The organism is Streptomyces sp. NPDC020780 (assembly GCF_044334475.1).
Lineage (GTDB): Bacteria > Actinomycetota > Actinomycetes > Streptomycetales > Streptomycetaceae > Streptomyces.
The window spans coordinates 57672-113800 of the sequence record NZ_JBIRTB010000015.1; the positions used below are offsets into that span (position 1 = coordinate 57672).

General features: G+C 71.8%; 52 protein-coding genes and 1 pseudogene (2 of these 53 cut by a window edge). 37 read left to right on the forward strand and 16 right to left on the reverse strand.

The features are described from left to right. The 3 genes from ACH4VO_RS25975 to ACH4VO_RS25985 all read right to left on the reverse strand — a co-directional run. A protein-coding gene (locus ACH4VO_RS25975) for a COX15/CtaA family protein (protein WP_360997591.1) crosses the window boundary here: on the reverse strand, nucleotides 1–884 show its 5' portion. Its footprint begins 133 nt before the window's first position; only the first 884 of its 1017 coding nucleotides appear in the window; the start codon lies at nucleotides 882–884; its stop codon lies beyond the left edge, outside the window. A gap of 111 nt (nucleotides 885–995) precedes the next feature. Beyond that, on the reverse strand, nucleotides 996–1763 hold the full coding sequence (locus ACH4VO_RS25980; RefSeq protein WP_360997589.1) for an ABC transporter permease: 768 nt from the start codon (nucleotides 1761–1763) through the stop codon (nucleotides 996–998). Further along, the gene (locus ACH4VO_RS25985; protein ID WP_360997587.1) at nucleotides 1760–2695 is read right to left on the reverse strand and encodes an ABC transporter ATP-binding protein; all 936 of its coding nucleotides are present in this window, start codon (nucleotides 2693–2695) and stop codon (nucleotides 1760–1762) included. Before ACH4VO_RS25985 ends, ACH4VO_RS25980 begins: the two co-directional genes overlap by 4 nt. 202 nt (nucleotides 2696–2897) lie before the next feature. Here ACH4VO_RS25985 and ACH4VO_RS25990 point away from each other — a divergent pair, with 202 nt between their 5' ends. Genes ACH4VO_RS25990 through ACH4VO_RS26030 form a run of 9 tightly spaced genes read left to right on the forward strand, consistent with a single transcriptional unit; the run spans nucleotide 2898 to nucleotide 9921 of the window. Next, the gene (locus ACH4VO_RS25990; RefSeq protein ID WP_360993859.1) at nucleotides 2898–3647 is read left to right on the forward strand and encodes a metalloregulator ArsR/SmtB family transcription factor; all 750 of its coding nucleotides are present in this window, start codon (nucleotides 2898–2900) and stop codon (nucleotides 3645–3647) included. After that, nucleotides 3644–5065 carry a Fe-S cluster assembly protein SufB gene (gene sufB, locus ACH4VO_RS25995; protein ID WP_069172184.1) on the forward strand — a complete coding sequence of 474 codons (1422 nt, stop codon included), beginning with the start codon at nucleotides 3644–3646 and terminating at the stop codon, nucleotides 5063–5065. Before ACH4VO_RS25990 ends, sufB begins: the two co-directional genes overlap by 4 nt. A 60-nt stretch (nucleotides 5066–5125) precedes the next feature. Next, complete coding sequence (gene sufD, locus ACH4VO_RS26000) at nucleotides 5126–6307, forward strand: Fe-S cluster assembly protein SufD (protein ID WP_360993864.1); 1182 nt, start codon at nucleotides 5126–5128, stop codon at nucleotides 6305–6307. After that, the gene (locus ACH4VO_RS26005) at nucleotides 6307–6624 is read left to right on the forward strand and encodes a bifunctional 3-phenylpropionate/cinnamic acid dioxygenase ferredoxin subunit (RefSeq protein ID WP_360993866.1); all 318 of its coding nucleotides are present in this window, start codon (nucleotides 6307–6309) and stop codon (nucleotides 6622–6624) included. Before sufD ends, ACH4VO_RS26005 begins: the two co-directional genes overlap by 1 nt. A gap of 7 nt (nucleotides 6625–6631) precedes the next feature. Then, entirely contained in the window at nucleotides 6632–7423 is a 792-nt protein-coding gene (gene sufC, locus ACH4VO_RS26010; protein WP_360993868.1) for a Fe-S cluster assembly ATPase SufC, read from the forward strand. Continuing rightward, a complete protein-coding gene (locus tag ACH4VO_RS26015; protein ID WP_360993871.1) occupies nucleotides 7420–8688 on the forward strand; it encodes a cysteine desulfurase in 1269 nt (422 codons plus the stop codon). Before sufC ends, ACH4VO_RS26015 begins: the two co-directional genes overlap by 4 nt. 26 nt (nucleotides 8689–8714) lie before the next feature. Beyond that, complete coding sequence (sufU, locus tag ACH4VO_RS26020) at nucleotides 8715–9170, forward strand: Fe-S cluster assembly sulfur transfer protein SufU (RefSeq protein WP_360993874.1); 456 nt, start codon at nucleotides 8715–8717, stop codon at nucleotides 9168–9170. Continuing rightward, a complete protein-coding gene (locus tag ACH4VO_RS26025; RefSeq protein ID WP_093539690.1) occupies nucleotides 9167–9505 on the forward strand; it encodes a metal-sulfur cluster assembly factor in 339 nt (112 codons plus the stop codon). The genes sufU and ACH4VO_RS26025 overlap by 4 nt, the downstream gene beginning before the upstream one ends. 50 nt (nucleotides 9506–9555) lie before the next feature. Next, nucleotides 9556–9921 carry a VOC family protein gene (locus ACH4VO_RS26030; RefSeq protein ID WP_360993878.1) on the forward strand — a complete coding sequence of 122 codons (366 nt, stop codon included), beginning with the start codon at nucleotides 9556–9558 and terminating at the stop codon, nucleotides 9919–9921. A 138-nt stretch (nucleotides 9922–10059) separates the two neighbouring features. On the opposite strand, the gene ACH4VO_RS26035 is transcribed toward ACH4VO_RS26030, so the two are convergent. Beyond that, on the reverse strand, nucleotides 10060–11220 hold the full coding sequence (locus tag ACH4VO_RS26035; RefSeq protein WP_360993881.1) for a hypothetical protein: 1161 nt from the start codon (nucleotides 11218–11220) through the stop codon (nucleotides 10060–10062). 146 nt (nucleotides 11221–11366) lie between these two features. Between ACH4VO_RS26035 and ACH4VO_RS26040 the strand changes: the two genes are divergently transcribed. From ACH4VO_RS26040 to dapD, 3 genes are all read left to right on the forward strand, one after another. Beyond that, nucleotides 11367–11687 carry a multidrug efflux SMR transporter gene (locus tag ACH4VO_RS26040; RefSeq protein ID WP_360993884.1) on the forward strand — a complete coding sequence of 107 codons (321 nt, stop codon included), beginning with the start codon at nucleotides 11367–11369 and terminating at the stop codon, nucleotides 11685–11687. After that, the gene (locus ACH4VO_RS26045; RefSeq protein ID WP_360993887.1) at nucleotides 11687–12244 is read left to right on the forward strand and encodes a TetR family transcriptional regulator; all 558 of its coding nucleotides are present in this window, start codon (nucleotides 11687–11689) and stop codon (nucleotides 12242–12244) included. Before ACH4VO_RS26040 ends, ACH4VO_RS26045 begins: the two co-directional genes overlap by 1 nt. 261 nt (nucleotides 12245–12505) lie before the next feature. Further along, entirely contained in the window at nucleotides 12506–13504 is a 999-nt protein-coding gene (gene dapD, locus ACH4VO_RS26050) for a 2,3,4,5-tetrahydropyridine-2,6-dicarboxylate N-succinyltransferase (protein WP_360993890.1), read from the forward strand. Here the strand turns inward: dapD and dapA are convergent. Next, nucleotides 13501–14382: a 4-hydroxy-tetrahydrodipicolinate synthase gene (gene dapA, locus ACH4VO_RS26055; protein ID WP_360993892.1), complete on the reverse strand. Its 882-nt coding sequence runs from the start codon at nucleotides 14380–14382 to the stop codon at nucleotides 13501–13503. The two genes, dapD and dapA, sit on opposite strands and share 4 nt — an antisense overlap. A 153-nt stretch (nucleotides 14383–14535) precedes the next feature. Here dapA and ACH4VO_RS26060 point away from each other — a divergent pair, with 153 nt between their 5' ends. The 5 genes from ACH4VO_RS26060 (at nucleotide 14536) to ACH4VO_RS26080 (ending at nucleotide 20847) form a co-directional block, all read left to right on the forward strand. Continuing rightward, complete coding sequence (locus ACH4VO_RS26060) at nucleotides 14536–15177, forward strand: DUF4232 domain-containing protein (protein ID WP_360994169.1); 642 nt, start codon at nucleotides 14536–14538, stop codon at nucleotides 15175–15177. A gap of 246 nt (nucleotides 15178–15423) precedes the next feature. Further along, nucleotides 15424–16938 (forward strand): hypothetical protein, encoded by a 1515-nt coding sequence (locus ACH4VO_RS26065; RefSeq protein ID WP_360993895.1) that lies wholly within the window; start codon nucleotides 15424–15426, stop codon nucleotides 16936–16938. A gap of 195 nt (nucleotides 16939–17133) precedes the next feature. After that, nucleotides 17134–18612, forward strand: coding sequence for an alkaline phosphatase PhoX (locus ACH4VO_RS26070; RefSeq protein WP_360994172.1), 1479 nt, complete (start codon nucleotides 17134–17136; stop codon nucleotides 18610–18612). Nucleotides 18613–18957: 345 nt separating this feature from the next. Next, on the forward strand, nucleotides 18958–20538 hold the full coding sequence (locus ACH4VO_RS26075) for a TROVE domain-containing protein (protein WP_360993897.1): 1581 nt from the start codon (nucleotides 18958–18960) through the stop codon (nucleotides 20536–20538). A 78-nt stretch (nucleotides 20539–20616) separates the two neighbouring features. Continuing rightward, nucleotides 20617–20847, forward strand: coding sequence for a hypothetical protein (locus tag ACH4VO_RS26080; RefSeq protein ID WP_014156926.1), 231 nt, complete (start codon nucleotides 20617–20619; stop codon nucleotides 20845–20847). A gap of 105 nt (nucleotides 20848–20952) precedes the next feature. On the opposite strand, the gene ACH4VO_RS26085 is transcribed toward ACH4VO_RS26080, so the two are convergent. The 3 genes and pseudogenes from ACH4VO_RS26085 to ACH4VO_RS26095 form a co-directional block, all read right to left on the reverse strand. After that, entirely contained in the window at nucleotides 20953–22179 is a 1227-nt protein-coding gene (locus tag ACH4VO_RS26085) for a TerD family protein (RefSeq protein WP_360993900.1), read from the reverse strand. 64 nt (nucleotides 22180–22243) lie between these two features. Beyond that, a pseudogene (locus tag ACH4VO_RS26090) lies at nucleotides 22244–22462 on the reverse strand (hypothetical protein); the annotation flags it as partial. Between the two features lie 155 nt (nucleotides 22463–22617). Further along, nucleotides 22618–23427: an NAD(P)-dependent oxidoreductase gene (locus ACH4VO_RS26095; protein WP_360993903.1), complete on the reverse strand. Its 810-nt coding sequence runs from the start codon at nucleotides 23425–23427 to the stop codon at nucleotides 22618–22620. A 479-nt stretch (nucleotides 23428–23906) separates the two neighbouring features. On the opposite strand from ACH4VO_RS26095, the gene ACH4VO_RS26100 reads away from it, so the two are divergent. The 15 genes from ACH4VO_RS26100 to ACH4VO_RS26170 all read left to right on the forward strand — a co-directional run bounded on the left by ACH4VO_RS26100 (nucleotide 23907) and on the right by ACH4VO_RS26170 (nucleotide 42237). Next, on the forward strand, nucleotides 23907–24872 hold the full coding sequence (locus ACH4VO_RS26100) for a 5-dehydro-4-deoxyglucarate dehydratase (protein ID WP_360993906.1): 966 nt from the start codon (nucleotides 23907–23909) through the stop codon (nucleotides 24870–24872). Next, complete coding sequence (locus ACH4VO_RS26105) at nucleotides 24869–26050, forward strand: hypothetical protein (protein ID WP_360993908.1); 1182 nt, start codon at nucleotides 24869–24871, stop codon at nucleotides 26048–26050. Before ACH4VO_RS26100 ends, ACH4VO_RS26105 begins: the two co-directional genes overlap by 4 nt. Before the next feature lie 658 nt (nucleotides 26051–26708). Then, nucleotides 26709–27365, forward strand: coding sequence for a GntR family transcriptional regulator (locus ACH4VO_RS26110; protein ID WP_360993911.1), 657 nt, complete (start codon nucleotides 26709–26711; stop codon nucleotides 27363–27365). Nucleotides 27366–27415: 50 nt separating this feature from the next. After that, nucleotides 27416–28318, forward strand: a complete 903-nt coding sequence (locus tag ACH4VO_RS26115; RefSeq protein ID WP_360994175.1) for a dihydrodipicolinate synthase family protein — start codon at nucleotides 27416–27418, stop codon at nucleotides 28316–28318. Continuing rightward, nucleotides 28315–30051 (forward strand): L-arabinonate dehydratase, encoded by a 1737-nt coding sequence (araD, locus tag ACH4VO_RS26120; protein ID WP_360993914.1) that lies wholly within the window; start codon nucleotides 28315–28317, stop codon nucleotides 30049–30051. The genes ACH4VO_RS26115 and araD overlap by 4 nt, the downstream gene beginning before the upstream one ends. A gap of 161 nt (nucleotides 30052–30212) precedes the next feature. Then, the gene (locus tag ACH4VO_RS26125; RefSeq protein ID WP_360993917.1) at nucleotides 30213–31148 is read left to right on the forward strand and encodes a sugar ABC transporter permease; all 936 of its coding nucleotides are present in this window, start codon (nucleotides 30213–30215) and stop codon (nucleotides 31146–31148) included. Beyond that, nucleotides 31145–32062, forward strand: a complete 918-nt coding sequence (locus tag ACH4VO_RS26130) for a carbohydrate ABC transporter permease (protein ID WP_360993920.1) — start codon at nucleotides 31145–31147, stop codon at nucleotides 32060–32062. Before ACH4VO_RS26125 ends, ACH4VO_RS26130 begins: the two co-directional genes overlap by 4 nt. Nucleotides 32063–32067: 5 nt before the next feature. After that, nucleotides 32068–33249, forward strand: a complete 1182-nt coding sequence (locus tag ACH4VO_RS26135; protein ID WP_360993923.1) for a Gfo/Idh/MocA family oxidoreductase — start codon at nucleotides 32068–32070, stop codon at nucleotides 33247–33249. Continuing rightward, nucleotides 33246–34070 carry a PmoA family protein gene (locus ACH4VO_RS26140; protein WP_360993926.1) on the forward strand — a complete coding sequence of 275 codons (825 nt, stop codon included), beginning with the start codon at nucleotides 33246–33248 and terminating at the stop codon, nucleotides 34068–34070. Before ACH4VO_RS26135 ends, ACH4VO_RS26140 begins: the two co-directional genes overlap by 4 nt. Next, nucleotides 34067–35608, forward strand: coding sequence for a family 43 glycosylhydrolase (locus tag ACH4VO_RS26145; protein WP_360993928.1), 1542 nt, complete (start codon nucleotides 34067–34069; stop codon nucleotides 35606–35608). The genes ACH4VO_RS26140 and ACH4VO_RS26145 overlap by 4 nt, the downstream gene beginning before the upstream one ends. Before the next feature lie 100 nt (nucleotides 35609–35708). Next, nucleotides 35709–37043: a sugar ABC transporter substrate-binding protein gene (locus tag ACH4VO_RS26150; RefSeq protein WP_360993931.1), complete on the forward strand. Its 1335-nt coding sequence runs from the start codon at nucleotides 35709–35711 to the stop codon at nucleotides 37041–37043. Nucleotides 37044–37169: 126 nt separating this feature from the next. Then, on the forward strand, nucleotides 37170–38000 hold the full coding sequence (locus ACH4VO_RS26155) for a rhamnogalacturonan acetylesterase (protein ID WP_360993934.1): 831 nt from the start codon (nucleotides 37170–37172) through the stop codon (nucleotides 37998–38000). A gap of 120 nt (nucleotides 38001–38120) precedes the next feature. After that, the gene (locus tag ACH4VO_RS26160) at nucleotides 38121–39452 is read left to right on the forward strand and encodes a pectate lyase (RefSeq protein WP_360993937.1); all 1332 of its coding nucleotides are present in this window, start codon (nucleotides 38121–38123) and stop codon (nucleotides 39450–39452) included. Between the two features lie 146 nt (nucleotides 39453–39598). Beyond that, a complete protein-coding gene (locus tag ACH4VO_RS26165; RefSeq protein WP_360993939.1) occupies nucleotides 39599–40705 on the forward strand; it encodes a pectinesterase family protein in 1107 nt (368 codons plus the stop codon). 155 nt (nucleotides 40706–40860) lie between these two features. Then, entirely contained in the window at nucleotides 40861–42237 is a 1377-nt protein-coding gene (locus ACH4VO_RS26170) for a cellulase family glycosylhydrolase (protein WP_360993942.1), read from the forward strand. A gap of 447 nt (nucleotides 42238–42684) precedes the next feature. Here ACH4VO_RS26170 and ACH4VO_RS26175 read toward each other — a convergent pair whose 3' ends face one another. The 3 genes from ACH4VO_RS26175 to ACH4VO_RS26185 all read right to left on the reverse strand — a co-directional run bounded on the left by ACH4VO_RS26175 (nucleotide 42685) and on the right by ACH4VO_RS26185 (nucleotide 44606). Next, nucleotides 42685–43257, reverse strand: coding sequence for a SigE family RNA polymerase sigma factor (locus ACH4VO_RS26175; RefSeq protein ID WP_360993945.1), 573 nt, complete (start codon nucleotides 43255–43257; stop codon nucleotides 42685–42687). An 88-nt stretch (nucleotides 43258–43345) separates the two neighbouring features. Continuing rightward, complete coding sequence (locus ACH4VO_RS26180; protein ID WP_360993948.1) at nucleotides 43346–43831, reverse strand: GNAT family N-acetyltransferase; 486 nt, start codon at nucleotides 43829–43831, stop codon at nucleotides 43346–43348. 4 nt (nucleotides 43832–43835) lie between these two features. Then, nucleotides 43836–44606: an IclR family transcriptional regulator gene (locus ACH4VO_RS26185; protein WP_360993951.1), complete on the reverse strand. Its 771-nt coding sequence runs from the start codon at nucleotides 44604–44606 to the stop codon at nucleotides 43836–43838. A gap of 165 nt (nucleotides 44607–44771) precedes the next feature. On the opposite strand from ACH4VO_RS26185, the gene ACH4VO_RS26190 reads away from it, so the two are divergent. The 4 genes from ACH4VO_RS26190 (at nucleotide 44772) to ACH4VO_RS26205 (ending at nucleotide 48976) form a co-directional block, all read left to right on the forward strand. After that, nucleotides 44772–46292: an aldehyde dehydrogenase (NADP(+)) gene (locus tag ACH4VO_RS26190; protein ID WP_360993953.1), complete on the forward strand. Its 1521-nt coding sequence runs from the start codon at nucleotides 44772–44774 to the stop codon at nucleotides 46290–46292. Next, nucleotides 46289–46900, forward strand: coding sequence for a DUF1349 domain-containing protein (locus tag ACH4VO_RS26195; RefSeq protein WP_360993956.1), 612 nt, complete (start codon nucleotides 46289–46291; stop codon nucleotides 46898–46900). Before ACH4VO_RS26190 ends, ACH4VO_RS26195 begins: the two co-directional genes overlap by 4 nt. A 206-nt stretch (nucleotides 46901–47106) precedes the next feature. Then, the gene (locus ACH4VO_RS26200; protein ID WP_360993959.1) at nucleotides 47107–47844 is read left to right on the forward strand and encodes a DsbA family oxidoreductase; all 738 of its coding nucleotides are present in this window, start codon (nucleotides 47107–47109) and stop codon (nucleotides 47842–47844) included. A 70-nt stretch (nucleotides 47845–47914) separates the two neighbouring features. Continuing rightward, nucleotides 47915–48976, forward strand: coding sequence for an aminotransferase class V-fold PLP-dependent enzyme (locus ACH4VO_RS26205; protein ID WP_360993962.1), 1062 nt, complete (start codon nucleotides 47915–47917; stop codon nucleotides 48974–48976). Nucleotides 48977–49002: 26 nt separating this feature from the next. Here ACH4VO_RS26205 and ACH4VO_RS26210 read toward each other — a convergent pair whose 3' ends face one another. Genes ACH4VO_RS26210 through ACH4VO_RS26225 form a run of 4 tightly spaced genes read right to left on the reverse strand, consistent with a single transcriptional unit; the run spans nucleotide 49003 to nucleotide 53170 of the window. Further along, nucleotides 49003–50037 (reverse strand): LacI family DNA-binding transcriptional regulator, encoded by a 1035-nt coding sequence (locus tag ACH4VO_RS26210; RefSeq protein ID WP_360993964.1) that lies wholly within the window; start codon nucleotides 50035–50037, stop codon nucleotides 49003–49005. A gap of 42 nt (nucleotides 50038–50079) precedes the next feature. Further along, complete coding sequence (locus ACH4VO_RS26215) at nucleotides 50080–50937, reverse strand: carbohydrate ABC transporter permease (RefSeq protein WP_360993967.1); 858 nt, start codon at nucleotides 50935–50937, stop codon at nucleotides 50080–50082. Then, entirely contained in the window at nucleotides 50934–51860 is a 927-nt protein-coding gene (locus ACH4VO_RS26220; protein WP_360993970.1) for a sugar ABC transporter permease, read from the reverse strand. The genes ACH4VO_RS26215 and ACH4VO_RS26220 overlap by 4 nt, the downstream gene beginning before the upstream one ends. Next, nucleotides 51857–53170, reverse strand: coding sequence for an extracellular solute-binding protein (locus ACH4VO_RS26225; RefSeq protein WP_360993973.1), 1314 nt, complete (start codon nucleotides 53168–53170; stop codon nucleotides 51857–51859). The genes ACH4VO_RS26220 and ACH4VO_RS26225 overlap by 4 nt, the downstream gene beginning before the upstream one ends. A gap of 188 nt (nucleotides 53171–53358) precedes the next feature. Between ACH4VO_RS26225 and ACH4VO_RS26230 the strand changes: the two genes are divergently transcribed. Continuing rightward, nucleotides 53359–55404 (forward strand): beta-galactosidase, encoded by a 2046-nt coding sequence (locus tag ACH4VO_RS26230; protein WP_360993976.1) that lies wholly within the window; start codon nucleotides 53359–53361, stop codon nucleotides 55402–55404. A 213-nt stretch (nucleotides 55405–55617) separates the two neighbouring features. Here the strand turns inward: ACH4VO_RS26230 and ACH4VO_RS26235 are convergent, their stop codons facing one another. Next, nucleotides 55618–56129 carry the 3' portion of a VOC family protein gene (locus ACH4VO_RS26235; RefSeq protein ID WP_360993979.1) on the reverse strand. 496 nt of this gene lie beyond the right edge of the window, so only the last 512 of its 1008 coding nucleotides appear in the window; the start codon falls outside the window, past its right edge; the stop codon is at nucleotides 55618–55620.

The window sequence follows — 56129 nt, forward strand, 5'->3', positions numbered from 1 at the left end:
TGCAGACCCACCAGGATCTCCGGGGTGTCCAGGAAGTACTGGACGTAGCCGATGACGCCCTGGGCCAGCAGCACCACGAAGAGCTCGCCGGCCCGGCGACGCGGCCCGGCCGGGGCGTCCACGGCCTTCAGCACGAACCACAGCGCGATCGTCAGCGCCACCACGACCCAGGCCAGGTCGGCGTGCAACTGGCTGATCAGCTTCCAGTCGAGCGGGATGCGGTGCACGTCGCTGGAGTCGCCCGCGTGACGCCCCGAACCCGTCACGACCGTCCCGACGGCGACCAGCAGACCGGCGGCGACCACCAGGATCCAGGTGAGCTGCGCGACGGCCTTGCCGACGAGCGGCTTCGGCTCGGTGTCGCCCTCGCCCAGCCGGTTCCACATCAGCACCGCGAGCGTGAGCAGGGCGGTGGAGAGCAGGAAGTGCGCCGCGACGGTGTACGGGTTGAGCCCCACCAGGACGACGATCCCACCCAGCACCGCGTTACCCATGACGACCCAGAACTGCGCCCAGCCGAGCCGGGTGAGGCTGCGCCGCCGGGGCTTCACCGCACGGGTGGCGATGATCGCCCAGCCGACCGCCGCGCACAGCACGTACGTCAGCATCCGGTTGCCGAACTCGATGACGCCGTGCAGGCCCATCTCGCTGGTCGTGGTGAGGCTGTCGTCGGTGCACTTGGGCCAGGTGGGGCAGCCGAGGCCGGAGCCGGTCAGCCGTACGGCGCCGCCGGTCACGACGATGACCACGGCCATGACGATCGACGCCATGACGGCCCGGCGCACGGTCCGGGGCGTCGGCGTCCACCGCTCGGCGATGTACTGGAGCGGGTTGCGGGCGGCTTGAGCGGCGTCGGCTCGGGTCAGCTTGGGCACGCGCACCATCGTAAGCGGGCGGCTTGTGCACGCGTTCACGAGGGGGACGAGTTGCGACGAACCGTCACTCCGTGCCGCGGCGGCGTCACTCCCCGGGGGCTCTTCCGCGTCAGCCGCGCGTCACTCCCAGCGGAAGAACCGCGCCGCCGCGCCGAGCCCGAGCACGGCCCACGCCGCCAGGATCCCGAGGTCGCCCCACGGCAGTCCGGCGCCGTGCTGGAGGACGTCCCTGAGCCCGCCCGAGAGCGCCGAGATGGGCAGGAGCTCCAGGACGGACCGTGCCGCGTCCGGGAACCTGTCCAGCGGCACGACGACCCCGCCGCCCACCAGGAGCAGCAGGAAGACCAGGTTGGCCGCGGCCAGCGTCGCCTCGGCCCTCAGCGTGCCCGCCATCAGCAGCCCGAGGCCGGAGAAGGCCACGGTCCCCAGGAGCAGGAGCAGCAGCACGGCGAAGGGGCTGCCCCCTGGTGACCAGCCGAGCGCGAGGGCGATCACCGTGAGCAGCGCGACCTGCAGCACCTCGGTGACGAGCACCGAGAGCGTCTTCGCCGCCATCAGGCCCCAGCGCGGCAGCGGCGAAGCGCCCAGCCGCTTGAGGACCCCGTAGCGCCGTTCGAAGCCGGTCGCGATGGCCTGGCCGGTGAAGGCCGTGGACATCACCGCGAGCGCGAGCACGCCGGGGGCCAGGAAGTCGACCGGCTCGTCCGTGCCCGTGTCGACGATGTCGACCGAGCTGAAGAGCACCAGGAGCAGGGTCGGGATGACCACCGTCAGCAGCAGCTGCTCGCCGTTGCGCAGCAGCATGCGGGTCTCCAGCGCGGCCTGCGCGGCGATCATGCGGGGCAGCGGGGCGGCGCCGGGGCGGGGGGTGTACGTACCGGCGCTCATGCGCGCAGCTCCTTGCCGGTCAGTTCGAGGAAGACGTCCTCGAGGGTGTGCCGCTCGACCGCGATGCCGTCCGGCATCACGCCGTGCTGGGCGCACCAGGAGGTGACGGTGGCCAGCAGCTCGGGGTCGACACGCCCGGTGATGCGGTACGTGCCCGAGGTGAGCTCGGCCGCCGCGCTGCCGTCCGGCAGCGCCTTCAGCAGCGAGGCCAGGTCCAGGCCGGGGCGGCCGGTGAACCGCAGGGTGTTCTCGGCGCCGCCGCGGCGCAGCTGCTCGGGGCTGCCCTGGGCGATGACCCGGCCCGCGTCGATGACGGCGACGTCGTCGGCGAGCTCCTCGGCCTCGTCCATGAAGTGGGTGGTGAGGACGATGGAGACGCCGTCCGCGCGCAGCTCCCGGACCAGGTCCCAGGTGGAGCGGCGGGCCTGCGGGTCGAGGCCCGCGGTCGGCTCGTCCAGGAAGAGCAGTTCGGGGCGGCCCACGACGGCCGTCGCCAGGGCCAGCCGCTGCTGCTGGCCGCCGGAGAGCCTGCGGTAGGTGGTGCGTCCGCAGCTGCCGAGGCCGAGGCGTTCGATCAGTGCGTCGACGTCCAGCGGGTGGGCGTGCAGCTTCGCCATGTGGCGCAGCATCTCGTCGGCGCGGGCGCCGGAGTAGACGCCGCCGGACTGCAGCATGACGCCGATGCGGGGCCGGAGCTCGGCCGCGTCGGCCACGGGGTCCAGACCCAGGACCCGTACCGTCCCGCCGTCCGGACGGCGGTAGCCCTCGCAGATTTCGATGGTGGTGGTCTTGCCGGCGCCGTTGGGCCCCAGGACCGCGGTGACCGCGCCCGCCGGGACCTCCAGATCGAGGCCGTCCACCGCGGTCTTCGTGCCGTACCGCTTGACCAGGCCGGTCACCTGTACGACCTGCCTGCCGGGCTCGCTGCTCATGGCGGGCAAGTCTAGGCGCGGCGGTCGGGCCCTCCGCGCGGAGGGCCCGACGGGGCGGCGGCCGCGGGAGCGCTCACCTGCGAGGGTGGCGCCCGTTGACCGTTTCCGCAGGTCAATTTAGGTCTGCCTAAGTGATGAACCGCACCACGCCCGGTCAGGGGGCGGGTTGTCACGTTCGAAGGAATTACGCAACAATGGCGTTGTGAAATACGCGGGCGAGGCTCCTCATGAGGAACTCGCGACCGGTGAGCGCTCGACGCGCAACAGGGTCGCGCGCTCCATCCTGGATCACGGTCCGTCCACCGCGGCCGACCTGGCCGCGCGCGTCGGCCTGACCCAGGCCGCTGTACGCCGCCATCTCGACGCGCTCGTCTCCGACGGCGTCGTCGAGGCCCGCGAGCAGCGGGTGTACGGCGCGCGGACCCGCGGGCGGCCGGCCAAGGTGTTCGCTCTGACCGACTGCGGTCGGGACGCCTTCGACCAGTCCTACGACAAGCTCGCCGCCGACGCCCTGCGCTGGATCGCCGAGACGGCGGGGGACGAGGCGGTCGCCGCCTTCGCCCGTGCCCGGATGGCCGCCCAGTCGGAGGCCTACCGCGCGGCGGTCGAGGCCGCCGACCCCGAGGCGCGCACCGAGGCGCTGGCCAAGGCCCTGTCGGCCGACGGGTACGCTGCGACGGCGCGCAGCGCGCCGTCCCCGCAGCAGGGCGAGCAGCTGTGCCAGCACCACTGCCCGGTCGCGCACGTCGCCGAGCAGTTCCCGCAGCTGTGCGAGGCGGAGACGGAATTCTTCTCCAGCCTGCTCGGGACCCATGTCCAGCGGCTCGCCACCCTCGCCCACGGCGACGGTGTGTGCACGACGTTCGTCCCGCGCAGCGGCCCCGCAGCACCCCAGGCTTCACAGACCACCCATTCAGCATCTGCAAGCACGGCCGGGAGGAACCCCGCATGACGCTCCCCACGGAGACTGCCCACCCTGAGCTCGAGGGTCTGGGCACGTACGAATTCGGCTGGGCCGACTCCGACGCGGCAGGCGCGGCGGCGAAGCGCGGCCTGTCCGAAGCTGTCGTCCGCGACATCTCGGAGAAGAAGAACGAGCCGGAGTGGATGCTCAAGCTGCGGCTCAAGGGCCTGAAGCTGTTCGGCAAGAAGCCCATGCCGAACTGGGGCTCGGACCTGTCGGGCATCGACTTCGACAACATCAAGTACTTCGTGCGCTCCACGGAGAAGCAGGCGGAGTCGTGGGAGGACCTGCCCGAGGACATCAAGAACACGTACGACAAGCTCGGTATCCCGGAGGCGGAGAAGCAGCGCCTGGTCGCCGGTGTCGCCGCGCAGTACGAGTCCGAGGTGGTCTACCACCAGATCAACGAGGAACTCGAGGCGCAGGGTGTCATCTTCATGGACACCGACACGGCGCTGAAGGAGCACCCGGAGCTCTTCAAGGAGTACTTCGGCACCGTCATCCCCGTGGGTGACAACAAGTTCGCCTCGCTGAACTCGGCCGTCTGGTCCGGCGGCTCGTTCATCTACGTGCCGAAGGGCGTGCACGTGGAGATCCCGCTCCAGGCCTATTTCCGTATCAACACGGAGAACATGGGCCAGTTCGAGCGGACGCTGATCATCGTCGACGAGGACGCCTACGTCCACTACGTCGAGGGCTGCACCGCGCCGATCTACTCCTCGGACTCCCTGCACTCCGCGGTCGTCGAGATCATCGTGAAGAAGGGCGGCCGCTGCCGCTACACGACCATCCAGAACTGGTCGAACAACGTCTACAACCTCGTCACCAAGCGCGCCGTGGCGTACGAGGGCGCGACCATGGAGTGGGTCGACGGCAACATCGGCTCCAAGGTCACCATGAAGTACCCGGCCGTCTACCTCATGGGCGAGCACGCCAAGGGCGAGACGCTGTCCATCGCCTTCGCGGGCGAGGGCCAGCACCAGGACGCCGGCGCCAAGATGGTCCACATGGCCCCGAACACCTCGTCCAACATCGTCTCCAAGTCGGTGGCGCGAGGCGGTGGCCGCACCTCCTACCGCGGCCTGATCGAGATCGGCGAGGGCGCACCGGGCGCGAAGTCCAACGTGCTCTGCGACGCGCTCCTGGTCGACACGATCTCCCGTTCGGACACCTACCCGTACGTCGACGTCCGCGAGGACGACGTGTCCATGGGCCACGAGGCGACCGTCTCCAAGGTCTCCGAGGACCAGCTCTTCTACCTCATGAGCCGCGGACTCACCGAGTTCGAGGCCATGGCGATGATCGTGCGCGGCTTCGTCGAGCCGATCGCCAAGGAGCTGCCCATGGAGTACGCCCTGGAGCTCAACCGGCTGATCGAGCTGCAGATGGAGGGCTCGGTCGGCTAGTACGCCCACCGACCGCGTCCCGAAGAGTTCTTGACTGAGAAAGCGAGCATGACGACAGCCATGGCTGAGGCCCAAAACATCCCGGTGGGCTCCACCACCGCCGGATCCATCGCGGTGGCCGCCGAGTCGACCGTCGCCACGCGCATGAGCGCCCCCCCGTCCTTCGACGTCGCGGACTTCCCGGTCCCGCACGGCCGTGAGGAGGAGTGGCGGTTCACGCCGCTGGACCGGCTGCGCGGACTGCACGACGGCACCGCCGTCGCCACCGGTGACGGCGTGAAGGTCGTCGTCGAGGCGCCCGCGGGCGTCACGGTGGAGACCGTGGGCCGCGACGACGCGCGCCTGGGCAGGGCCGGCGTCCCCGCGGACCGGGTCGCCGCGCAGGCGTACTCCTCCTTCCAGCAGGCCTCGGTCGTCACCGTCGCCAAGGAGGCCGTGCTCACCGAGCCGGTCCGCATCGCCGTGCACGGCCAGGGCGGTGTCGCCTACGGCCACCAGGTCATCGAGCTGGGAGCCTTCGCCGAGGCCGTCGTCGTCATCGACCACACCGGCGACGCGGTGCTCGCCGCCAACGTCGACTACATCCTGGGCGACGGTGCGAAGCTGACCGTCGTCTCCGTCCAGGACTGGGACGAGAACGCCGTCCACGTCGGTCAGCACAACGCGCTGGTCGGCCGGGACGCCTCCTTCAAGTCCGTCGTCGTCACCTTCGGCGGCGACCTGGTCCGCCTCCACCCCCGGGTCGCCTACGCCGGCCCCGGCGGAGAGGCCGAGCTCTTCGGTCTGTACTTCACCGACCGGAACCAGCACCAGGAGCACCGCCTCCTGGTCGACCACAACACCCCGCACTGCAAGTCCAACGTGGCCTACAAGGGCGCGCTGCAGGGTGACGGCGCACACGCCGTCTGGATCGGTGACGTCCTCATCCAGGCCGCGGCCGAGGGCACCGACACCTACGAGATGAACCGCAACCTGGTTCTGACCGACGGTGCCCGGGTCGACTCCGTGCCCAACCTGGAGATCGAGACCGGCGAGATCGTCGGCGCGGGCCACGCCTCGGCGACCGGCCGCTTCGACGACGAGCAGCTGTTCTACCTCCAGTCCCGCGGTATCCCGGCCGAGGAGGCCCGCCGGCTCGTCGTGCGCGGCTTCTTCGCCGAACTGGTCCAGCAGATCGGTCTGCCCGACGTCGAAGCCCGTCTCCTCGACAAGATCGAGGCCGAGCTGGAGGCGTCGGTCTGATGGCCTTCGTCCGAGCCTGTGCGCTGAGCGAGCTGAAGGACGGCACCCCCCTGCGGGTGGAGATCGACGGTACGCCGGTCTCCGTCGTCCACACCGAGGGCGAGGTGTTCGCCATCAACGACATCTGTTCGCACGCGAACGTGTCGCTGTCGGAGGGCGAGGTGGAGGACTGCATGATCGAGTGCTGGCTGCACGGCTCGAGCTTCGACCTGCGCACCGGCAAGCCGTCCGGTCTTCCCGCGACGCGCCCCGTCCCCGTATACCCCGTAAAGATCGAAGGGGACGATGTGCTCGTCTCCGTCACCCAGGAGTCCTGAGTCACCCATGGCAACGCTTGAAATCCGCGACCTGCACGTCTCCGTCGAGGCCGACCACGCCACGAAGGAGATCCTCAAGGGCGTCGACCTGACCGTGAAGCAGGGCGAGACCCACGCCATCATGGGCCCGAACGGGTCCGGCAAGTCCACCCTCGCCTACTCGCTCGCGGGTCACCCCAAGTACACGATCACGAGTGGCACGGTGACCCTGGACGGCGAGGACGTCCTGGAGATGTCCGTCGACGAGCGGGCCCGCGCCGGCCTGTTCCTCGCCATGCAGTACCCGGTCGAGATCCCCGGTGTCTCGGTCTCCAACTTCCTGCGCACCTCCGCCACCGCCGTCCGCGGCGAGGCCCCCAAGCTGCGTACGTGGGTGAAGGAGGTCAAGGAGACGATGGCCGGCCTCCAGATGGACCCCGCGTTCGCCGAGCGCAACGTCAACGAGGGCTTCTCCGGCGGTGAGAAGAAGCGCCACGAGATCCTTCAGCTGGAGCTCCTCAAGCCGAAGGTCGCCATCCTCGACGAGACCGACTCCGGCCTGGACGTCGACGCCCTGCGCGTCGTCTCCGAGGGCGTCAACCGGGTCCGCGAGAGCGGCGAGGTCGGCACCCTGCTGATCACGCACTACACGCGGATCCTCCGCTACATCAAGCCCGACTTCGTGCACGTCTTCGCCAACGGCCGCATCGCCGAGTCCGGTGGCGCCGAGCTCGCCGACAAGCTGGAGAACGAGGGCTACGAGGCGTACGTGAAGGGTGACGCCGTGAGCGGAGCGAACTCAGGAGGGGCAGCCGCGTGACTGACGCCCGACAGGGGCTCTCCGGCCTCCTCGACACCGAGGCGATCCGCAAGGACTTCCCGATCCTGGACCGCACGGTCCACGACGGCAAGAAGATCGTTTACCTGGACAGCGCGGCGACCTCGCAGAAGCCGCGCCAGGTACTTGACGCGCTCAACGAGTACTACGAGCGGCACAACGCCAACGTCCACCGCGGTGTCTACACGATCGCGGAGGAGGCCACCGCGCTGTACGAAGGCGCTCGCGACAAGGTCGCGGCCTTCATCAACGCGCCCAGCCGCAACGAGGTGATCTTCACCAAGAACGCCTCGGAGTCGCTCAACCTCGTGGCCAACATGCTCGGCTGGGCCGACGAGCCCTATCGGGTCGACAGTGACACCGAGATCGTCACCACGGAGATGGAGCACCACTCCAACATCGTGCCGTGGCAGCTGCTCTCGCAGCGCACGGGCGCGAAGCTGAAGTGGTTCGGCATCACGGACGAGGGCCGCCTCGATCTGTCGAACATCGACGAGATCATCACGGAGAAGACGAAGATCGTCTCCTTCACGCTGGTCTCCAACATCATGGGCACCCACAACCCGGTCGAGAAGATCATCCGGCGCGCCCAGCAGGTGGGTGCCCTGGTCTGCATCGACGCCTCGCAGGCCGCCCCGCACATGGTGCTCGACGTGCAGGCGCTGCAGGCCGACTTCGTGGCCTTCACCGGTCACAAGATGGTCGGCCCGACGGGCATCGGCGTGCTCTGGGGGCGGCAGGAACTCCTCGAGGACCTGCCGCCGTTCCTCGGCGGCGGCGAGATGATCGAGACCGTGTCGATGCACTCCTCGACGTACGCTCCCGCGCCGCACAAGTTCGAGGCCGGTACGCCCCCGATCGCGCAGGCCGTCGGCCTCGGTGCGGCCGTGGACTACCTCTCGGCCATCGGCATGGAGAACATCCACCGTCACGAGCAGGCCATCACCGCGTACGCGGTGAAGCGGCTCCTGGAGGTCCCCGACCTGCGGATCATCGGCCCGGCGACGGCCGAGGACCGCGGGGCGACGATCTCCTTCACGCTCGGCGACATACACCCGCACGACGTCGGCCAGGTCCTGGACGAACTGGGCATCGCCGTCCGCGTCGGCCACCACTGCGCCCGCCCGGTCTGCCTGAGGTACGGAATTCCGGCGACGACGCGAGCGTCGTTCTATCTGTACTCCACGCCCGCCGAGGTCGACGCCCTGGTGGACGGCCTGGAGCACGTGCGTAACTTTTTCGGTTAATCGGGACAGCTGCTGAGGGTTGACTGGTGAAGCTTGACTCCATGTACCAGGAAGTGATCCTGGACCACTACAAGCACCCCCACGGGCGTGGCCTGCGGGACGGCGACGCCGAGGTGCACCACGTCAACCCGACGTGCGGCGACGAGATCACGCTCCGCGTGAAGTACGACGGCGAGACCATCGCCGACGTCAGTTACGAGGGCCAGGGCTGCTCCATCAGCCAGGCCAGCGCGTCCGTGCTCAACGAGCTGCTGGTCGGCAAGGAGCTCGGCGAGGCGCGGAAGATCCAGGAGACCTTCCTGGAACTGATGCAGTCCAAGGGTCAGCTGGAGCCGGACGACGCGATGGAGGAGGTGCTGGAGGACGCGGTCGCGTTCGCCGGTGTCTCCAAGTACCCGGCCCGGGTCAAGTGCGCGCTGCTGAGCTGGATGGCGTGGAAGGACGCGACGGCGCAGGCGCTGTCCGAAGGGAAGACGGCATGAGCGACAACGAGACTCTCACCACCAAGCCGGCCTCCGAGGAGGAGGTCCGCGAGGCGCTGTACGACGTGGTCGACCCCGAGCTGGGGATCGACGTCGTCAATCTGGGCCTGATCTACGGCATCCACATCGACGACGCCAACATCGCCACCCTCGACATGACCCTCACGTCGGCGGCCTGTCCGCTGACCGACGTCATCGAGGACCAGGCGAAGTCCGCGACCGACGGCATCGTCAACGAACTCCGGATCAACTGGGTCTGGATGCCGCCGTGGGGCCCGGACAAGATCACGGACGACGGCCGCGAGCAGCTTCGCGCGCTGGGCTTCAACGTCTGAGTCACCGTTTCACCTGCGTACGGACATGCCCCCGAGGCAGAATCGGGGGCATGTCCGTACGCATGTACCACCTCACCGTCGATGCGCGCGATCTGCCGTCCCTGGCCCGCTTCTGGTGCGGGGTGCTCGACTGGCGGGTCCTGTACGAGGACGATGACGAGATCGTCATCGGCGCCGACGAGAACACCCTGCCCGGGATGTGCTTCCTCCACGGGCCCGCGGGCAAGACGGCCAAGAACCGGCTGCACCTCGACCTGACCCCCGACGACCAGGCCGCCGAGGTCGAGCGGATCATCGCGCTCGGTGCCCGGCGGGTGGACGTGGGCCAGGGTGAGGACGTGACCTGGGTGGTGCTCGCGGACCCGGAGGGCAACGAGTTCTGCGTGCTCAGGCCGAAGAAGTCGCTGGTGGACTGAGCGCCGGGCCGCCGCCCGCCGCTTTCGTGGCGGTCGGGCCCGGAAACCGGCGGCCGTTTTCGTGGCGGTCGGGCCCGCAACCCATCGGCCGTCAGGCCCCGGGCGGTCCCCCGCAGGCGGGCGCCTGCGGGGGACGCCTCACCACTGAGCCGGCCCGCCCGCGTACGGCGGGACCGGGTTCTGGTGCGGGAAGCCCTGCCGCGGTACACCCGCCGCCTCGGCCAGGACCGGACCCAGGTCCTCCGTCCGTATGCGGCGGTCGACGTAGAGCAGGCCGGTCACCAGCTGCGGGAACGTGGTGGAGATGACCTGGCTCACCAACTGGCCCAGCATCATCGCGACCATGTAGCCGCTCATCGCGACGACCACCGCCGTGGGGCTCGGGTCGTCGCCCAGCGAGGAGGTCCCGATCGCACCGGGGAGCACGCCGAGGACCGAGAACGGTATCTGGACGACATAGCCCGCGGCAGCCGCCATCATGCCGGCGAGCAGGGTGATGCCGAAGATCCGCCACCAGTCGCCGCGCACGAGCTGGGCCGAGCGGCGCAGGGCGGCGACCGGGCCCTGGCCCTCGAAGACCACGGCCGCCGGTGCCAGGCAGAACCTGATCCAGAGCCAGACGGCCAGCGGCCCGGTCACCAGGGCGCCCAGCAGGCCGAGCGCCGTGGCGGTGACGGCTCCGCCGCCGCTCTCCATGGCGATGAGGCTGACGGCCACCCCGGCGATCGCCACCACGACGAGCACCACGGGCACCACGGCGATCAGTGCCGTGAGGATCAGCGCTCCGACGACGGGTGCGACATGGGACCAGGCCCCGCGCCACACCGTGGCGAAGGCGACGGGCCGGCCCAGCACCGCTTCCCGCAGGACCGCCGGGACGGCCGCGTACATCAGGCCCGAGACGACGGCCATCGTGACGATGCCCAGCAGCACGAGGACACCGAGGGACGTCAGCAGCGACACGATGTCCGCCGAGGCGGGCTCCTCGTCGTAGCTGAGGGACACCACCCGCTTCAGGGGGCCGGAGACGGAGGAGTAGGCGACGGCGACCGCTGCCGCCATGATCAGGAGGGCGCCGCCGTACAGGGCGCCGGCCATGCCGAACAGCGGCTTCCAGTACCTGCCCATCGTCGAGAACGCGCCGTTGAGCACATCTCCGAGCTTCAGGGGTGCCAGTGGTATGACCCCCGGCTTCGGCGGCGGGGTCCAGCCGCCCCACCCGGGCGGCCCGCCGTACGGAACCCCGCCGTACGGTGCGCCCCCGTACGCGCCGCCGCCCCACCCCGCGTCCTGCGCCACTGCCACTCCGTTGTCTTGTTGCCGTCCGGTCATCATCCGGTCGTACCGGTCGGGACACCGTAGCGTCCCCATCGGTACCCGACCAGGTCAGGGCGGGGGAGCCGGTTGTGTACGGCCGTACACAACCCCTATGTACGCTCGTACACATGGGATACGGACTGCTGGCCGCGGCCATCGCGGCGGAGGTGGCCGGAACGACGGCCATGAAGTACAGCGAGGGCTTCACCCGGCTCTGGCCCTCGCTCGTCACGGTCGTGGGCTACGTCGTGGCGTTCGTGCTGCTCGCCCAGACCCTCAAGACCCTCTCCATCGGCACCGCCTATGCCATCTGGGCGGGGGTGGGGACCGCGGCCGTCGCCGCCATCGGCATCCTGTGGATGGGTGAGTCCGCGGGCCCGGTGAAGCTGGCCGGCATCGCGCTGATCGTCGCCGGGGTCGTGGTGCTCAACCTCGGCGGGACGCACTGATGGCGCGCCGCCACGACCCCGGGCGGCGCGAGCGGATCATCGACGCGGCCCTGCGCGTCGTGGCCCGCGAAGGCATCGCGGGGCTCAGCCACCGGACCGTGGCCGCCGAGGCCGACGTGCCGCTGGGTTCGACGACGTACCACTTCGCCTCGCTCGACGAACTGCTGGTCGCCGCCCTGCGCCGGTGCAACGGGAACTTCGCCCGGACCGTGCGGGAGAGCGGGTACCTCGCTGATCCCGGGGTCCCGCTGGCCGGTGAACTGACCCGGCTGCTGGGGGAGTGGTTCGCCGGCGGACGCGGGCCGGCGGAGCTGGAGTACGAGCTCTGTCTCGCCGCCCTGCGCCGTCCGGCGCTGCGGGCCGTCGCCGCCGAGTGGGCCGACGGCCTGGGCTCCCTGCTCGCCTCCCGGACGGACCCGGGCACCGCGCGGGCGCTCGTCGCCCTGCTGGACGGGATCAGCCTGCAGGTGCTGCTGACCGGGGGCGAGTTCGACGCGGCGTACACGCGCGAGATGCTGAGCCGGATCGTCGACGGGGCCGGGCGCTCACACCGGTGACGCCTGCCCGCGTACGGTCGTCAGCGCGTCGCGCACACCGGTCTCGACGCCGGCGGGTAGGCCACGGGCTTCGGCCGTTCCGCCACCGCGTCCGGGTTCGCGGGCGCGGGCCCCGGTCCGTCCGGGAGAGCCGTGCCGGACACCGCTCCGGCCGACCGGGAGGGCGAGCGGTCCCTGGACGGGGAGCCGGGGGCGGCGGGGTGGTGACTGTCCGGTGAGACCGGTTGGCCCGAGCGGCGTCCGGGCGGTTAGGTTCAGTGCATGACCGACACGACTTCCCAGGGTTCCGCCCGCACCACCGGCGCCGTCGCCGCCGGCCTCGCCACCATCGCCGGTGACGGCACCGTCCTCGACACCTGGTTCCCCGCCCCCGAGCTCGTCGCCGACCCCGGCCCGGCCGGCACCCAGCGCCTGACCGCCGAGGAAGCGGTGAACCGCCTCGGGGCGGGAGCGGCCGAGGCCGTCGGCGTGGACGCGCGCCGCGGGGTCGAGGTCGTCGCCGTGGCCACGGTCATCTCCTCGCTCGACGACAAGCCGCTCGACGCCCACGACACGTACCTGCGGCTGCACCTGCTCTCGCACCGCCTGGTCCAGCCGCACGGGCAGAACCTCGACGGCATCTTCGGCTTCCTCGCCAACGTCGCCTGGACGTCGCTCGGCCCGGTGGCCGTCGACGACCTGGAGAAGGTCCGGCTCAACGCCCGGGCGGAGGGCCTGCACCTCCAGGTCACGTCGGTCGACAAGTTCCCCCGGATGACGGACTACGTCGCCCCCAAGGGCGTGCGCATCGCCGACGCCGACCGGGTCAGGCTCGGGGCGCACCTGGCCTCCGGTACGACCGTGATGCACGAGGGCTTCGTCAACTTCAACGCCGGCACGCTCGGCACCTCCATGGTCGAGGGGCGCATCTCCGCGGGCGTCGTCGTCGGTGACGGCTCCGACATCGGCGGCGGGGCGTCCACCATGGGCACCCTGTCCGGCGGCGGCAAGGAGCGCATCGTCATCGGGGAGCGCTGCCTGATCGGCGCCGAGGCGGGCGTCGGGATCGCGCTCGGCGACGAGTGCGTCGTGGAGGCCGGGCTGTACGTCACGGCCGGCACCCGTGTCACGATGCCCGACGGCCAGGTCGTCAAGGCCCGTGAGCTCTCGGGCGCCTCGAACATCCTCTTCCGCCGCAACTCGGTCACCGGCGCCGTCGAGGCCCGCCCGAACAACGCCGTGTGGGGCGGGCTCAACGACATCCTGCACAGCCACAACTAGTCGGCGGCGGCGAGCAGTTCCTCGTACACCTCGCGCAGCCCGTCGGTCGCCTCGCGGCCGGCGGGCTGCAGCGGTCCGCGAACCGGGCCGGCGTCGAGCAGGGCCTTCGCCGTGACCGTGCCCGGGAGGCCCGAGGCCATCATCGCCTCGACCAGGTGGACGGTGAGCTGGTTGAGGCGGGCGGCCTCGGCGGTGTCGCCCGCGTCGAACGCGTCCAGTACGGCTCGCATCCGGCGCGGGACGACGTTGGCGACAGTGCTGACGTAGCCGGCGGCGCCGAGCGCGTAGAGCGGGAGGTTCAGCTCCTCGCAGCCCGAGTAGTAGGCGAGCGGCGTCCTGGCCATCACCCTCGTCGCTGCGAGCAGGTCGTACGAGCAGTCCTTGACCGCTACGACGCGCGGATGCTCCGCCAGCGAGGCGAGCGTCGGGGGCTCGATCCGCGTGCCGGTGCGGGCCGGGACGTCGTACAGCATCAGGGGCAGGCCGGTGGCGTCCGCGACCCGGACGAAGTGCGCCTCGACGGCGGCCTGCGGAGGTCGGCTGTAGTACGGGGTCACCACCAGCAGTCCGTCGGCGCCCGCCGCCTCGGCTTCCTGCGCCAGCCGGACGGTGTGGCGCGTGTCGGAACTGCCGACCCCCGCGACGAGCGGGACCCCGTCACCCACCGCCTCCCGGACCGCCCGGACCAGCACGGTCTTCTCCTCGTCCGTCGTGGTCGGCGACTCGCCCGTGGTGCCGCTCAGCACGAGGCCGTCGCAGCCGTCCCTCACCAGGCCGCACGCGTGGGCGCGGGCGGCGTGCAGGTCCAGTTCACCCTCGGGGGTGAACGGTGTGATCATGGCGCAGAGGGCGCGGCCGAAGGGTCTGTGCGGTGTCATGTCCGCAGTGTCGACTCCTCCAACGTTCAGGTCCACTTAATTCTGCTCATGACTACTGTGAAGCATGGCTGAACAGTTCACCGTTGGCCCTTCGCCGTCTGGCATGATCGAACGCGTCAGCGAGAGACCGTTCCAGGGGTGGGGTACACGGCAATGCGCGTACGGACGACGATCTCCGCGGCTGTGCTGGTGGCCTCCGCGCCGGTGCTCTCGGGATGCGCGGGCTTCCTCGTCCCGGCCGGTGAGGGGGAGCCGGGCCCCACTCATGCCTCGGCCCGCAGCGCACCGGCGACCCTCGCCCCGGTGCGGCCCGAGCCGTCGCCCACGGCGAAGGCACCGGCCCAGGGCGCACCCGTCCCCGAGGCGACGACGTCCGGATGCCCCGCGTCCGGGGCCGTCGTCGCGATGAGCGAGGTGCAGACGGCGATGTTCCACCGTGCGGTCACGCTCACGCTCACCAACTGCGGGAAGAAGCCCTACCGGGTCCACGGCTATCCGTCCGTCCGCGCCCTGGGCGAGGACGGCGAGCGGCTTCCCGTCCCCGTGAACGCGGGAGGGTCGATGTTCGGCAACGACGAGGGTCCGCAGGAGGTCGTGCTGGAGCCCGGGGGGACCGTCACCTCGGTCCTCGCGTGGGTCTCCACGAAGGAGGGCGGCGACCTCATCGAGGGGGACGCCCTGGAGATCGCCGCAGCCCCCGACGCGGGCGCGCGGACCTTCCCCCTGGAGGGCCACGACGTGCGGCTCATGGACGAGTTGAACACGACGGCCTGGCGCACCGCGCTGCCCCGCTGACCCCGCCCGGCCCGCCGTCCCGCCCAGCGCACGGCACCGGAGCGGCGGCGGGCACGCCTGCCCGGAGGCCGCCGCACCCCGGCGCCCGGCATCGGTGCGGGCCTGCCGGAGAACCGGGCGGCAGGGGACGAAATGCGTCTACGCTGGGTCGGCGGCCCGGCCCCACGCGCACGGGGCCGCCCCGGACCCGTACACGGGATCCGCCCGTCCCACACGCCCCGCGCATGCCCCGAGGAGAACCCCCTGATGTCCGCAGAGCGCCCTTCCCTGCCGCCGGTGCGGCTGCACACCGAGGCCGAGCTGGCACGGGACGCGCTGGCCACTCCACTGCTCGCCCGTGCCGTCCGCCTCGCCCGCTGGGCGGGGCCCGGGACGCGCGTGGGCGCCGGTGGCGAACTCGCCGAGGCGCAGCTGCCGGCGGCGGCCGAGCACCTCGGCCTCGCCGGTGACGAGGACGGCGCGGCGTACGCCGGCGAGGCGTGGCGTCTGGCGGTGGACACGGGACTCGTGGACGTCGAGGACCCGGAGCACGACATGGAGGCCGGGGACGCCGACGGTACGGCCGGACAGCACGACGCTGATGCGGCCGGACAGGACGCCGAGGGCACGGTCACCGCGGGCGAGAGCCTGGCCCTGATCACCGCCGGGTCCCCCCAGGACGTCCTCGCGATCTGGCTCGACGGGCTGGACGCCGTACACGCGGACGCCACCGCACCGGCGTTCGACGACTTCGCCGACCTCATCGGGGAGGACGGCAGCGTCGACTTCGACGCCCTCGACTGGGACCCCGAGGCGGAGGCCGAACTCCTGGACGCGGCGCTCGGCAACCTCTACGCGCTGACCCTCTCGGACGCGGGGCCGGGTGACGGCCCGGTGCCGCTGCCCGCCCTGGCCGCCTCCGTGGTGGTGCCCGAGGACATGGGTGAGCCCACCGACGACGTCCTGGAGCTGGTGTCGGAGGCGATGATGCGGCTGGACGACCAGTTCCGGGTGCTCGAACCCATCGGGATCGTCGAATACCGGCCGGTGGACGAGACGTTGCTGACCGAGGAGGGCGAGGAGTCGACTCCCCCCGCCGACGACGAGGACGTGACCCGGTACGGGATGGTGAAGCTCACCCCGCTCGGCCTCTACGGCGTCCGGGAGCGGATGCTGGAGGCCGGCGTGGACGCGCCCGCCGTCGGCGACCTCGCCGACAAGGGGGCCGACGTGCTCCTCGACGGCATCGCGCACTACCCCGAGGACGCCGCCCACGCCGAGGTCGAGCTGTGGCTCGACCGGCACGGCGCGCGGGACGGGGCAGGGGCCGCCGCCGAACTCCTGGCCGCGGCACGGGGCGCCGACCGGGGGGCACCGCTGCGCAGGCTCCACTGCCAGCAGGCCCTCGCGTCGGCGGGCCCGGAGGCCGAGCCCGCGGTACGCGCGGTCCTGGACGACCCCGAACTCGGCGGGCTGGCCCGGGTGTGGCTCGTGGAGCGGGGTGCGGCCGACGTGCCCGCGCCCCCGGAGTCGATGGTCTTCTGGCTGGCCATCGACACGATCGCGGCCCAACTGGACGCCGAGGGCGAGCTCGACGAACTCCAGACACTGGTCGAGGGTCTCACCGGCGGCCACAGCGGCTTCTTCGACGAGGCCTGGCGGGTGGACCACCCGGCGACTGCGGAGGTCCTGGAGGCGATGGGGCGGCTGCACCGCGACCGGAAGACGGCGAAGCTCGCACGCAAGTCCGCCTTCAAGGCCCGCTCGCGTACCAAGGGCTGAAACCGGGGGCTCGAGGGCCGTTTTCGGCCATACGTGGCCGGCCGGCCCTCGCGCCGTGACCCGGTTTGCCCTCAATCGCGTGACGGTTTGACGCGCAGGCCCGCTCGACGTCGTCCGTCGTTCAACCGGTGTTGGTGCGGGGGAGGGAGCGTGATCACGCCAACCCACCCGGTCACGCAGCCCCAGGAGTCCGCGATGTCGTTCACGCGCAGGGAATTCACCAGACAGTCCGCCCTCACCGGTGCCGGTATCGCCCTCACCGGCACGGTCGGAGCGCTGGCCACGGCGCCCGGTGCGCTGGCCGCCGACGACGCCCGCCACGGCCACGGCCACGGCCACGAGAACGACGACCACGGCAAGGGCCACGGCCACGACAAGGAGCTGGGCTACGGTCCGCTGCTCCCCGACCCGAAGGGCATCCTCGCGCTGCCCGCCGGCTTCTCGTACCGCGTCGTCACGCACAGCGGTGTCACCACGCTGGAGACCGGCGAGCCGACGCCCTCCAACCACGACGGCACGGCCGCCTTCGAGGGCGCCCGCGGTGTCACCCTCCTCGTCAACAACCACGAGCTGAGCGGCACCCGGGCCCGCTGGGAGTACCCGGTGCCCCTCACCGAGGGCCTCGTCTACGACCCGGTCGCCGCCGGCGGCTGCACCGTCGTGGAGACCCGCCGCGACGGCCGCACCGCCGAGTGGGTCGGCATCGCCGGTACGTCCACCAACTGCGCGGGCGGCAGCACCCCGTGGGGCACCTGGCTGACCTGCGAGGAGACCGAGGACAAGGCCGGCAAGAACGGTCTGCTCAAGGACCACGGATACGTCTTCGAGGTCGACCCGTACGACAAGCGGGCCAACCGTGACCCGCGCCCGGTCAAGGCGTTCGGGCGCTACGCCCACGAGGCCGTCGTCATCGACCCCAAGCGCGGCCACGCCTACCTCACCGAGGACGCCTCGGGCCCCAACGGCCTGCTCTACCGCTGGGTTCCGCCGCACGGTTTCAAGCACGGCCGCGGACAACTGCGCACCCTCGCCGACGACGCCGGTGTCCTGCAGGCCACCAAGTGCTTCGACAGGAAGGGCGTCTTCGTCGACGACCTGTCCCGCGCCACGGAGATCGGCACCGTCTACGGCGTGGACTGGGTCGACGTCCCCGACCGTGACGCGAAGACCGTCTCGGTGCGCAAGCAGTTCACCGAGGGCCAGGTCACCCGTGCCCGCAAGCTCGAGGGCATGTGGTGGGGGGACGGCGGTGCCTACTTCGTCTCCTCCTACGCCCGGAGCGAGAGCCCCGTGGCGCACGACGGCCAGGTCTGGTTCTACGACCCCAAGCGCCGCACGATCACCCTCAAGGTCCTCCTGGGCGTCAACCAGGACCCGTCCGTGGACGGCCCCTTCGACGGCCCCGACAACATCACCGTCTCGCCCTACGGCGGCATCGTGATCTCCGAGGACGGCGAGGGCGTCCAGCACCTCTTCGGGGCGACCGACAGCGGCCGAACGTACCCGATCGCGCGCAACGACCTGAACATCGGCACCGAGGACGACCCCTCCTACAGCGAGATGACCGGCGTCACCTTCTCGCCCGACGGGAAGACCCTGTTCGCCAACATCCAGACCCCGGGCATCATGCTTGCCATCACGGGCCCCTGGAAGCGTCAGCCGAACAAGGACTGACACCACCTCCGGACGCCGCCGCGCGGCGCGTGGGGGAAACTCCCTCGCGTGCGGCGCAGCCGGCCGATTAGAGTCGGCGCAACGCACCTCCCGGTGCGAAGGCAGCGGCTACTTCCTTTCCCGAAACACGCCGCAGCCGTCCTGACCTCGGGAGGCACCAGCGCCGGGGTGCCCGGTGCGCAGGCGACGGATACTTCCACGGATCCGAAGGCTGCGGGTTCGAATCCCGCCCGGCCACGGCCGGTAGCTCACACGGACAGAGCATCGGACACGAGCCCGTCGCCGACCCCGATCTCGGGCACCCCGGTTCGCTGTGTCCTCTCCCACGCATTCGGGGGACGTCACATGGCACGCTTCAACACCCGGTCCACCCGGCCCCACGCCACCTCGCCCGTCCGGTCGACCGGGGGCACGGCACGCAACCACCAGGGTGCGCAGGGACACCTCCGAGACCCCCGCTCCGAACTCTTCCTCCTCGCGGTCGCCAACTTCGTGTCGCAGCAGACGTTCCACGAGGACGGCGACGCGCGCGACACCCGGTACGCCGCACTCGTGCGGACGCTCGCCGTCGAGGACCCGGAGTGGACCGCCGGGCTGCTGCGCTGGCTGCGCCGCGAGGCGCGGATGCGTACGGCCTCACTCGTGGGCGCCGCCGAGTACGTCAGGGCCCGGCTCGAAGCCGGCGTGGTGGACGGCCCGTCCAACCGTGAGGTCGTGGACTCCGTGCTGCTGCGTGCCGACGAGCCCGGCGAACTGCTCGGCTACTGGACCTCTCAGTACGGCCGGGCCGTACCCAAGCCGGTCAAGCGGGGCATCGCCGACGCCGTACGCCGGCTCTACAGCGGAACGGCGCTGCTGAAGTACGACACCGCGTCCAAGGGCTACCGCTTCGGCGACGTTCTGAACCTGGTGCACGCCTCGCCCGACCCGGCCAAGGCGTGGCAGGGCGATCTGTTCCGGTACGCGCTGGACCGCAGGCACCACCCCGAGGACGCCGTTCCGCCCGCGTCGAACCGCACCCTGACCGCTCACCGGGCGCTGATGGACGTGCCGGTCGCGCAGCGCCGTGCCCTGGTCACCGGGGCCGGCGGCGCGGACCGGCTGGGCGAGGCGGGCATGACCTGGGAAGCTCTCGCCGGCTGGCTGCAGGGTCCGATGGACGCGGCGGTCTGGGAGGCGGTGATCCCGTCCATGGGGCCGATGGCGCTCGTGCGCAACCTCCGCAACTTCGACGAGGCCGGGGTCACGGACGAGGTCGCGGCCGCGGTAGCGCGCCGGATCTGCGATCCGGAGACGGTGGCGGCCTCGCGGCAGTTCCCGTTCCGCTACCTGGCGGCGTACCGGCACGCGCCCTCCCTGCGCTGGGCCTACCCGCTGGAGCAGGCGCTCGGGCACTCCCTGGGGAACGTCCCGGCGCTGCCGGGCCGCACCCTGATCCTCGTCGACCGCTCCGGTTCGATGTGGTCGCCGCTCTCGGACCGCTCGCAGCTGAACCGGGCGGACGCCGCGGCGGTCTTCGGCGCCGCGCTGGCGCTGCGGGCCGCCGACGCGGACCTGGTGGAGTTCGGTACGAGCAGTGCGGCGGTGACCTACCGCCGGGGCGAGTCGGTGCTGAGGGTCCTGGAGCGCTTCGGCGACCTGGGCGGTACGAACACCGTCGAGGCGGTGCGCAGGCACTATCGGAAGCACGACCGGGTGCTGATCGTCACGGACGAGCAGGCCTCGTTCACGTACTACGGCGACGTGACCGACGGGATCCCGCTCACCGTCCCGGTCTACACCTGGAACCTGGCGGGCTACCGGGTCGGGCACGCGCCGGCCGGGAGCGAGAACCGCCACACTTTCGGGGGTCTTTCCGACGCGGCGTTCCGCATGGTGCCCCTGCTGGAGGCGGGCAGGAGCGCCGACTGGCCCTGGAACGGCTGATTACGAAACCGCCACTACTGCGGCCCCGGGAGCGGTCGGGCATGGCGTCGGGCGCTCCCAGGGCGCATACTCAAGGTAATGAAACAGTCAGCCGGATCCCGGCGTCACCTGCCTTCCAGTCCCTTCAACCGCCCGGCCCAGGCGGCCCCACCGGTCGAATGCTTCGATGTGGGCGACAGGGTGTCGCACGACCAGTTCGGACTCGGCCGAGTCCTGGCTGTCGAGGGCGACAACGACGCGGTGCTCATCGACTTCTCGGGGCGACAGGGAAGGATCCTGAGCCCGTACTCCAAGCTGACCAAGCTCTGAGAAGGAGCACGAGCACGTACCGCGTCCGACCGGAGACCCTCCGGATCCGGGGCACCTGAGGAGAAATCCATCAGGTGCCCCGGATGCCGTTGCGGGGTCCCAGCGCTACAGGGCCTTCGCGGCGGGCTTGACCATGCCCCGGACGGTCCGCGACTTCACGAACTCGCCCATGGCGGTCATCTCCCACTCGCCGGAGAACTGCTTGATCAGCTTGGCCATCATCACGCCGGTCTGCGGCTCGGCGCCGGTCAGGTCGAAGCGGACCAGCTCCTCACCGGTGGCCGCGTCGATCAGCCGGCAGTACGCCTTGGCCACCTCGGTGAACTTCTGGCCGGTGAAGGAGTTGACGGTGAAGACCAGGCCGGTCGCCTCGGCGGGGATCCGGCCGAGGTCCACGACGATCACCTCGTCGTCCCCCGCGCCCTCGCCGGTGAGGTTGTCGCCGGAGTGCTTGATCGCGCCGTTCAGGATGGAGAGTTTGCCGAAGTAGCAGCTGTCCAGGTGCTTGCGGTCGGGGCCGTAGGCGATCACCGAGGCGTCGAGGTCGATGTCCTTTCCGCGGAACGCCGGCTCCCAGCCGAGACCCATCTTGACCTGCGAGAGCAGCGGCCGGCCACCCTTCACCAGGGACACCGTCTGGTTCTTCTGAAGGCTGACCCGCCCCTTGTCCAGGTTGACCTTCCCGGTGCCCATGGGTGCGGCTGCGGCCGTCGGGGCCGGAGGTGCGGCCGGCGCCGGGGGAGCGATCCGGGGGTCCACGGGCGCGGCGGCCGGGGCGACCGCCGGCGCCGCCGGGGGAGCGGCGGATGCGGCGGGTGCGGTCGCGGCGGGCTCCTCGACGGAGACGCCGAAGTCCGTGGCGATGCCCGCGAGCCCGTCGGCGTAGCCCTGGCCGACCGCGCGGACCTTCCATGCGCCGTTGCGCAGGTAGATCTCGACGACGACCAGTGCGGTCTCGCCGCCCAGCTGCGGCGGGGTGAAGGTGGCGAGCGCGCTGCCGTCGTCCGCGTTGCGCACGGTGGCGGTGGGCTCGATGCCCTGGAAGGTCTGGCCTGCCGCGTCGGGGCTCGCCGTGACGACGATCTTCTCGATGCCCGGCGGGACGGCCGAGGTGTCCACCACGATCGTGTCGGGCGCGGAGCCGCCGCCCGCGCGGTAGGCCACGCCGGGGCCCGAGGGCTGGTTGTAGAAGATGAAGTCGTCGTCGGAGCGCACCTTGCCGTCGGCGGTGAGCAGCAGGCCCGAGACGTCGAGCCGCACCGGGGCGGCGACGTCCACCGCCACGCGGGCGGCGGAGAGAGGGATGTTCGAGCCGGGGGTCATTGCGGTCATGCACGGAGTAACGAATGACCCGGCTTTGCCGTTCCCTTACCTTCGCCGGTGTGGTCCGAACGGCTCAGCGCCCGCCGCGGGTCCGGGTGCGCGGGTGGTCGCGGGCGGTGCGCTCGTTGCCGTGCCGGTACGCGAGTCCAGGGGCCGTCACGAACGGGGCGTCACCCGACGCCACCTCGGCCAGGAACGTCGCCGCCCGGCCGCCGCGCAGGGTGCCCGCAGGCCGGCCGTGGTGGGTGAGGGTGACGCTCGTGTCACCGTGCCGCTCGTACCGGAATCCGGAGGTTCCGGCATGGCCGCATGGTGCCCGTACCCCGGGCGGCGCGTCGCGGTATCTTCCGGGGCCGGCACAGTGCGCCGGAGGTGTTGTCCTGTCTCGGGAACAGGCGGGCGGGTGAGTCGGGCGTCACCGGGCGGACAGAACTTTCGAAACCCGTCCTAGTGGGGCCAGATCGGCGGGTCGGTGACGAAGTGGCCGCCGATGTGGGCGTGGTCCGGGTTCTCCGGGTCGAGCTCGCCCTGTTCGGCGACGAGCGCGTCCGCGTACTGCTCGGAGTCGTCCTGCGGCTCGTAGCCCAGGGATCTGGCCGTCGTCAGGTCCCACCACAGGCGGGTGTTGGCGGAGGAGCCGTAGACCACGGTGTGGCCCACGTCCTCGGCCGTCAGCGCGGCGTGGAAGAGGCGCGCCCCGTCGCCGGGGCTCATCCAGACGGACAGCATCCGCACGGACGTCGGTTCCATGAAGCAGGAGCCGATGCGTACGGAGACGGTCTCCATGCCGTGCTTGTCCCAGTAGAACTGGGCGAGGTCCTCGCCGAACGACTTCGACAGACCGTAGAAGGTGTCGGGGCGGCGGGCCGTGTCGACCGGGATCAGCGGGTCGCCGGGGAGCGGGCGGGGGGTGTAGCCGATGGCGTGGTTGGAGGAGGCGAACACGACGCGTCCGACGCCCTCCTCGCGCGCCGCCTCGTAGAGGTTGTAGGTGCCCTCGATGTTCGCGCGCAGGATCTTGTCGAAGGAGGACTCCAGGGAGATGCCCGCGAGGTGGATGACCGCGTCGACGCCCCGTACGGCCTCGCGCAGTGCCTCCTTGTCGCCGAGATCGGCGGTGACCGCCTCCGGTTCGCCCTCGATGGGCGTGACGTCGAAGAGGCGGAGCTCGTAGCCGTAAGCGGGCAGCAGCCCCCGCATCAGGGTGCCGAGGCCGCCGGCGGCGCCGGTGAGCAGGACGGTGCGGGGAGCGGGCATACGGGATCTCCTCGGTGCGGGTGCGGGTGCGGGTGCGGGTGCGGGTGCGGGTGCGGGTGCGGCGTGGGCGGCGCGCTGGTGCTCAGTGGTGCGGTGGTTTTGGGCGTTGCCGTCGTGCCGAGCGGTGTTCGGGTCCAGTGTGGTGTCCGGTGGGCCGGCGCCCCCGGCACCACGACCGGGACCGGCGGCACGGCGGGGAGCGGACCGCGCGTACGGGCAGCGGGTACGCCACCGCGCGGGCGCGGCGTAGCCGCCCGACGCGTCACCCGCGCGACCGGTCCATGGAGCGCATTCACATGCATGGACAAGCTAGGAAGTTCGGCGGATCACGTCAAGTGCCGCCCCGAGCCCACCACTCCGCCTCCGGGTCATGCTTTCGTGTCTTGACCTGCGACGCTCGGCTGGCTTAGCGTGGTCGCGTTCATAAATATGGACGACGATCAGAATTGTGCACGTTTGGATCTGCTCAGGGAGCGCCCGTGACCTCAGCCCCCCTTGCCGCCCGCCTCACCGACGTCGCCGGGCCGCTCTTCTTCCCCGTCACCGCCTTCGGGCCGGACGGCACCGTCGACCTCGAAGCCTTCCGCAGGCACGTGCGGACAGGGATCGACGCCGGCGCCGCGGCGGTCTTCGCCTGCTGCGGCACGGGCGAGTTCCACGCGCTGACCCCGCAGGAATTCCGCCTCCTCGTCGCCGCCGCAGTCGAGGAGACCGACGGGCAGGTGCCCGTGGTCGCAGGCGCGGGATACGGCACGGCCCTCGCAGTCCAGTACGCGAAGCTCGCCGAGGAGGCGGGCGCGGACGGACTTCTCGCCATGCCGCCGTACCTCGTCGTCGCCGGGCAGGAAGGCCTGCTCGCCCACTACACCGCACTCGCCGCGGCCACCGGACTCGAGACGATCGTCTACCAGCGCGACAACGCCGTCTTCACACCCGAGACCGTCGTCGCTCTCGCGCGGACCCCCGGTGTCATCGGACTCAAGGACGGTTACGGCGACCTCGACCTGATGCAGCGCATCGTCAGCGCCGTGCGTTCCGGAGCCCCCGGTCAGGACTTCCTGTACTTCAACGGGCTGCCCACCGCCGAACTCACCGGCCTGGCCTACCGCGGCATCGGGGTCTCGCTCTACTCCTCCGCCGTCTTCGCCTTCGCCCCCGACCTGGCCCTGGCCTTCTACCGGGCGCTGGAGTCCGGCGACGTGGACCTGGTCAACGCCCTGCTCGACCACTTCTACCGGCCACTGGTCGAACTGCGCGCCAAGGGCCGCGGCTACGCCGTGTCGCTCGTCAAGGCGGCCGTCCGGCTGGAAGGCCTGGACGTCGGCACCGTACGCACCCCGCTCACCGAACCGCCCGCCGCGCACATCGAGGAACTGGCCGGGATCATCGCCGACGGCCGCGCGCTGCTGCAGAAGCGCGGGGCCCGGCAGGAGGCGCAAGGGTGAAGACCTCCGCCTTCCTCTACCCCTGGGACGTCGTCGGGGACCCGGACGCCGCCACCCGCGTCGCGGACCTCGGCGTCCAGCAGGTGACCCTCGCCTCGGCCTACCACTCCACCCGGGCCCTGACCCCCCGTCACCCCGGCCACCGCGTCGTCACCGCCGAGCACGCGGCGGTCCTCTACCCGCCGGATCCCGCACGCTGGGCGGGCCGCGGGCTGCGCCCCTACGATCAGGCGTGGGTGGCCGGGGACGACCCGTACGCCGAGGCGGCCGCGGCCCTGGCCGACGCCGGTCTCCAGGTGCACTCCTGGGTGGCCCTGGCCCACAACTCCCGCCTGGGGGCCGACCACCCCGGTACCTCCGTGGTCAACGCCTACGGCGACCGCTACCCCTGGGCGCCGTGCATCGCGCAGCCCGCCGTCCACGCCTACCTGGTGGACCTCGCGGCGGAGGCCGCCGTGCGCCCCGGGTCGCTCGGCACCGAGCTGGAGTCGTGCGGCTGGTACGGCTTCGCCCATCTGCACGCCCACGACAAGACGGCGGGCGTCGGCCTCGGGGACGCGGCGCAGTACCTGATGTCGCTCTGCTTCTGCGCCGACTGCCGGGCCGGGTACGCCGGAACGGGGCTCGACGCCGGCGAACTTGCGGCAGCCGTGCGCCGTGCCCTGGAACCCGTCTGGGCCGGATCCGGCTCCGGCGAGACCGGCTGGTCCGGCGTGCGCGGGCTGCTCGGCACCGGTCTCGCCGACGCCACCCGGCAGTGGCGGGACCAGGTGGCCCGGCGGCTCCAGGAGGCCGCCGTCGCCGCCGTACGGGCCGCGGCTCCCGGCCCGGACTTCCAGGTCCTGCTGCACGCCGACCCCGCCCCGTACCGCACCGGCGCCAACGTCGGGGTGGACCCCGCGCACCTGCTGTCCACGGCCGACGGCGCGGTGCTGCCCTGCACCGGCGGGGATGCGGCGCGCGAGGCGGTCCTCGGGCCGTTCGCCGGGCTCTCCGGCGTACTGGCGGCCAACTTCAACGTGGTGACGGGCATGGGCGGCAGCCCCGGCACCCTGGAACGGGACACCGTGCACGCCCGCGCGCTCGGCGCGGGTGAACTGCGCCTCTACCACGCGGGACTGGCCTCCGGGCCGGACCTCGACGCCGTCGCCCGCGCGCTCTCACGCATCGGCCGGTGAGGGGGTGGACCGGCGGAATCCCCGTCGGTCCGCCCTGCCGTTCGCCGGCCGTTCGCCGGCCCTTCGCCGGTGCGTTCGGCGTCTCGCAGCCCGCCACCGACGTCCGGCCTGCGGTCCCCGCGGCGCCCCGGCCACCGCCTCGCCGCCGTACGGCTTCCCCGGCTGACGTACACCGGCCCGCGACCGCCACCGGGTGTGACTCGCAGCCGGTGCGCTCCACCCCGGGCGGCGCTCCACCCCGGGCGGCGCTCCGCCCTGCACGCGCCCCACCGTGCGGGCGCCCCGGCGGCCGTCCGGCCGGGTGGCCGCCGCCCCCGTCCCCCCCGGGTCACCTCCCTCGCGGAGGTCTCGAACCGGATACGGAGCCCAGCGGGACCGAGCGCGGCCTCGCCGGCCTCCCGCGCCCCTCCGCGGCCCCTTCCTCGCGCGGCACTGCCGTGACCTGCGTGCTTCGGGTGGAAGCGCGCCCTCCGGAGACGCCCCGGGACCGGAGGGGCCGTCACCGGCCTCCCATGCTCCGGTGACCGCCGCAGGATGAGCCGAACATTCTTCTGTCAGAAGCGTTGACGAAACATTCACGACCGCTCTAGCTTCATCGCGTCGTACTTCGTACGTCATATATGAGACGCGATACGCGAGATGCGAGAGCCCTTCACCCATGACCTTTGCGCCTGCCCCGATCCCGTCCCGGACCCAGTACGTGCTGGAGGCGATCAAGCACGCGATCCTGACGGCGCAGCTGAGACCGGGTCAGGCACTGGTCGAGACGGAACTCGCCGCGCAGTTCGGCGTTTCCAAGACTCCGGTCCGCGAGGCACTGAAGACGCTCGCGGGCACGGGGCTCGTGATCATGAGCCAGTACAAGGGTGCCACCGTGCGGCTCGTCGACGCGACCATGGCCCGTGAGGTGTACGACGTGCGCCTGCTCCTGGAACCCGAGGCGCTGCGCCGCTCCATCACCCGCAGGGCCTCGCTCGAGGCTGCCCAGGAGGCCCTGGAGCGAGCCGACTCGGCGATCGACAAGGCCGACAGGTCACTGGCCAACCGGGACTTCCACCGGGCTCTCTACCTGCCCTGCGGCAACCCGCTGCTGGCCCGGATGCTCGACGAGGTCCGCGACCAGGCCGCACTCGTCTCGACCGTGGCCTGGGCGGCCGTCCCGTCCTGGGAGCGGGAGGCGGCCGAGCACCGGGAGATCCTGCGGCTCGCGCTCGCCGCCGACGCCGCGGCCGCCGCCGGGGCTCTGCACGACCACATCGCGTCGTTCGTACGCCGCGCGTTCCCCGACGACGAAGACGGGGGTGACACGGCGTGAGACACCAGCTGGACGCGCACCACCAGCACCTCGACGAAAGGCCAGTCCGCATGGACCTCTCCCCGCTCAAGGCGGCCCTCGCAGACGTTGTGGCGATCCCGGTGACCCCGTTCGCCGAGGACGGCTCCCTCGACACCGCGGCGCACCGCGCCCTGCTGCGGCGGCTGCTCGACGGCGGTGTCCGCATCGTCACCCCGAACGGCAACACCGGGGAGTTCTACGCGCTGACCCCCGAGGAGCGGCGCACGGTCACCGAGCTGACCGTCGACGAGGCGGGCGGCCGGGCCACCGTCCTGGTGGGCGTCGGCCACGACGTACCGACCGCCGTGGCCGCGGCCGAACACGCCAGGGACGCCGGCGCCGACATGGTGATGGTGCACCAGCCCGTACACCCGTACGTGTCGCAGGACGGCTGGATCGACTACCACCGGGCCATCGCGGAGGCCGTCCCCGGACTCGGCGTCGTCCCCTACATCCGCAATCCGCTGCTCGCCGGCGAGCGGCTCGCCGAACTCGCCGACAGCTGCCCCAACGTCATCGGCGTGAAGTACGCGGTGCCGGACGCCGCACGCTTCGCGGGGTTCGCCCGCGACGCCGGACCGGAGCGCTTCGTCTGGGTCGCCGGCCTCGCCGAGCTCTACGCCCCCTCCTACTTCGCCACCGGCGCCACCGGCTTCACCTCCGGCCTCGTCAACGTCGCCCCCGGCGTCTCGCTGAGCATGCTGGAGGCGCTGCGGGCCGGGGACTACCCCGCGGCGATGAAGGTCTGGGAGCAGATCCGCCGCTTCGAGGACCTGCGCGCCGACCGGCAGTCCGCCGACAACGTGACCGTCGTCAAGGAAGCCCTGGCCGCGCTCGGGCTCTGCCGCCGCGACGTGCGCCCGCCGAGCCGGGTACTGCCCGAGGCCCAGCGCGCCGAGGTCGCCGGCCTGGTCGCAGGGTGGTCCGTATGACAGCCGGCCGGGGCCGCGTCGCCCCCGAGGAGCTGCGCAGCCACCAGTGGTACGGCACGGACGGGCTCCGCTCCTTCAGTCACCGCGCCCGCACCCGCCAGCTCGGCTACCTCCCCGAGGAGCACCTGGGCAAGCCGGTCATCGCGATCCTCAACACCTGGTCCGACATCAACCCCTGCCACGTCCATCTGCGCGACCGCGCTCAGGCGGTCAAGCGGGGCGTGTGGCAGGCCGGCGGCTTCCCGCTCGAGTTCCCGGTCTCCACGCTGTCGGAGACCTTCCAGAAGCCGACCCCGATGCTCTACCGCAACCTGCTGGCCATGGAGACGGAGGAGCTGCTGCGTTCCTACCCCGTGGACGGCGCCGTGCTGCTGGGCGGCTGCGACAAGTCGACTCCCGCGCTCCTGATGGGCGCTGCCTCCGTCGACCTGCCGACCGTGTTCGTGCCCGCCGGGCCGATGCTGCCGGGCCACTGGCGCAACGAGGTCCTCGGCTCCGGCACGGACATGTGGAAGTACTGGGACGACAAGCGGGCCGGGCTCATCGGCGACTGCGAGATGGCCGAACTGGAGAACGGGCTCGCCCGCTCGCCCGGCCACTGCATGACCATGGGCACCGCCTCCACCCTGACGGCCGCCGCCGAGGCGCTGGGCGTCACGGTGCCGGGCGCCTCCTCCATCCCCGCCGTCGACTCCGGTCACGACCGCATGGCCGCGCAGTCCGGGCTCCGGATCGTCGAACTGGTGTGGCAGCAGCTGACGTTGTCCGAGATACTCACCGCCGACGCGTACGAGGACGCCGTCGCCACCGTCCTCGCGCTCGGCGGCTCCACCAACGCCGTCATCCACCTGATCGCGATGGCCGGCCGCTCCGGGGTGAAGCTCACCCTGGACGACTTCGACCGCATCGCCCGCACGGTCCCGGTCCTGGCCAACCTCCGCCCCGGCGGGAAGTACCTCATGGAGGACTTCCACTTCGCCGGCGGGCTGCCCGGATTCCTGGCCCGGCTCACCGACGTCCTGCACCTGGACCGTCCCACCGTCGCGCACGGCACGATGCGCGAACAGCTCGACGGGGCGCTGGTGCACGACACCGACGTCATCCGCGAACGGGACAACCCGCTCGCCGAGGAGGGCGGCGTGGCGGTGCTGCGCGGCAACCTCTGCCCCGACGGCGCGGTCATCAAGCACATCGCCGCCGAGCCGCACCTGCTGCGTCACACCGGGCCCGCGGTCGTCTTCGACGACTACCAGGAGATGCAGCGCACCATCAACGACCCGTCCCTGGCCCTCACCGCGGACCACGTGCTGGTGCTGCGCAACGCCGGCCCCCAGGGCGGTCCGGGCATGCCCGAGTACGGCATGCTGCCGATCCCGGACTACCTGCTCAAGCAGGGCGTGCGGGACATGGTGCGGATCTCCGACGCCCGGATGAGCGGTACCAGTTACGGCGCGTGCGTCCTGCACGTCGCGCCCGAGTCCTTCGTCGGCGGGCCGCTCGCCCTGGTCCGCACCGGCGACCTGATCACGCTGGACGTCGAGGCACGGCTGCTCCATCTCGACGTACCCGACGACGAACTGGAGCGGCGCAGGGCCCGGTGGACCCCGCCGCCCGCCCGGTACGGGCGCGGGTACGGGGCGCTCTACCAGGACCAGATCACCCAGGCCGACACCGGATGCGACTTCGCGTTCCTTTCCCGGCAGGGAGAAGTGCCCGACCCGTACGCGGGCTGAACCGGGCGAACAGAATGCGGCGCACCCCTCCGTCCGGTATGCCGAACGGCATGCGGTAAGCGCTTGCACCATGCACCGGCCGTACGGCACCTCCAGCACCGACGAGCACCTCCCGCAACCCCCCGCACTGCTCAGCACCTCCCAGAGATCGGAGACGCGTCATGGCCCATTCCGCAGCCGTGGCCACACCGCCGCCCCAGGCGAAAGCGCCCAGGCGCCGCTCGGCGACCCCCCGCCGCCTGCCGTATCTGCTGATAGCGCCCGCGGGCCTGCTGATGCTGGGCTTCATCGCCTACCCGGTGATCAGCGTCTTCTACTACAGCCTGCAGAACTACAACGTCACCAAGCCGTGGCGGAACGGCTTCGCCGGACTCGACAACTTCACCCGGATCTTCACCGAGGACGACCAGTTCTGGTCGACGCTCGGCTTCAGCGCCCAGTGGGTCTTCACCCAGGTCACCCTGCAACTGGCGCTCGGCCTCGCACTCGCCCTGATCGTCAACCAGACCTTCGTCGGCCGGGGCATCTCCCGGGCCATGGTCTTCTCGCCCTGGGCCGTCTCCGGTGTCCTCACCAGCACCATCTGGATCCTGCTCTACAACTCCTCGACCGGCTTCAGCCGCTACCTCGCGGACGCCGGCATCGGCGAGTACGGCACCTCGGTGCTCTCGGACACCGGGACCGTCTTCTGGGCGGCGACCGTCTCCGAACTCTGGCGCGGTGTCCCCTTCTTCGCCATCCTCATCCTCGCCGACCTGCAGTCGGTCTCCAAGGAGCTGTACGAGGCGGCGTCGGTCGACGGCGCCGGCCGGCTGCGGCAGTTCTTCCACATCACGCTGCCCCACCTGCGTGACGCGATCATCCTGGCGACGCTGCTGCGCGGGGTCTGGGAGTTCAACAACGTCGACCTGCTCTACACCCTCACCGGCGGGGGGCCGGCCGGGGAGACCACCACCCTGCCGCTCTACGTCGCCAACACCGGTATCGAGGGCCACGACTTCGGATACGCCTCCGCGCTCACCACCGTCGCCTTCGTGATCCTCCTCTTCTGCTCGATCGTCTATCTGCGCCTGAGCAAGTTCGGAGGCGAAAAGTGACCGCCGCCCTCGCGGAGAAGAACAGCGCCCGCACGCCGGAGCCGTCCACGCGGCACGCGGGGCCGCCGCCCGTCTCGCACCGCCGCGCCCGGCGCGAGCGCTCCTTCGACGACGTACCGCGCTGGCAGATCTACGTGCCGCTCGGTGTCTACCTCCTCTTCACGCTCATCCCGTTCTACTGGATGTTCCTCTTCGCCGTCCGGCCCGCCGGGTCCACCTCGCTGGTGCCGTGGCCGATGACGGGGGAGCACTTCTCGAAGGTCTGGAACGAGCGGAGCTTCGCCGTCTTCTTCCAGAACAGCATGATCGTCGGCGTCTGCACGCTGATCGCCACGACCCTGGTCGCGCTGGCCGGCGGATACGCCCTGGCCCGGTTCGACTTCAGGATCAAGGGCGCCTTCATGCTGGCGCTCCTCTGCTCGCAGTTCATCCCGGGCGCGCTGATGCTCGTACCGCTCTTCGAGATCTTCAAGAACCTCCAGATGATCAACTCGCTGGGCAGCGTCGTCATCGCGGAGACCGTCTTCCAGCTCCCCCTGTCGATCATCCTGATCAGCGGATTCATCAAGAACGTGCCGGTCTCCCTGGAGGAGGCGGCCTGGGTGGACGGCTGCTCGCGCTTCAGGGCCTTCTGCGCGGTCGTGCTCCCGCTGCTGCGGCCGGGGCTGATCGCCGTCGGCTCCTTCGCCTTCGTGCACAGCTGGAACCACTTCCTGTTCGCCCTGATGTTCCTCAGCGAGCAGGACAAGCAGACGATCCCGGTCGGCCTCAACACCCTGATCGGCGCGGACAGCGTGGACCTGGGGGCGCTGGCCGCGGGCGGAGTCATCGCCGCCGTACCCGTGGTCATCGTCTTCGCCTTCATCCAGAAGTGGCTCATCACCGGCTTCAGCGCCGGCGCCGTGAAGGGATGATCCGGATGCGGACACGCGACACCACCCGACCCGTCCCCCTCGTCCTCGCGGGGGCCCGGGGCCACGGACGCTGGCACCTCGCCAACATCCGCCGGCTCCAGCACCAGGGCCTCGTCCGGCTCGTCGGCGTGTGCGAGCTGAACCCGCTGACCGACGGCGAGCTGGCGGCCTTCGCGAGTGAACCGCCCGCGCAGTCATCCGACTTCGGCGCCCTGCTCGACTCCACCGGGGCCCACGCCGCCGTCATCTGCACCCCCATCCCCACCCACACCGAGCTCGCCCTGACCGCCGCCGCCCGCGGGGTGCACCTCCTCCTGGAGAAGCCGCCGGCCGCCACCTGGGCCGACTACGCCCGCATGGCCGACGGCGTCCGGGAGGCGGGCATCGCCTGCCAGATCGGCTTCCAGTCCTTCGGCTCGCACGCCGTGCCCGCCATCAGGGAACTCGTGGGTGCCGGAGCCATCGGCACCGTACGGGGCGTCGGCGCCGCCGGCGCCTGGGTCCGCGACGACGCCTACTTCCGGCGGGCACCCTGGGCCGGGCGCCGGCGGATGGGCGGCACCGACGTGGTCGACGGCGTCCTCACCAACCCGCTCGCCCACGCCGTCGCCACCGCGCTGGAACTCGCGGACCGGGGAAGGGCCGAGGACGTGGCGTACATCGAGACGGAACTCTTCCGCGCCCACGACATCGAGGCCGACGACACCAGCTGCGTCCGCGTCACCACCACCGGCGGGCCGCCGGTCACCGCCGCCGTCACCCTCTGCGCCGAGCGGGCCGACGAGCCGTACGTCATCGTCCACGGCGACCGCGGCCGCGTCACCTTCTGGTACAAACAGGACCGGGTCCTCGTCCAGCGCGCCGGACACGGCCCCGAGGAGGCCGTGCACGGGCGGACCGACCTCCTGGAGAACCTCGTCGGCCACCTGGCCGACGGCACCCCGCTGCTCGTACCGCCGCACCGCACCGGCGCGTTCATGCGCGTCGTCGAAGCCGTACGGACCGCCCCCGATCCCACCCCGCTGCCCGCCGAGGCCTGGTACACCGAACCGGCCGCCGAAGGCACCGGAGTGCGGCGCGTCGTACGCGGTGTCGACGGCCTGGTCGCCGCGGGAGCCGACACCCTCACCCTCTTCTCCGAACTCGGCGCCTCCTGGGCGCGACCCAGCGAGGTGAACACCCCATGACCGGAGCACTTCTCAGCTGCGCCGGACGCCCCGTCGGCCGGTACGGCTACGGGTCCGGGACGGACGGGCGCCCCTACCTCCACCCCGTCACCACCCTCGCCGGCACCCCCGTGACCGAGGAGCGCCCCGCCGACCACATCCACCACCTGGGCGTCTCCGTCGCCGTCCCCGACGTGGCCGGGCACAACTTCTGGGGAGGCAGGACCTTCGTCCGCGGTCAGGGACCCACCGAGCTCGACAACCACGGTGTCCAGTGCCACCGGGGCTGGAAGCTCCGCGACCCCGACGGCTTCGTCCAGGAGCTGAGCTGGGAGGCCGGCGGGACCGAGCTCCTGCGCGAGCACCGCACCGTCGCCGTGAGTGCACTCTCCGACACCGCCTGGGTCCTGGACCTCTCCTTCTCGCTCACCAACCGGGGCTCCACCGCCCTGTCCCTCGGCAGCCCCGCCACCAACGGCCGCCCCGGCGCCGGATACGGCGGCTTCTTCTGGCGCGCCCCCAAGGAGGCCGCCGCCCCCGCCGTCTTCAGCGACACCCGGGAGGGCGAGGAGGCGGTGCACGGCGCCCCGGCCGACTGGCTGGCCCTCGCCGGTGACGGCTGGACCCTCGTCTTCGCCGGCGCGACCGAGGAGACCCGGCGCGACCCGTGGTTCGTACGGACCACCGAGTACCCCGGAGTGGGCTCCTCCCTCGCCGCGGACCGGCGGCTGCCCGTCGAGGCGGGTGCCACCGTCGTGCGGCGGATCGTCACCGTCGTCGCCGACGGCCGGCTCGACCGGGCCACCGCCGCCGCGTACGTGCGCACGGTGGTGACCGCGTGAGCGCGCCCCCGGCACTCCCCGCCGCCGACCTCGGGGACGGCACCTACCGCAACCCCGTCCTCGGCGCCGACTGGTCCGACCCGGACGTCGTGCGGGTCGGCGAGGACTACTACCTCACCGCGTCCAGCTTCGGCCGCGTCCCCGGACTGCCGCTCCTGCACTCCCGGGACCTGGTCAACTGGACGCTCCTCGGCCATGCCCTCGACCGGCTCGAGCCGGCCGCCGACTTCGCGGTGCCCCGCCACGACTGCGGGGTGTGGGCCCCCTCCCTGCGTCATCACGCCGGACGCTTCTGGATCTTCTGGGGCGACCCCGACCACGGCATCCAGCAGGTCAACGCCGAGGACATACGGGGCCCGTGGACCTCTCCCCACCTGGTCAAAGCGGGAAAGGGGCTCATCGACCCCTGCCCGCTGTGGGACGAGGAGACCGGTGAGGCCTACCTCGTGCACGCCTGGGCCAGGTCGCGTTCCGGCATCAAGAACCGGCTCACCGGCCACCGGATGAGCACGGACGGGCGCGAACTCCTCGACGAGGGCACGACGCTCGTCGACGCCGACACGATCCCCGGCTGGTTCACCCTGGAGGGCCCCAAGCTCTACCGTCACGACGGCCACTTCTGGATCTTCGCCCCCGCCGGGGGAGTGGAGACGGGCTGGCAGGGCGCCTTCCGCTCGCGGGAGTTCTCCGGCCCGTACGAGGAGCGGGTCGTCCTGGCCCAGGGCCGCACCGACGTCAACGGCCCGCACCAGGGCGGCTGGGTCAGGACCGCCGCGGGCGAGGACTGGTTCCTCCACTTCCAGGCCCGCGGTGCCTACGGCCGGGTGGTCCACCTCCAGCCGATGCGCTGGGAGGGTGGCTGGCCGGTCATCGGCGACGAGGGCGAACCCGTCCTCGTCCATCGCAAGCCGAAGGCCCCCGAGCAGGCAGTCGAGGTCCCCGCCTCCAGTGACGGCTTCCCCGGCGGCCGGTACGGCAGGCAGTGGCAGTGGACGGCCGACCCCCGGCCCGGCTGGACGGTCGAGCACGCGGGTGACGGGCTGCGGCTCAGCTGCGTACGGACGGCGTACGCGCACGACCTGCGGGCCCTGCCCAACGTCCTCGTGCAACGGCTGCCCGCCGAGGAGTTCACCGTCGAGACGGACCTCGCCCTGCACAGCGGGGAACCGGGGGCCAAGGCCGGCCTCGCCGTCCTGGGCGACGCCTTCTCGTGGATCGGCCTGGAGGCCGGTCAGGACGGGGCGGCCCGGCTCGTCCACCGCTACGCCGAGACCGTCGCCGAGCACGAACGGGACGCGGCACACCCCCGCCCCGCCCCCGGGGCCCGGGTGCGGCTGCGCATCGAGGTCACCCGGGGCGCCCGCTGCCGCTTCTTCGCCGACACCGGCGACGGGGACGGCCTCCGCCCCTCGGGCCAGGTCTTCGCCGCCACCCCCTGGCGCTGGGTCGGCGCCCTGCTCGGCCTCTTCGCCACCGCGCCGGTCGGTACGGGACCCTCCGGCACGGCCTGCTTCACCGCGTTCCGCACCAGCCGCTGACGGCACGGACCCCCAGACACCCCCACGGACGTACAGACCAGCACCAGCACCTGCGACACCAGCGATTCCACCGACACGTACCGAGAGAGAAGAGCCGACGATGACCATCTCGAAGAACCAGCGGGGGCGTGCCGCTGCAGCGGTGTCCCTGACGGCGGTACTCGCCCTGACGGCCACCGCGTGCGGTGACGACGGCAGCGGCACGGGCACCGAGGGCAGCGGCAAGGGCGAGATCACCTTCTGGGACAACAACGGCGGCCCGCGGACCGCCGTCTGGACCGAGATCATCAAGGACTTCGAGAAGAAGTACCCGGACATCAAGGTGAAGTACGTCCCGATCCCGATCGCCGACGTCCAGTCCAAGTACGACACCGCCATCGCGGGCGGCGGCCTGCCCGACGTGGGCGGGGTCGGCACCGCCTACCTCGCCAACATCGTGTCGCAGGAGGCCCTCGAACCCCTCAACAAGCGGCTGGAGGAGTCGCCGCTGAAGGGCAAGCTCGTCGAGGGCATGGTCGAGAGCGTCAGGGCCGCGGCCGGCCGGGGCGACGACATGTACTCCATACCGACCTCCGCGAACAACGGCGCCCTCTGGTACCGCACCGACCTGTTCGCGCAGGCGAAGCTGGACCCGCCCACCACCTGGCCCGCGTTCTACGAGGCCGCCGAGAAGCTCACCGACGCCAAGAACAACAAGTTCGGCTACACCATCCGCGGCGGCGCGGGCTCCATAGCCCAGGCGCTGGACGCGATCTACGGGCAGACGGGCATCACCGAGTTCTGGGACGGCGGCAAGACGACGCTCAACGACCCGAGGAACGTCGCCGCGCTGGAGAAGTACGCCGGCCTCTTCAAGAGGACGACTCCCGCCGCCGACGTCAACAACGACTTCACCAAGATGGTCGCCCAGTGGGACACCGGCACCATCGGGATGCTCAGCCACAACCTCGGCTCCTACCAGGACCACGTGAAGGCCCTCGGCGAGGACAAGTTCGCCGGCATCCCCGCGCCCATCGGGGAGGGCGGTAGCCGGGTGCAGGTCTCCAACCCGGTGGACGGGCTCGGGCTGTTCCGCAGCAGCAAGAACAAGAACGCGGCCTGGAAGTTCATCGAGTTCGCGGCCTCGCACGAGTCCAACAGCAAGTGGAACGAGTCCGCGGGCGCCATTCCGGCCAACACCGAGGCGGCCAAGGACCCGTGGATCAGCAAGTCCGAGCCGACCGCGCTCGCCGCGAAGGCCCTCACGGACGGCTCCACCAAGATCGTCGACCTGCCGTACTACCTGCCCGACTGGAACAACATCAGCAAGGCCGACAACGAGCCGGAGTTCCAGAAGGTGCTGCTCGGCAAGACCACGGCCAAGGCGTTCCTCGACAAGATGGCCGACGAGCTGAACACCGCCCAGAAGGAGTGGTCCGAACTGGGCAACGGCTGACCCGGCCGTCCCCTCACGGCCGGCACCCGGTGACCGGGGGACCGGCGGCGGTCCGGGTCGCGCCCCGCCGCCGGTCCCTCTCCCCGCACGTCCCGCGCGTACGCCCCACGAGAGAGGCAGACCCCCGTGTCACTCACCCGCAGACGGACGGCAGCAGCGCTCCTCGCGCTGCCCCTCGCCCTCGCCGCCACCCCCGCGGCCGCGCACCCGGGCGGTGGCGTGGGCAGACCCCGGGCCCGGACACTCCACATCGCGGGCGACTCGACGGCGGCACAGAAGTACGCCGACGCCGCTCCCGAGACCGGCTGGGGCATGGCCCTGCCCTTCTTCCTCGCCCCCGGCCTCACCGTCGCCAACCACGCGGTGAACGGGCGCAGTTCGAAGAGCTTCATCGACGAGGGCCGTCTCGCCGCCCTCCTGGACGGTGTCCGCCCCGGCGACCTCGTCCTCGTGCAGTTCGGCCACAACGACGAGAAGACCGAGGACCCGGCCCGGGGCACCGACCCGTACACCACCTACCAGGAGTACCTGCGCCGGTACGTCACGTCCGCCCGGGCCCGCCGGGCGGAGCCCGTGCTGCTCACCCCGGTCGAGCGCCGCCGGTTCGCCGCCGACGGCACCGCCAGGCCCACCCACGGCGCGTATCCCCCCGCGATGCGCGCCCTCGCCGCCGAGGAGGGGGTGGCCCTGCTCGACCTCCAGGCGCTCTCCCTCGCCCGCTGGCAGGAACTCGGGCCGGCCGCCACCGGGACGTACTTCAACTGGCTGGAGCCCGGGCAGTCGCCGAACTACCCCGACGGCAGGCAGGACAACACCCACTTCAGGCCGGCGGGAGCCATCGACGTGGCCCGGACGACGGCCCGGGCGCTGCTCGACGAGGGGGTGCTCGCCCGGCGCGATCTGCGCCGCCTCGACGAGCCGGTCCCCGAGTCGTGGATCACCTGGCCGCAGGCCTGACCCCCGGCCCCTGACCACCTGGCGGCAGGCCCGACCCCCGGCCCGAACACCCGGCCGCAGACACGACCTGCGGCCCTTCTCCGCACCGCACCTTTCCCGAACGACAGTTAAGGATTCGCCATGCCCGCACGCATGAGTCATTCCCGAGCCATCGCCGTGGTGATGGGCTGCGCCTCCCTCGCCCTCGCCGTGAGCGTCCCCGCCCAGGCCGCCCCGCACCACCACGGGAAGGGCATCGAGCGCAGCGTCCTTCCCGCCGGTGACGGCTGGGCGGCCGCCGACGGCTCCACCACGGGCGGCTCGAAGGCCACCCCCGACCACGTCTACACCGTGACCGACCGGGCCGAGCTCATCGCCGCCTTCGAGGAGGCGGGCGACGCCCCGAAGATCGTCCGGGTGGTGGGCACCCTGCACGGCAACGCGGACGCCGACGGCACCCCGATCGGCTGTGAGGCGTACCAGCAGGACGGCTACACCCTGGAGAAGTACCTCGCCGCCTACGACCCGGCGGTCTGGGGCACCGACGCGGTTCCCTCCGGCCCGCTGGAGGACGCCCGCGACGCGTCCGCGAAGCGGCAGGCCGCGGCGGTCAACGTGTACGTCCCGTCCAACACCACGCTGGTCGGCGTCGGCGAGGACGCCACGGTCATCGGCGCGAGCCTCCAGGTGAAGAACGTCTCCAACGTCATCGTCCGCAACATCTCCTTCGAGGACACCTACGACTGCTTCCCGCAGTGGGACCCCACCGACGGGGCCACCGGCGCCTGGAACTCCGAGTACGACAACCTCGTCGTGTACGGCTCCAGCCACGTCTGGGTCGACCACAACACCTTCAGCGACGGCGACCGCCTCGACGCCGCCCAGCCCCACTACTTCGGAGAGGTCTACCAGCAGCACGACGGCCTCTTCGACATCGTCCGGGGCGCCGACCTGGTCACCGTCTCCTGGAACGTCCTGACGAACCATGACAAGACGATGCTCATCGGCAACAGCGACGGCGCCGGCGCGAGCGACCGGGGCAGGCTCCGCGTCACGCTGCACCACAACCTCTTCAAGGACGTGAAGGAACGCGCCCCCCGCGTCCGCTTCGGCCAGGTCGACTCGTACAACAACCACTTCGTCGCCTCCGAGGGCGCCGCCTACGGCTACACGTACGGCATCGGAGCCGAGTCCCACCTCGTCGCCGAGCACAACGCCTTCACCGTCCCGGCCGGCCTCGACAAGGCGACCATCCTCAAGAAGTGGTCCGAGTCCGCCCTCACGGCGGGGGACAACTACGTCAACGGCCGCAGGACCGACCTGATCGCCGTGCACAACGCCGGCTTCCCCACGGCGCAGCTCACCGAGGGCGCCGGCTGGACCCCCGCGCTCCGCACGCGGATCGACGACCCGCGCGCCGTGCCCGCGCTCGTGGGCCGCGGTGCCGGCGCCGGGCGGGCCCCCGGCTGCTGACCCTCAGGGCCCCCGAACCGGCCGGAGCGGCACCGCACGCTCTCCAGCACCCCGGAGGGCGCCGCTCCGGCCCACCCACCCTGATCCCCCTGATCCACCCGCGCATGATCCACCCGCGAAGGAACCCCCCGCGAAGGAGCACCATCATGCTCAGCCGACGCAGCGCCCTGTCCCTGCTCGCCGGCGGGAGCGCCGTCCTGGCGCTCGGCGCCGCGACCGCCGCGCACGCCCGCACCTCTCCGGACCAGCCCTTCGGCCGCTACGGCTCGCCGTCCCGCCGCCTCGACCCCCGGACGCTGTACGTCGACCCGCACGGCCGGGGCGACCACACCGGCGTCCAGCCGGCCGTCGACGCAGCCTCCGGCACGGGACACACCCTCGTGCTCGCCCCCGGCGTCTACCGGGGGACCGTCACCGTGACGGCCGCCAGGACCGGCCTCACCCTGGTCGGCGCGAGCGGCGACCCGCGCGACACCGTCCTCGTCCACGACAACGCGGCCGGCACCCCCAAGCCCGACGGCTCCGGCACCCACGGCACCTCCGGGTCCGCGACCACGACCGTCCAGGCCGCCGGTTTCACCGCCCGCGACCTGACCTTCGCCAACGACTGGCTGCGCGCGGACCACCCCGGATACACCGGCACCCAGGCCGTCGCGATCAAGGTCCAGGGCGACCGCTCGGCGTTCTACCGCTGCCGCTTCCTCGGCCACCAGGACACCCTGTACGCCGACTCCCCGTCCCTCACCGCCTTCGCCCGCCAGTACTACCGCGACTGCTACGTGGAGGGTGACGTCGACTTCGTCTTCGGCCGCGCCACCGCCGTCTACGACCGCTGCCACTTCCGGACCCTGACCCGCACCGACCTGACGTCCGCACCGTACGGTTTCGTCTTCGCGCCCAGTACCGCCGGGGCCAACCCGCACGGCTACCTCGTGCTGCGCTCCCGTGTCACCAGCACCGCTCCCGACGGGTACTACAAACTGGCCCGGCCCTGGGTGCCCTCCTCCGACCTCACCGCGCGCCCCATGCTCACCGTCCGCGACAGCCACCTCGGCGCGGGCATCGACGCCCTCACGCCCTACGGCACCATGTCGGCGGGTTTCCCCTGGCAGGAGCAGCGCTTCGCCGAGTACCGCAACACCGGCCCCGGCGCCCGTGTCACCGTCCCCGCCGAGCGCCCCCAGCTGAACCGGGCGCAGGCCCGCTCGCACACCCCGGCCGACTGGCTCGGCGACTGGCAGCCGTACGCGTGAACCCCGGCGCCCCATAGGGCGCTCCCGCCCGCCGGTCCCGCGGAGTTCCGCGGTCCGATGCCTGTACGCACACCGGTCCACGGGTGTACGGTCTCGGGCCGACGGGCTTTGGGAGCGCTCCCATGTCGCTTCCGCTTCGTACGAGGAGGAACGCTGTGAAACGCATACTGGCCTTACTGGCGACCTGCGCGACGGTCCTGGGCCTCACGGCCCTGTCCGCTCCCCAGGCGGCGGCCGCCGCCGGCTGCAGGGTCGACTACACGCTGTCCAGCCAGTGGCAGGGCGGCTTCCAGGCCGCGGTGAAGGTCACCAACCTGGGTGCCCCCGTCACCGGGTGGCGGCTCGGGTTCACGTGGCCGGACGGGGGGCAGAAGCTCGTCCAGGGCTGGAACGCGACCTGGTCGCAGTCCGGTTCCGCGGTCACCGCCGCCGGCGTCGACTGGAACCGTACGCTGGCCACCGGCGCGGCTGCCGACCTGGGCTTCACGGGCTCCTTCACGGGCGCCAACCCGATGCCGACGGCGTTCACGCTCGACGGCGTCGCCTGCACGGGCTCCGTCGGCGGAGAGGACCCGCCGACCACGCCGGGCGACGGCACCCCCGTGGGCATCAACGGACAGCTGCACGTCTGCGGCGTCAACCTGTGCAACCAGTACGACCGCCCCGTCCAGCTGCGGGGCATGAGCACCCATGGCATCCAGTGGTTCGCGCCGTGCTACAACGCCGCCTCCCTGGACGCCCTGGCGAAGGACTGGAAGTCCGACCTGCTGCGCGTCGCCATGTACGTGCAGGAGGACGGTTACGAGACCGACCCGGCAGGCTTCACCAGCCGTGTGAACGGCCTCGTCGACATGGCCGAGACCCGCGGGATGTACGCCCTGATCGACTTCCACACACTGACGCCGGGCGACCCGAACTACAACCTCGACCGCGCGAAGACGTTCTTCGCGTCCGTCGCCGCCCGCAACGCCGGCAAGAAGAACGTGATCTACGAGATCGCCAACGAGCCCAACGGCGTGAGCTGGGCGGCCGTCAAGAGCTACGCCGAGCAGGTCATCCCGGTGATCCGGGCCGCCGACCCGGACGCCGTCGTCATCGTCGGCACCCGCGGCTGGTCCTCGCTGGGCGTCTCGGACGGCTCCGACGAGAGCGAGGTCGTCGCCAGTCCCGTCAATGCCGCCAACATCATGTACGCGTTCCACTTCTACGCCGCCAGCCACAAGGACAACTACCGTGCCACCCTGAGCCGGGCGGCCTCACGACTGCCGCTGTTCGTCACGGAGTTCGGCACGGTGAGTGCCACCGGAGGCGGGGCGCTGGACCGGGCGAGCACCACGGCCTGGCTGGACCTGCTCGACCAGCTGAAGATCAGCTACGCGAACTGGACCTACTCCGACGCTCCCGAGACCAGCGCCGCGTTCCGGCCCGGCACCTGTGACGGCGGCGACTACAGCAGCAGCGGTGTGCTGACGGAGTCCGGGGCGTTGCTCAAGAGCCGGATCAGCACCCCCGACGCCTTCCCCACGGGCTGACCGGGGAGGTTCTGCCGACCGGACCGTCAGGACGGCCGCCCGCGCGCCTTCGCACGGGCGGCCGTCGACCGGATCGGTCGTCCCCGGTGTCCGAGGCCGTGCGGCGGCGGTGCGTGTCGTCCGGGTGTTGCCCGTATCCCTCGGTCCGGCGCCCCGTGTTGTCGCCCGTGCGGCGGACGCACGGCTCGAACTTCCTGCCGCCGACGCCGTGGACCGGCTCGTCCGCTCACGCGGGCTGACCGTTCCTCGGCGGCGGGGAGTGGCGCGCCCGTGGCCGCCCGCCCCGCGCCCGCCACCCGCAGCCACGGCCCCGCGGCCGGCGGGGGACGGGGCGCGCGGGCTGGGGGCTCCCCGCCCCCGCCACGCCCGACTCGTGCGGGCATCCGTTCCCGGTCCGGCGGTGCGAGGCTGCGGCGGTGTGCGGCCGCTGCCGCCGACGCTCCCCGTTCACCGTCGTCGTCCGGCGCGCCGTGGCACCACGGCCACCTGTACCCGGGCGGCCGGTTCCTCGGGCTCCAGCAGCCGCTGCAGTTCCGCCACACCGCGCGAGGTCTGGCTCTTCACCGTGCCGACCGATATCCCGAGCACCAGCGACGTGTCCCGCTCCGAGTGGTCGAAGGCGTGCCGCAGCACCACGCACGCCCGCTTGCGGAACGGCAGTTGGCGCAGGGCTCCTTGGACGTCCACCACCGCCGACACGTCGGGTCCGTCCGCGGCGTACCCGTCCCCGGATTCGTGGGGCGCCCAGAAGAGGGCGATCCTGCGGCGCTCCCGTACGGTGCTCCGGATGCGCGTCCGGGCCAGGTTGGCGACGACGCCTCGCGCGTACGCCACCGGGTGGTCGGCGTCCCTGACCCGGTCCCAGCGGGGCCAGAGCGCCGTCAGCGCGTCGGCCGCCAGGTCGTCGGCGGCGTCCACCTCCCCCGTCAGCAGGTGGGCGAAGCGGGCGAGTTCGGCGTAGTGCGCGTCGAAGAACGCATGGAAATCGGTTGCGGCGGCATCGTCCACGACCGTGCCCACGGGTACCCCTCCCCTGCACTCGAATTCCTGCACGCCCCGCCCGGACGCGCCGCGAACAGAACGGCGTACGTCCCCTCCCTGCAACGTGTCACCCGTAGGGTCGGCCGTCCAGTCGCAGGAGCACCTCGTCGGTCTCCTCGCCGCGGGCCTCCGCATAGCCCCGGTCCCTGCCGGACAGGACGAACCCGCACTTCTCCAGTACGCGGACCGACCCCGTGTTGTCCGCGGCGGCCCGCGCGTGCAGCGGGCGTTCCGGTACGGCGTCGAGCAGCGCCCGCAGCGCGGCTGTCGCCAGGCCCCTGCCCCAGTGCGCCCGGTCGATCCAGTAGGTGACCTCGCGCTCGGCCGGCGGCCCGTAGACGCCCGTGTTGCCCACCACCACGCCGTCGGCGAGCACCGTGCGCATGACGACGGTGTCCGAGGCGCGGATGCGCTGCCAGTGGGCGTCGAACATGGCCCGGTCGGACGGGTCCGCGCTGGTGAAGGCGGCCACCCGGGTCGCCTCGGGGTCGCTCATGAAGGCGAAGAACAGGGGCAGGTCGCCGTCCCGGACCTCGCGAAGGGTGACGCGCATGGGATCAGAGTCTCCTGGTCGCGAGGGTGAGGCGGTCGCGGGCGTCGAACAGCGCGTCCTTGACCAGCTGCTCGTGCGCGGGGGTGAGCCGGGCGACCGGCACCGAGCAGCTGATCGCGTCCCGCGCCGGCGTGCGGTACGGCACGGCCACGCCGAAGCAGCGCAGCCCGAGCGTGTTCTCCTCGCGGTCCACCGCGTACCCCTGCTCCCGGATGACGTGCAGCTCCGCGATCAGCTTCTCGCGGTCGGTGAGGGTGTGCTCGGTCAGCGCCGGCAGGGTCTCGGGCAGCATCGCGCGGACCTGCTCGTCGCTGTGGGTGGCGAGCAGCGCCTTGCCGAGAGAGGTGGAGTGGGCGGGCAGCCGTCGGCCGACCCGGGTGAAGGGGCGCAGGTAGTGCTGGGACTGCCGGGTGGCGAGGTACACCACGTTGGTGCCGTCCAGCCGGGCCAGGTGGATGGTCTCCGTGGTGTCGTCCGCGAGCCGGTCCAGGGTGGGCCGGGCGGCGGCGACGACCTCGTCACCGTCGATGTAGGAGGTGCCGACGAGCAGGGCGCGCACCCCGATCCCGTACCGCGTGCCCGTCGCGTCGGTCTCCACCCAGCCGAGCTCCACGAGGGTGCGCAGCAGCATGTAGAGGCTGGACTTGGGGTAGCCGACGGCTTCCTGCACGGCGGCCAGCGAGTGCATACCGGGGCGTCCCGCGAAGTACTCGAGGAGTTCCACCGTCCGTACCGCGGACTTGACCTGCGCCCCACCAGACTCGGCAACCGACATGCCTCATGCCCCTTCCAGCCCTCTTGCCACAACCGTGCGCGACCCTGCGACTTCTTGCCAACACCGAACACCCGGAAATAGAGTTCCCGCATATTCACGATCAGGAATTCTGTTCAGAATACCGAACAACTCCTGATGTGCAGCAGTGGAGCGGAAGGAAACACGGTGGCAGCAGCACCAGTCTGGAGTGTCGACCCCCGCACCGGGAACCCGCGTGAGCAGGTTGCGGTGGAGGCTACAGCGGAGGAGGTCGACCGTGTGGTCCGGGCCGCGCACGCCGTGCGCGGTGCCCTGGCCGACCGCACCGCTCGCGCCGCGTTCCTGCGCACCGCGGCGGATCTGCTCGCCGAGGCCCAGGATCACGTCATCGAGGCGGCCGACGCGGAGACGGCGCTCGGCCCTGCCCGGCTCACCGGTGAACTCGCCCGCACGGCGGCCCAGCTGAGGGCCTTCGCGGAGGTCGTCGAGGAGGGCGCGTTCCTCGACATCCACATCGACCACGAGGACGGCAGCAGGACCCCGCCCTGGCCGGACCTGCGCCGCTACAAGATCCCGCTCGGCGTCGTCGCCGTCTACGCCGCCAGCAACTTCCCGCTGGCCTTCTCCGTACCCGGCGGTGACACCGCCAGCGCGCTCGCGGCGGGCTGCCCGGTCGTCGTCAAGGCCCACCCCGACCACCCCGCCACCTCCGAACTCTGCGCCTCGCTCCTGCGCCGGGCGGCCGCCCGCAACGGCCTGCCCGAGGACCTGGTGAGCGTCGTGCACGGCTTCGACGCCGGTGTCGAGCTGGTGAAGCACCCGCTCGTCGCCGCAGCCGGCTTCACCGGTTCGATCCGCGGCGGCCGGGCCCTGTTCGACGCGGCGGCGTCACGCCCCACCCCCATCCCGTTCCACGGCGAACTCGGCTCCCTCAACCCGGTCGTCGTCACCGCGGCGGCCGCCGCCGAGCGCGGGGAGCAGATCGGCGCCGGCCTCGGCGGCTCCATGACGCTGGGTGCCGGTCAGTTCTGCACCAAGCCCGGCTTCGTCCTCGCCCCGTCCGGCGAGGCGGGCGACCGGCTGCTGAAGTCGCTGACCGAGACGGTCAGCGACACCGGCTCGGGCGTCATGCTCGACCACCGGATGCGGGACGCCTTCGTCGCAGGCGTGGCCGAGCGGGCCGCGCTCCCCGGCGTGGAGGCCCCGGTCACCCCCGGCGCGGGCGGCGAGCACACCGTCTCCGCGGGCTTCCTCACCGTCCCCGCGCGGCGGCTGGCCGAGGAAGGGCCGTACGACGCCCTGCTCGAGGAGTGCTTCGGCCCGGTCACCGTCGTCGCACGGTACGACTCCGAGGACGAGATCACCGCCGTGCTCTCCCGCCTCCCCGGCAACCTCACCGCCACGCTCCAGATCGCCACCGAGGAGGCCGACGGCGCCGCCGCCGGACTGCTCGCGGCGCTGACCCCGCTGGCCGGCCGCGTCCTCGTCAACGGCTGGCCGACCGGCGTCGCCGTCGCCCCCGCCCAGCACCACGGCGGTCCCTATCCGGCCACCACCTCCACCTCCACCTCGGTCGGCGCCACGGCCATCGAGCGCTGGCTGCGCCCCGTCAGCTACCAGTCGACACCCGACGCCCTGCTCCCGCCGGAGCTCCGCGAGGACAATCCGCAGGGTCTGCCCCGCAGGGTCGACGGGCGCCGCGCATGACCATCCGACTTCCCGAACTCCCTTTCGCTCTGCATCCGTTCGGCCCCGAGGGCGGTTGGACCTACGAGAACGGCGTGCTGACCGGCCGGGCGGGCGCGCAGCAGGACCGCTTCGTCCCGCCGGACGGCGACTCCCTGGAGCCCGCCTCGGACGCCCCGCGCCTGCTGGGCACCGTCCCGAAGGGTGACTTCCAGCTCTCCGCCCGGGTGAACGTCGGCTTCGCGGCAGCCTTCGACGCGGGGGTGCTCTACCTGCATGTCGGTGACCGGGACTGGGCGAAGCTCTGCTTCGAGCTGTCCCCGGCCCGCCCCACCATCTGCACGGTCGTCACCCGCGGCCACTCCGACGACGCCAACTCCGCCGAGGTGGAGGGAGAGACCGTCTGGCTGCGCCTCAGTCGCACCGGTGACGCCTTCGCCTTCCACGCCTCGGCCGACGGGGAGAAGTGGACCTTCGTCCGCGTCTTCACCCTCGGCACGAAGCAGGAGCGGGCCTCGGTCCGTGCCGGCTTCCTGGTCCAGTCGCCCACGGGCGAGGGGTGCACGGCGTCCTTCGACCGCATCACCTTCCGCCCCACCGCCCCCGCGGACCTACGCGACGGCACCTGACCCCCCCCGCCCCGGCCCCCGGGCGGTGGGAGGTGACGGACGCGAGAATCGGACATAACGCCCGAATTCCTGTCCCTTGCCTCCCGGCGGCCGGGGGCTCGGAGGGGCTGAGGGAATGGGCGGGGGTGGGCGGGGCGTTGAGGGGCGGTGGCGGAGGGTTTCTCCGTCCGTGTCGGCCTGCCCTGGACCTGGAGAGAAGAAGAGTCATGCGCGTCGAGATCTGGAGCGACATCGCCTGCCCGTGGTGCTACATCGGAAAGGCCCGCTTCGAGAAGGGTCTGGCCGCCTTCGCCCACCGCGACGAGGTCGAGGTCGTCCACCGCTCCTTCGAGCTCGACCCCGGGCGCGCCAAGGGCGACACCGTTCAGGTGATCGACATGCTGGTGCGGAAGTACGGGCGCACCCCGGAGCAGGCCAGGGGCATGGAGGCCAACGTCGCCGCCAACGCGCAGGCCGAAGGGCTCGGGTACCGCACCGAGGGCCGCGACCACGGCAACACCTTCGACATCCACCGGCTGCTCCACCTCGCCAAGGCGCGCGGGCGCCAGGACGAACTGCTGAGCCTCGCCTACCGGGCGAACTTCGCCGAGGAGCGCTCGGTCTTCGACGGCGCCGTCCTGATCGACCTGGCCGTGGAGGCGGGGCTCGACGGCGACGAGGCGCGCGCGGTGCTGGCCGACCCCGACGCGTACGCGGACGACGTGCGGGCCGACGAGCGCGAGGCCGCCGAGCTGGGCGGCAACGCCGTACCCTTCTTCGTCCTCGACCGGCGCTACGGCATCTCCGGAGGCCAGCCCTCCGAGGTGTTCGTGCAGGCCCTGGAGCAGGCGTGGAAGGATCGGGACGTCACCGCGCTCACCCCGCTCGGCGGCGACGCGGCGGCCTGCGACGCCGACGGAGCCTGCGAGGTGCCCCGGACGGAGCCGTCCGACCAGCGCGTATAAGCATTTCTTGGACAGCCCGCTCAACTATGCTCAATTGACGACAGGTTGAGCGGGCGTCAGGCTGTCCGGCATGGATACCTCCGCGATCGACCAGGTCAGGGCCACCGAGTTCGCACCCGAGATCACGTATCTGAACACCTCCACCTGCGGGCTGCTGCCCCGCCGTGCCGTCGAAGCCGTCAAGACCCTGGCCGAGGAGAACGCCACGGGCCGCCGGGCCGGCTCGGGGAGTGCCGAGGCGGTCGACGCGGCCCGGGCCGGCTTCGCCCGGCTCGCCGGCGTCACCCCGGACCGGGTCGCCACCGGCGGCTCCGTCGCCGCCCATGTGGGCCTGGTGGCGGCCTCGTTGCCCTCCGGCTCAGAAGTCCTCGCCCCTGAGGGCGAGTTCAGCTCGGTCGTCAGCCCGTTCGCCGTCCGGGGCGATCTGAAGATGCGGTACGTGCCCCTGGCCGGACTGGCCGAGGCCGTGCGGCCCGGTACCTCCCTCGTCGCCTTCTCGGCCGTCCAGTCCTCCGACGGCAGGGTCGCCGACCTGGACGCGGTCCGGACGGCCGCCGCCGCGCACGGTGCGCGGACGCTGCTCGACGCCAGTCAGTCGGCGGGCTGGCTGCCGCTGGACGCCGGGGCGTACGACTACACGGTCACCGGCGGCTTCAAGTTCCTGCTGTGCCCCCGGGGCACCTCGTTCCTGACCGTGACCGAGGAGGCGCAGGAATCCGTGCCGGTGCTGTACGCGGGCTGGTTCTCGGCGGAGGAGCCCTGGAAGAGCACGTACGGGCCGGTCGGGCGGCTCGCCGCCGCGGCCCGCAGGTTCGACGAGCCGGCCGCCTTCCTCGCGTACCACGGCGCCGAGCAGTCTCTCGCCGTGCTGGCCGAGGTGGGTGCCGACGCGCTGTACGCCCACGCCACCGGCCTCGCCGCCCGCTTCCGGGAAGGGCTCGCCGGGCTCGGGCACGAGGCGGTGCCGGGCGAGTCCGCGGTGGTCGCCGTACCCGGACTGGGCAGCCGGGAAGCCGACCTCGCCAGGGCGGGGGTGATGGTCTCGGACCGGGCCGGAAACCTGCGGGCGGCCTTCCACCTGTACAACACCGCGGCCGATGTCGACCACGCCCTGGAGGCGCTGTCCGGCTGAGCCGCGCACCGCGGGCGCCGGTACGCCTACGCCGAGTCCCGGCGCACCAGCTCGGTGGGGAGGATGACCGCGGCCGGGTCCTCCCCACCGATCTGTGCCAGCAGCACCCGCACCATCTCCGAGCTGATGCGGTCCCACGGCTGGCGGACCGTCGTCAGCTCGGGGCGCGCGGCGAGGGCCGCCGGTGAATCGTCGAAACCGCCGACCGCGATGTCCTGCGGCACCCGCCGGCCCGCCCGTTCCAGCGCGGTCAGCACCCCCTGAGCCATCAGGTCCGAGGCGACGAAGACCGCGTCGATGTCCGGCGCGCGCTCCAGCAGCAGCGAGGCCGCCGCCTCGCCGCCCGCCCGGCTGTAGTCGCCCGGGACGACCAGCGCCTCGTCGAAGGGCAGTCCGCACTCGGCGAGCGTCGCCCGGTAGCCCGCCAGCCGCTCCACCCCGCCCGGAGTGTCCAGCGGCCCCGTGACGGTGGCGATCCGGCGGTGCCCGGTCTCGTACAGGAAGCGCACCATCTCCCGGGCTCCGCCGAGGTCGTCGGCGGCCACGTAGCTGACCTTGGATCCGTGGCCGAGCGGCTTCCCGCAGGCCACCAGCGGGACGCCGGCCTCGTGCAGCTGGGAGGCGACCGGGTCGCCCGAGTGGTTGGAGACGAGGAGCACCCCGTCCACGTGCCCGGCGATGTACCGCATGTTGCGGCGCCGCTCGGCCTCCGTCCCGGCGATCATCAGCAGCAGCGGAATGTCATGCGCGGCGAGCGCGGTGGTGCAGCCGCGCAGCAGCACGTTGAAGTTGGGGTCCTCGAAGAACCTCTCCTGCGGCTCGGTCAGCAGGAACGCCACCGAGTCGGAGCGGCCGGTGATCAGGGAACGGGCGTGCCGGTTCACGGTGTAGCCGGTCCGGCGGATGGCGGACTGCACCGCGTCGAGCGCGGCCGGGCTGACGTTGTGACCGCCGTTGAGCACCCGGGAGACCGTGCCCCGGGACACCCCGGCCTCACGGGCGACATCGTGGATCGTCGGCGGCCGGCGGCGTCCCGCGCCGTTCTGTTCTGTGCGGCTCATGATGCGTGATCTTTCATGAAGAGAAGCCCTGTTGAGGAGCTGTCAGGACTTTACGGCGCCGGAGAGCAGGTCGAGACTCCAGAACCGCTGGATCACGAGGAACAGGGCGATCAGCGGGATGATCGCCAGCAGTGCGCCGGTGATGACCAGGGTGTAGAGGGCGGGGGTGTTGGAGCCCTGCTGGAGCAGCGTGTAGAGACCCAGGGTCACCGGGAACTTCTCGTCGTCGCCGAGCATGATGTAGGGCAGCAGGAAGTTGTTCCACACGGCCACGAACTGGAAGAGGAACACGGTCACCAGCCCCGGCAGCATCATCGGCAGCGCGATGGTCCGGAAGATGCGCCACTCGCCGCCGCCGTCCATGCGCCCGGCCTCGATCACGTCGGCGGGCACGGCCGCCGCGGCGTAGATCCGGGCGAGGTAGACGCCGTAGGGGGAGAGGACCACGGGCAGCAGCACCGACAGGTAGGAGTCGGTCATGTCCGCCTTGGCCAGCAGCAGGTACTGGGGTACGGCGAGGATCACCGGCGGCATCAGCACCCCGGCCAGCAGGATGTTGAAGACGGTCTCCTTCCCCCGGAAGCGGTACACGGCCAGCGCATAGCCCGAGACCGCCGACACGGCGGTGGACAGCAGGGCGCCCGCACCGGCGTAGAACGCCGAGTTGGCCATCCACGTCCAGTACACGCCGTCGCGGTAGGCCGAGAGCTCGGCGACGTTGTCCGTGAAGCCGGAACCGGGCAGGAAGGTGAAGGTGGAGAACAGCTCGGTGCCGGACTTGGTCGAGGCGACCAGGACCCACAGGACGGGCAGCAGGCAGTACAGGGCGCCGAACAGGAGCGCGGCGGTCGGCACGAGTGGGAAGCGCCGGCGGCCGGCGGCGAGGGACGGGACGCTCATCGGGAGTCTCCCTGCTTCGTACGGGAGTTGGCCGCCTTGAGGAAGCCGAAGGAGAGGGCGAGGGTGGCCAGTGCGATGAGGACCGCCTGGGCGGCCGCCGCGTAGATGTCGTTGTTGACGAAGGCGTCCTGGTAGACCTTCATCAGCGGACTCCAGGTGGTGGACAGGGAGTTGGTCAGGGGCTTCAGCGTCGTCGGCTCGCTGAACACCTGGAGCGTCGCGATGATCGAGAAGAAGAAGGTCAGGATCAGCGAGGGCGCCACCATGGGAATCTTGATCCTCAGGGCGATCTGGAGCTGCGAGCAGCCGTCGAGCCGTGCGGCCTCGAAGATCTCGGCGGGGATGGCCCGCAGCGAGGTGTAGATCACGATCATGTTGAAGCCGGTGCCGCCCCACACCGCGATGTTGGCGAGGGAGAGGTACAGCGGCCCGCCGTCCAGCAGATCGGGCCGCGGCAGCCCCAGCCCGTCGGACAGGTAGAGGAACGGGCTGACATCGGGGAGGTACAGGAACCCCCACATCAGTGCGGCGATGACACCCGGGATCGCGTACGGCAGGAAGATCGCCAGCCGGGTGAAGCCGCGCAGCCGGACGCGCTCGGTGTCCAGCAGCAGGGCGAAGAGCAGGGCCAGGCCGAGCATCACCGGGACGACGATCACGCCGTAGCCGAGGATGCGCAGCGCTCCGTGCAGCAGCTCGGAGTCGGAGAGGGCGTCGGTGTAGTTGGCCAGGCCCGCCCAGATCTCCTGCCGGGCGTTCCTGCCGAGGCCGAGGCCCTTGACCTCGGTCCTGCGGAAGCTGAGGTAGAGGGCGTAGCCGATGGGCAGGGCGAAGAAGAGCAGGAAGAGGACGGTGGCGGGGACCAGGAAGGCGTACGGGGCGCTCTTGACCCCGTACGGCCTCCTGCGGGGTGCGCGTGTCACTCGGAGACTCCGAAGCCCTGCTTCTTCAGGTCGGCGACGGTGGCGTCCTGCATCGCGGTCAGCGCGGCGCCGAAGTCCGACCTGTTCTTCGCGGCCTTCGCGAAGTTGTCCTTGAAGGCGGTGTACGCGACGTTCACGTTCGGGCCCCAGGCGGCGGGGGCGGTGCCCCGGGCGATCTTGGCGGCCTCGGTGTAGAAGTCCGGCTGGTTGGAGAAGTAGGCCGGGGCCTGGGCGAGCGCGCCACCGGTCTGGGCGGCCGTCGCGGCCGGGTAGATGCCTCCCTCCTTCACCAGCGCGGCGAGGGCCGCCGGGTCCGTGTTGAGCCACTTCGCGAAGGTGGCGGCGGCCTTCTTGTCCTTCGAGTCGTTGGTGACGGCGGTGGAGGAGCCGCCCCAGCTGCCGGTGACGTTGCCGCCGGCCGTCCACTGGGGGAGCGGGGCCATGGCCCACTTGCCCTTCGTGTCGGGTGCCGCGGTGGTCAGGGTGCCCGGGGCCCAGACCGCGCTGACCCAGGCGACCTGCTTGCCCGTGTTGAGTGCCTTGTTCCAGGCCGGGGTGTACATGGGCTGGTTGTCGATGGCGCCCTCCTTCACCAGACCGCCCCAGAAGCCGGCGACCTTCCGCGTGGCGGGGTCGTCGATGGCGACCTTCCACGTGTCACCGCCGGTGGTCCACCACTTCGCCCCCGCCTGCTGGGCGAGGCCCGCGAAGAGCCCGGAGTCGTTGGAGGAGAAGGTGGTGAGGTCCTTGTCCGGCGCCTTCTTCTTCAGCGCGCGGGCGGTGTCGGCGAACTCGTCCCACGTGGTGGGCACCTTCAGGCCGTACTGCCGGAACAGGTCCTGGCGGTAGTAGAACATCAGCGGGCCCGAGTCCTGCGGCAGGGCGTAGAGGGCGTCCGAGCCCAGCGTCACCTGCTGCCAGATCCCGTCGGCGAACCGGCTCTTCGCGCCGCCGGCCTCCTTGGATATGTCGGCGAGGACGTCGTTGGAGACGAGGGTGGGGAGCGCCTGGTACTCGGCCTGGACCAGGTCGGGGGCCTTGTGGGCCTTGGCCGCCGTGATGATCTTGGTGACGAGGTCGTCGCCCGAGGCCTGCTTCTTCACCGTGACCGTGATGCCGGCCTTCTTGCCCTCGCCCTTGTTCCAGATGTCCGCGACCTTGTCCAGGCCAGGGGCCCAGGCCCAGTAGGTGAGCGAGACGGGCCCGGAGGCGGCCGGTTCGTCGCCGCCGCCGTCCGGTGAGCCGCAGCCCGTGAGCAGAGTCGTGGCGACGAGTGCGGCGGCGGGCACCGCGAGGATGCGGTAGTGCATGGTTTCTCCCCTGACGAGACGGGCGAACGCATCGGCGGACGTACCGAAGAGGCGCTGTGAGCGTTCACAGTAGAGAAACGAAACCGACACTTGTCAATGGTTGTTGCTGTGCGGTTATGTTGGCCCTGCGCCGCCGAGAGTGTGTGTGCACGTTCCCAGAATTCGTCCCAAAGAGCCAGGAGCTGTCCATGCCGCACTCACGCCCCGTCTCCTACCCGGCCGGCCTGCGCACGCTGGCCTTCGGCGGCGACTACAACCCCGAGCAGTGGCCCGAGGAGGTCTGGCACGAGGACGTGCGCCTGATGCGGGAAGCGGGCGTGACCATGGTCAGCGTCGGGATCTTCTCCTGGGCGCTGCTGGAACCCGAACCGGGCCGCTACGACTTCGGCTGGCTCGACCGCCTCCTGGACCTGCTGCACGTCAACGGCGTCCGCGCCGACCTCGGCACCCCCACCGTCGCCCCGCCGGCCTGGTTCTACCGGGCGCACCCCGACGCCCTCCCCGTCAGCCGGGACGGGGTCCGCCTCGCCTTCGGCTCACGCGGTGTCATCTGCCACAGCTCCGCCCCCTACCGCGAGGCCGCCGCGCGCATCACCGAGCAGCTGGCCCGCCGGTACGCGGCCCACCCCGCCCTCGCCCTGTGGCACGTCCACAACGAGTACGGTGTCCCGGTCAGCGCCTGCTACTGCGACAACTGCGCCGCCCACTTCCGCAGCTGGCTCACCGGCCGGCACGGCACGGTCGACGCGGTCAACGAGGCCTGGGGCACCGCCTTCTGGGGCCAGCGCTACCGGAGCCTCGACGAGATCGACCCGCCGCGCACCACCCCCACGGCCGGCAACCCCGCCCAGCAGCTGGACTACGCCCGCTTCGCCGACGCCACCATGCGCGAGAACTTCACCGCCGAACGCGACATCCTGCACCGGCTCGCCCCCGGCATCCCCGTCACCACCAACTTCATGACCGCCCTCAGCCAGTGCGACTCCGTCGACTACTGGGCCTGGGGGCGCGAGGTCGACCTCGTCACCAACGACCACTACCTGATCACCGACGGCCGCCGCACCCACGTCAACCTCGCCATGGCCGCCGACCTCACCCGCTCCGTCGCGGGCGGGGCGCCCTGGCTGCTCCTGGAGCACTCCACCAGCGGCGTCAACTGGCAGCCCCGCAACCCTGCCAAGCGTCCGGGCGAGATGGCCCGCAACAGCCTCGCCCACGTCGCCCGCGGTTCCGAGGGCGCGATGTTCTTCCAGTGGCGCCAGTCCCGCCGGGGCGCCGAGAAGTTCCACTCCGCGATGGTTCCGCACGCCGGCACCGACTCCCGGGTGTGGCGCGAGGTGAGCGCACTCGGCGAGGGACTCGGGCGGCTGGAAGGCGTCCGCGGCACCCGGACCGCCGCCGACGCCGCGATGCTCTGGGACTGGCAGTCCTGGTGGGCCCAGTCCCTGGAGTGGCGCCCCAGCGAGGACCACGACGCCCGCGAACGCGCCGACGCCTTCTACGCCTCGCTCTACGACCACCACCTCACCGTCGACTTCGCCCACCCGGACGCCGACCTCTCCGCCTACCCGCTGGTCGTCGTGCCCGCGCTCTACCTCGCCACCGAGGAGACCGGCCGCAACCTGCGCCGTTACGTCGAGAGCGGCGGCACCCTCGTCGTCTCGTACTTCTCCGGAATCGTCGACGCCGACGACGCCGTGCACCCCGGCCCCTACCCGGGCGCACTGCGCGACGTCCTGGGCCTGACCGTCGAGGAGTTCTCCCCGCTCGGCCAGGGCGAGACCGTCCGCCTCGTCACTCCGGAGGGAACCACCGAGGGCCCGGAACTCACCGGCGACGTCTGGACGGACGTCGTGATCCCGCGCGGCGCCGAGACCGTCTGGTCGTACGCAGAGGGCATCCCGGCCGGACGCCCCGCGGTCACCCGGCACCGGCTCGGCGAGGGCACCGCCTGGTACGTCTCCACCCGGCTCTCCGGCCCCCACCTGGACGCGGTCCTCGACCGGGCCCGCGCCGACGCCGGCATCGACCCCCGCACGGACCTGCCGTACGACGTCGAGGTCGTGCGCCGCACCGGCGACACCGGCACCTACCTCTTCGTCATCAACCACACCGACGCCGACACCGGGGTGGCCCTGGACACCCCCGGTACCGAACTCCTCACCGGCGAGCCCGCCGTGGGCGAACTCGCCGTCCCGGCGGGCGCGGTCCGCGTCGTACGGCTGGACGGCTGAGGGAAGCCGCTCCCGGCGGTGACGTGGTGGTCCCACCGGCCGGGTAGCCGCTGGGGCCTGTGTCGAGTTCCGGGCCGGGCTCGCGGCGTCCTGCGAGTCCGTCTCCGGCCTTGTCGTCGGTCGCGAGGGCTCCGCCGTCGCTCCCTCCTCCGCCGTGCACACGAAGCCGCAGGACGCCGCTCCCGGGCTCCAGCCCAGAACTCGATACAGGCCCTACAGCGGAGCGCCGTGCCACTTCCACGAGGTGACCCGGTCGCGCCCCGGCAGTTCCGCGCGGCCGGTGGACCACAGCAGGACGGCCCACCGGTCCTCGTCGTCCGGGGCGCCGGGGAAGAGGCGGGCCAGCACCCGGTCGCAGAGGTCCTGGGGCGGCGCCCACGGCAGGTCCACCCCGGTGGCGAGGTCGTAGGTGTGCACGAGGGTCTCCACCACGCCCATCGCGGCGAACCCCTCCGGGTCCGACACCCCGTGGGAGTGGTAGGAGCGGACGTCCGGCGAGGCCGTCCGCACCATCGCCGTCAGCAGCGCGCCGCTCGCCTCCAGGGTCAGGAGCAGCCCCGCGGGCCCGGCCGCCGGCTCGGCGAAGACCGAGTTGGCGGGCCCGCCCTCGCGGTCCGGGGCCCAGCGGTAGGGCACGTTCGCGTCGAGCGGCGGCCGGCGCGGGCCGAGCTGGACGGCGTACGCGAACAGGTCGTCGCTCAGGTGCTCCACGGTCTCCCGACAGG

What these genes read in the sequence shown, in the direction of transcription:
- ACH4VO_RS26180 (WP_360993948.1), bottom strand. Translation starts at nt 43,831, where the DNA reads ATGCGCGTCACCCTTCGCGAGGTCCGGGACGGCGACCTGCCCCTGTTC.
- ACH4VO_RS26135 (WP_360993923.1), top strand. Translation starts at nt 32,068, where the DNA reads ATGCGGACACGCGACACCACCCGACCCGTCCCCCTCGTCCTCGCGGGG.
- ACH4VO_RS26040 (WP_360993884.1), top strand. Translation starts at nt 11,367, where the DNA reads ATGGGATACGGACTGCTGGCCGCGGCCATCGCGGCGGAGGTGGCCGGA.
- ACH4VO_RS26210 (WP_360993964.1), bottom strand. Translation starts at nt 50,037, where the DNA reads ATGAGCCGCACAGAACAGAACGGCGCGGGACGCCGCCGGCCGCCGACG.
- sufC (WP_360993868.1), top strand. Translation starts at nt 6,632, where the DNA reads ATGGCAACGCTTGAAATCCGCGACCTGCACGTCTCCGTCGAGGCCGAC.
- ACH4VO_RS26160 (WP_360993937.1), top strand. Translation starts at nt 38,121, where the DNA reads ATGCCCGCACGCATGAGTCATTCCCGAGCCATCGCCGTGGTGATGGGC.
- ACH4VO_RS26045 (WP_360993887.1), top strand. Translation starts at nt 11,687, where the DNA reads ATGGCGCGCCGCCACGACCCCGGGCGGCGCGAGCGGATCATCGACGCG.
- ACH4VO_RS25980 (WP_360997589.1), bottom strand. Translation starts at nt 1,763, where the DNA reads ATGAGCGCCGGTACGTACACCCCCCGCCCCGGCGCCGCCCCGCTGCCC.
- ACH4VO_RS26115 (WP_360994175.1), top strand. Translation starts at nt 27,416, where the DNA reads ATGGACCTCTCCCCGCTCAAGGCGGCCCTCGCAGACGTTGTGGCGATC.
- ACH4VO_RS26060 (WP_360994169.1), top strand. Translation starts at nt 14,536, where the DNA reads ATGCGCGTACGGACGACGATCTCCGCGGCTGTGCTGGTGGCCTCCGCG.
- sufD (WP_360993864.1), top strand. Translation starts at nt 5,126, where the DNA reads ATGGCTGAGGCCCAAAACATCCCGGTGGGCTCCACCACCGCCGGATCC.
- ACH4VO_RS26125 (WP_360993917.1), top strand. Translation starts at nt 30,213, where the DNA reads ATGGCCCATTCCGCAGCCGTGGCCACACCGCCGCCCCAGGCGAAAGCG.
- ACH4VO_RS26080 (WP_014156926.1), top strand. Translation starts at nt 20,617, where the DNA reads ATGAAACAGTCAGCCGGATCCCGGCGTCACCTGCCTTCCAGTCCCTTC.
- dapA (WP_360993892.1), bottom strand. Translation starts at nt 14,382, where the DNA reads ATGACACCGCACAGACCCTTCGGCCGCGCCCTCTGCGCCATGATCACA.
- sufB (WP_069172184.1), top strand. Translation starts at nt 3,644, where the DNA reads ATGACGCTCCCCACGGAGACTGCCCACCCTGAGCTCGAGGGTCTGGGC.
- ACH4VO_RS26070 (WP_360994172.1), top strand. Translation starts at nt 17,134, where the DNA reads ATGTCGTTCACGCGCAGGGAATTCACCAGACAGTCCGCCCTCACCGGT.
- ACH4VO_RS26025 (WP_093539690.1), top strand. Translation starts at nt 9,167, where the DNA reads ATGAGCGACAACGAGACTCTCACCACCAAGCCGGCCTCCGAGGAGGAG.
- ACH4VO_RS26030 (WP_360993878.1), top strand. Translation starts at nt 9,556, where the DNA reads ATGTCCGTACGCATGTACCACCTCACCGTCGATGCGCGCGATCTGCCG.
- ACH4VO_RS26185 (WP_360993951.1), bottom strand. Translation starts at nt 44,606, where the DNA reads ATGTCGGTTGCCGAGTCTGGTGGGGCGCAGGTCAAGTCCGCGGTACGG.
- ACH4VO_RS25985 (WP_360997587.1), bottom strand. Translation starts at nt 2,695, where the DNA reads ATGAGCAGCGAGCCCGGCAGGCAGGTCGTACAGGTGACCGGCCTGGTC.
- ACH4VO_RS26230 (WP_360993976.1), top strand. Translation starts at nt 53,359, where the DNA reads ATGCCGCACTCACGCCCCGTCTCCTACCCGGCCGGCCTGCGCACGCTG.
- dapD (WP_360993890.1), top strand. Translation starts at nt 12,506, where the DNA reads ATGACCGACACGACTTCCCAGGGTTCCGCCCGCACCACCGGCGCCGTC.
- ACH4VO_RS26095 (WP_360993903.1), bottom strand. Translation starts at nt 23,427, where the DNA reads ATGCCCGCTCCCCGCACCGTCCTGCTCACCGGCGCCGCCGGCGGCCTC.
- ACH4VO_RS26225 (WP_360993973.1), bottom strand. Translation starts at nt 53,170, where the DNA reads ATGCACTACCGCATCCTCGCGGTGCCCGCCGCCGCACTCGTCGCCACG.
- ACH4VO_RS26195 (WP_360993956.1), top strand. Translation starts at nt 46,289, where the DNA reads ATGACCATCCGACTTCCCGAACTCCCTTTCGCTCTGCATCCGTTCGGC.
- ACH4VO_RS26110 (WP_360993911.1), top strand. Translation starts at nt 26,709, where the DNA reads ATGACCTTTGCGCCTGCCCCGATCCCGTCCCGGACCCAGTACGTGCTG.
- ACH4VO_RS26215 (WP_360993967.1), bottom strand. Translation starts at nt 50,937, where the DNA reads ATGAGCGTCCCGTCCCTCGCCGCCGGCCGCCGGCGCTTCCCACTCGTG.
- ACH4VO_RS26085 (WP_360993900.1), bottom strand. Translation starts at nt 22,179, where the DNA reads ATGACCGCAATGACCCCCGGCTCGAACATCCCTCTCTCCGCCGCCCGC.
- ACH4VO_RS26075 (WP_360993897.1), top strand. Translation starts at nt 18,958, where the DNA reads ATGGCACGCTTCAACACCCGGTCCACCCGGCCCCACGCCACCTCGCCC.
- araD (WP_360993914.1), top strand. Translation starts at nt 28,315, where the DNA reads ATGACAGCCGGCCGGGGCCGCGTCGCCCCCGAGGAGCTGCGCAGCCAC.
- ACH4VO_RS26140 (WP_360993926.1), top strand. Translation starts at nt 33,246, where the DNA reads ATGACCGGAGCACTTCTCAGCTGCGCCGGACGCCCCGTCGGCCGGTAC.
- ACH4VO_RS26150 (WP_360993931.1), top strand. Translation starts at nt 35,709, where the DNA reads ATGACCATCTCGAAGAACCAGCGGGGGCGTGCCGCTGCAGCGGTGTCC.
- ACH4VO_RS26200 (WP_360993959.1), top strand. Translation starts at nt 47,107, where the DNA reads ATGCGCGTCGAGATCTGGAGCGACATCGCCTGCCCGTGGTGCTACATC.
- ACH4VO_RS26005 (WP_360993866.1), top strand. Translation starts at nt 6,307, where the DNA reads ATGGCCTTCGTCCGAGCCTGTGCGCTGAGCGAGCTGAAGGACGGCACC.
- ACH4VO_RS26205 (WP_360993962.1), top strand. Translation starts at nt 47,915, where the DNA reads ATGGATACCTCCGCGATCGACCAGGTCAGGGCCACCGAGTTCGCACCC.
- ACH4VO_RS26165 (WP_360993939.1), top strand. Translation starts at nt 39,599, where the DNA reads ATGCTCAGCCGACGCAGCGCCCTGTCCCTGCTCGCCGGCGGGAGCGCC.
- ACH4VO_RS26065 (WP_360993895.1), top strand. Translation starts at nt 15,424, where the DNA reads ATGTCCGCAGAGCGCCCTTCCCTGCCGCCGGTGCGGCTGCACACCGAG.